The 57,671-nt window shown below is 36.6% G+C and carries 52 protein-coding genes, 3 pseudogenes and 2 riboswitches (1 of these 57 running past the window's edge); of the genes and pseudogenes, 46 read left to right on the top strand and 9 right to left on the bottom strand.

Going from position 1 to position 57,671, the window contains the following annotated elements; all coding sequences use genetic code 11:
- The 3 genes from ACIQYS_RS04805 to ACIQYS_RS04795 form a co-directional block, all read right to left on the bottom strand.
- Nucleotides 1–938 carry the 5' portion of an aminoglycoside phosphotransferase family protein gene (locus ACIQYS_RS04805; protein ID WP_402975691.1) on the bottom strand. 79 nt of this gene lie to the left of the window's left edge, so only the first 938 of its 1,017 coding nucleotides appear in the window; its start codon is at nt 936–938; its stop codon lies beyond the left edge, outside the window.
- Complete coding sequence (rsgA, locus tag ACIQYS_RS04800; RefSeq protein WP_402975689.1) at nt 935–2,002, bottom strand: ribosome small subunit-dependent GTPase A; 1,068 nt, start codon at nt 2,000–2,002, stop codon at nt 935–937. Before rsgA ends, ACIQYS_RS04805 begins: the two co-directional genes overlap by 4 nt.
- Before the next feature lie 780 nt (nt 2,003–2,782).
- The gene (locus ACIQYS_RS04795) at nt 2,783–3,280 is read right to left on the bottom strand and encodes a hypothetical protein (RefSeq protein ID WP_402975687.1); all 498 of its coding nucleotides are present in this window, start codon (nt 3,278–3,280) and stop codon (nt 2,783–2,785) included.
- A 536-nt stretch (nt 3,281–3,816) separates the two neighbouring features.
- On the opposite strand from ACIQYS_RS04795, the gene ACIQYS_RS04790 reads away from it, so the two are divergent.
- The 7 genes from ACIQYS_RS04790 (at nt 3,817) to ACIQYS_RS04760 (ending at nt 9,218) form a co-directional block, all read left to right on the top strand.
- Nucleotides 3,817–3,939 (top strand): hypothetical protein, encoded by a 123-nt coding sequence (locus ACIQYS_RS04790; protein ID WP_282244160.1) that lies wholly within the window; start codon nt 3,817–3,819, stop codon nt 3,937–3,939.
- 35 nt (nt 3,940–3,974) lie between these two features.
- Entirely contained in the window at nt 3,975–4,142 is a 168-nt protein-coding gene (locus tag ACIQYS_RS04785; RefSeq protein ID WP_402975685.1) for a hypothetical protein, read from the top strand.
- Between the two features lie 595 nt (nt 4,143–4,737).
- The gene (locus ACIQYS_RS04780) at nt 4,738–5,088 is read left to right on the top strand and encodes a hypothetical protein (RefSeq protein ID WP_402975683.1); all 351 of its coding nucleotides are present in this window, start codon (nt 4,738–4,740) and stop codon (nt 5,086–5,088) included.
- Between the two features lie 165 nt (nt 5,089–5,253).
- The gene (locus ACIQYS_RS04775; RefSeq protein ID WP_402975681.1) at nt 5,254–6,459 is read left to right on the top strand and encodes an MFS transporter; all 1,206 of its coding nucleotides are present in this window, start codon (nt 5,254–5,256) and stop codon (nt 6,457–6,459) included.
- Nucleotides 6,460–7,276: 817 nt separating this feature from the next.
- Nucleotides 7,277–7,741: a hypothetical protein gene (locus ACIQYS_RS04770; RefSeq protein ID WP_402975679.1), complete on the top strand. Its 465-nt coding sequence runs from the start codon at nt 7,277–7,279 to the stop codon at nt 7,739–7,741.
- 417 nt (nt 7,742–8,158) lie between these two features.
- Nucleotides 8,159–8,413: a hypothetical protein gene (locus tag ACIQYS_RS04765; protein ID WP_402975677.1), complete on the top strand. Its 255-nt coding sequence runs from the start codon at nt 8,159–8,161 to the stop codon at nt 8,411–8,413.
- A gap of 529 nt (nt 8,414–8,942) precedes the next feature.
- A complete protein-coding gene (locus tag ACIQYS_RS04760; RefSeq protein WP_402975675.1) occupies nt 8,943–9,218 on the top strand; it encodes a hypothetical protein in 276 nt (91 codons plus the stop codon).
- 1,075 nt (nt 9,219–10,293) lie between these two features.
- Here ACIQYS_RS04760 and ACIQYS_RS04755 read toward each other — a convergent pair.
- A complete protein-coding gene (locus ACIQYS_RS04755) occupies nt 10,294–10,515 on the bottom strand; it encodes a hypothetical protein (protein ID WP_402975673.1) in 222 nt (73 codons plus the stop codon).
- 538 nt (nt 10,516–11,053) lie between these two features.
- Here ACIQYS_RS04755 and ACIQYS_RS04750 point away from each other — a divergent pair.
- Nucleotides 11,054–11,593 carry an RNA polymerase sigma factor gene (locus tag ACIQYS_RS04750; protein ID WP_402975671.1) on the top strand — a complete coding sequence of 180 codons (540 nt, stop codon included), beginning with the start codon at nt 11,054–11,056 and terminating at the stop codon, nt 11,591–11,593.
- Nucleotides 11,583–12,485, top strand: coding sequence for a stage II sporulation protein P (gene spoIIP / locus ACIQYS_RS04745; protein WP_402975669.1), 903 nt, complete (start codon nt 11,583–11,585; stop codon nt 12,483–12,485). The genes ACIQYS_RS04750 and spoIIP overlap by 11 nt, the downstream gene beginning before the upstream one ends.
- Nucleotides 12,486–12,817: 332 nt before the next feature.
- On the opposite strand, the gene ACIQYS_RS04740 is transcribed toward spoIIP, so the two are convergent.
- Nucleotides 12,818–14,053: an IS110 family RNA-guided transposase gene (locus tag ACIQYS_RS04740; protein WP_402976007.1), complete on the bottom strand. Its 1,236-nt coding sequence runs from the start codon at nt 14,051–14,053 to the stop codon at nt 12,818–12,820.
- A 717-nt stretch (nt 14,054–14,770) separates the two neighbouring features.
- A riboswitch (purine riboswitch) is annotated at nt 14,771–14,872 on the top strand.
- A gap of 243 nt (nt 14,873–15,115) precedes the next feature.
- Between ACIQYS_RS04740 and ACIQYS_RS04735 the strand changes: the two genes are divergently transcribed.
- From ACIQYS_RS04735 to ACIQYS_RS04725, 3 genes and pseudogenes are all read left to right on the top strand, one after another.
- A complete protein-coding gene (locus ACIQYS_RS04735; RefSeq protein ID WP_402975667.1) occupies nt 15,116–16,051 on the top strand; it encodes a nucleoside hydrolase in 936 nt (311 codons plus the stop codon).
- A 49-nt stretch (nt 16,052–16,100) separates the two neighbouring features.
- Nucleotides 16,101–17,357, top strand: coding sequence for a nucleoside permease (locus tag ACIQYS_RS04730; RefSeq protein WP_402975665.1), 1,257 nt, complete (start codon nt 16,101–16,103; stop codon nt 17,355–17,357).
- Between the two features lie 477 nt (nt 17,358–17,834).
- Nucleotides 17,835–18,627: pseudogene (locus ACIQYS_RS04725) on the top strand (DNA/RNA non-specific endonuclease); the annotation flags it as partial.
- Nucleotides 18,628–18,951: 324 nt separating this feature from the next.
- Here ACIQYS_RS04725 and ACIQYS_RS04720 read toward each other — a convergent pair.
- Nucleotides 18,952–19,783: pseudogene (locus tag ACIQYS_RS04720) on the bottom strand (tyrosine-type recombinase/integrase).
- A gap of 121 nt (nt 19,784–19,904) precedes the next feature.
- On the opposite strand from ACIQYS_RS04720, the gene ACIQYS_RS04715 reads away from it, so the two are divergent.
- A complete protein-coding gene (locus tag ACIQYS_RS04715) occupies nt 19,905–20,774 on the top strand; it encodes a hypothetical protein (RefSeq protein WP_402975663.1) in 870 nt (289 codons plus the stop codon).
- A gap of 249 nt (nt 20,775–21,023) precedes the next feature.
- On the opposite strand, the pseudogene ACIQYS_RS04710 reads toward ACIQYS_RS04715, so the two are convergent.
- A pseudogene (locus ACIQYS_RS04710) lies at nt 21,024–22,247 on the bottom strand (IS110 family RNA-guided transposase).
- A 264-nt stretch (nt 22,248–22,511) separates the two neighbouring features.
- On the opposite strand from ACIQYS_RS04710, the gene ACIQYS_RS04705 reads away from it, so the two are divergent.
- The 20 genes from ACIQYS_RS04705 to ACIQYS_RS04610 all read left to right on the top strand — a co-directional run bounded on the left by ACIQYS_RS04705 (nt 22,512) and on the right by ACIQYS_RS04610 (nt 42,468).
- Nucleotides 22,512–23,063 carry a GNAT family N-acetyltransferase gene (locus ACIQYS_RS04705; protein WP_402975661.1) on the top strand — a complete coding sequence of 184 codons (552 nt, stop codon included), beginning with the start codon at nt 22,512–22,514 and terminating at the stop codon, nt 23,061–23,063.
- Between the two features lie 768 nt (nt 23,064–23,831).
- A complete protein-coding gene (locus ACIQYS_RS04700; protein WP_402975659.1) occupies nt 23,832–24,338 on the top strand; it encodes a hypothetical protein in 507 nt (168 codons plus the stop codon).
- Nucleotides 24,339–24,530: 192 nt separating this feature from the next.
- The gene (locus ACIQYS_RS04695; protein ID WP_402975657.1) at nt 24,531–25,145 is read left to right on the top strand and encodes a DUF5412 family protein; all 615 of its coding nucleotides are present in this window, start codon (nt 24,531–24,533) and stop codon (nt 25,143–25,145) included.
- 279 nt (nt 25,146–25,424) lie between these two features.
- Nucleotides 25,425–25,826, top strand: coding sequence for a hypothetical protein (locus tag ACIQYS_RS04690; protein WP_402975655.1), 402 nt, complete (start codon nt 25,425–25,427; stop codon nt 25,824–25,826).
- 925 nt (nt 25,827–26,751) lie between these two features.
- A complete protein-coding gene (locus tag ACIQYS_RS04685; RefSeq protein WP_402975653.1) occupies nt 26,752–28,086 on the top strand; it encodes an amidohydrolase family protein in 1,335 nt (444 codons plus the stop codon).
- 374 nt (nt 28,087–28,460) lie between these two features.
- Entirely contained in the window at nt 28,461–28,652 is a 192-nt protein-coding gene (locus ACIQYS_RS04680) for a hypothetical protein (RefSeq protein ID WP_402975651.1), read from the top strand.
- A gap of 264 nt (nt 28,653–28,916) precedes the next feature.
- Nucleotides 28,917–29,144 (top strand): hypothetical protein, encoded by a 228-nt coding sequence (locus ACIQYS_RS04675; protein ID WP_402975649.1) that lies wholly within the window; start codon nt 28,917–28,919, stop codon nt 29,142–29,144.
- A gap of 32 nt (nt 29,145–29,176) precedes the next feature.
- A complete protein-coding gene (locus tag ACIQYS_RS04670) occupies nt 29,177–29,452 on the top strand; it encodes a hypothetical protein (RefSeq protein WP_402975647.1) in 276 nt (91 codons plus the stop codon).
- A gap of 419 nt (nt 29,453–29,871) precedes the next feature.
- Nucleotides 29,872–30,018, top strand: coding sequence for a tyrosine-type recombinase/integrase (locus tag ACIQYS_RS04665; RefSeq protein ID WP_402976004.1), 147 nt, complete (start codon nt 29,872–29,874; stop codon nt 30,016–30,018).
- A gap of 770 nt (nt 30,019–30,788) precedes the next feature.
- Nucleotides 30,789–31,874, top strand: a complete 1,086-nt coding sequence (gene pdhA / locus ACIQYS_RS04660; RefSeq protein WP_402975645.1) for a pyruvate dehydrogenase (acetyl-transferring) E1 component subunit alpha — start codon at nt 30,789–30,791, stop codon at nt 31,872–31,874.
- Nucleotide 31,875: 1 nt separating this feature from the next.
- Nucleotides 31,876–32,880, top strand: a complete 1,005-nt coding sequence (locus tag ACIQYS_RS04655) for an alpha-ketoacid dehydrogenase subunit beta (protein WP_402975642.1) — start codon at nt 31,876–31,878, stop codon at nt 32,878–32,880.
- Nucleotides 32,881–33,135: 255 nt separating this feature from the next.
- Nucleotides 33,136–34,473, top strand: coding sequence for a dihydrolipoamide acetyltransferase family protein (locus ACIQYS_RS04650; protein ID WP_402975639.1), 1,338 nt, complete (start codon nt 33,136–33,138; stop codon nt 34,471–34,473).
- 23 nt (nt 34,474–34,496) lie between these two features.
- Nucleotides 34,497–34,667, top strand: a complete 171-nt coding sequence (locus ACIQYS_RS04645) for a hypothetical protein (RefSeq protein ID WP_402975636.1) — start codon at nt 34,497–34,499, stop codon at nt 34,665–34,667.
- Nucleotides 34,668–34,864: 197 nt separating this feature from the next.
- A complete protein-coding gene (locus ACIQYS_RS04640; RefSeq protein ID WP_402975634.1) occupies nt 34,865–35,824 on the top strand; it encodes a fumarylacetoacetate hydrolase family protein in 960 nt (319 codons plus the stop codon).
- 94 nt (nt 35,825–35,918) lie between these two features.
- Nucleotides 35,919–36,806 (top strand): VOC family protein, encoded by an 888-nt coding sequence (locus ACIQYS_RS04635; RefSeq protein WP_402975632.1) that lies wholly within the window; start codon nt 35,919–35,921, stop codon nt 36,804–36,806.
- Nucleotides 36,807–36,870: 64 nt separating this feature from the next.
- Nucleotides 36,871–38,088: an acyl-CoA dehydrogenase family protein gene (locus ACIQYS_RS04630; protein ID WP_402975630.1), complete on the top strand. Its 1,218-nt coding sequence runs from the start codon at nt 36,871–36,873 to the stop codon at nt 38,086–38,088.
- A 142-nt stretch (nt 38,089–38,230) separates the two neighbouring features.
- The gene (locus ACIQYS_RS04625) at nt 38,231–38,488 is read left to right on the top strand and encodes a YciI family protein (protein WP_402975628.1); all 258 of its coding nucleotides are present in this window, start codon (nt 38,231–38,233) and stop codon (nt 38,486–38,488) included.
- A 176-nt stretch (nt 38,489–38,664) separates the two neighbouring features.
- Nucleotides 38,665–39,138, top strand: coding sequence for a flavin reductase family protein (locus tag ACIQYS_RS04620; protein ID WP_402975626.1), 474 nt, complete (start codon nt 38,665–38,667; stop codon nt 39,136–39,138).
- 515 nt (nt 39,139–39,653) lie between these two features.
- Nucleotides 39,654–41,813, top strand: a complete 2,160-nt coding sequence (locus tag ACIQYS_RS04615; RefSeq protein ID WP_402975624.1) for a sigma 54-interacting transcriptional regulator — start codon at nt 39,654–39,656, stop codon at nt 41,811–41,813.
- A gap of 109 nt (nt 41,814–41,922) precedes the next feature.
- Complete coding sequence (locus ACIQYS_RS04610; protein ID WP_402975622.1) at nt 41,923–42,468, top strand: NADPH-dependent FMN reductase; 546 nt, start codon at nt 41,923–41,925, stop codon at nt 42,466–42,468.
- A gap of 257 nt (nt 42,469–42,725) precedes the next feature.
- Here the strand turns inward: ACIQYS_RS04610 and ACIQYS_RS04605 are convergent, their stop codons facing one another.
- Nucleotides 42,726–43,088, bottom strand: coding sequence for a winged helix-turn-helix transcriptional regulator (locus ACIQYS_RS04605; RefSeq protein ID WP_402975620.1), 363 nt, complete (start codon nt 43,086–43,088; stop codon nt 42,726–42,728).
- A gap of 243 nt (nt 43,089–43,331) precedes the next feature.
- Between ACIQYS_RS04605 and ACIQYS_RS04600 the strand changes: the two genes are divergently transcribed.
- From ACIQYS_RS04600 to ACIQYS_RS04540, 13 genes are all read left to right on the top strand, one after another.
- On the top strand, nt 43,332–44,171 hold the full coding sequence (locus tag ACIQYS_RS04600; RefSeq protein WP_402975618.1) for a pirin family protein: 840 nt from the start codon (nt 43,332–43,334) through the stop codon (nt 44,169–44,171).
- 44 nt (nt 44,172–44,215) lie between these two features.
- Nucleotides 44,216–45,388: an MFS transporter gene (locus tag ACIQYS_RS04595; RefSeq protein ID WP_402975616.1), complete on the top strand. Its 1,173-nt coding sequence runs from the start codon at nt 44,216–44,218 to the stop codon at nt 45,386–45,388.
- Nucleotides 45,389–45,721: 333 nt separating this feature from the next.
- A complete protein-coding gene (locus ACIQYS_RS04590) occupies nt 45,722–46,774 on the top strand; it encodes an LLM class flavin-dependent oxidoreductase (protein WP_402975615.1) in 1,053 nt (350 codons plus the stop codon).
- A 105-nt stretch (nt 46,775–46,879) separates the two neighbouring features.
- Nucleotides 46,880–47,149, top strand: a complete 270-nt coding sequence (locus ACIQYS_RS04585) for a universal stress protein (RefSeq protein WP_402975614.1) — start codon at nt 46,880–46,882, stop codon at nt 47,147–47,149.
- Complete coding sequence (locus tag ACIQYS_RS04580; RefSeq protein WP_402976002.1) at nt 47,118–47,288, top strand: universal stress protein; 171 nt, start codon at nt 47,118–47,120, stop codon at nt 47,286–47,288. Before ACIQYS_RS04585 ends, ACIQYS_RS04580 begins: the two co-directional genes overlap by 32 nt.
- Nucleotides 47,289–47,659: 371 nt before the next feature.
- On the top strand, nt 47,660–48,100 hold the full coding sequence (locus ACIQYS_RS04575; RefSeq protein WP_402975613.1) for a MarR family winged helix-turn-helix transcriptional regulator: 441 nt from the start codon (nt 47,660–47,662) through the stop codon (nt 48,098–48,100).
- Nucleotides 48,101–48,247: 147 nt separating this feature from the next.
- Nucleotides 48,248–48,991: an SDR family NAD(P)-dependent oxidoreductase gene (locus ACIQYS_RS04570; RefSeq protein ID WP_402975612.1), complete on the top strand. Its 744-nt coding sequence runs from the start codon at nt 48,248–48,250 to the stop codon at nt 48,989–48,991.
- A gap of 930 nt (nt 48,992–49,921) precedes the next feature.
- Nucleotides 49,922–50,021: riboswitch (purine riboswitch) on the top strand.
- A gap of 150 nt (nt 50,022–50,171) precedes the next feature.
- Nucleotides 50,172–51,467 (top strand): NCS2 family permease, encoded by a 1,296-nt coding sequence (locus tag ACIQYS_RS04565; RefSeq protein WP_402975611.1) that lies wholly within the window; start codon nt 50,172–50,174, stop codon nt 51,465–51,467.
- A 180-nt stretch (nt 51,468–51,647) separates the two neighbouring features.
- Nucleotides 51,648–52,783 (top strand): IS3 family transposase gene (locus ACIQYS_RS04560; protein WP_402975609.1). Its coding sequence is split into 2 segments (ribosomal slippage): nt 51,648–51,882 and nt 51,882–52,783, totalling 1,137 coding nucleotides; the frame shifts between segments, so codons are not numbered across the junction.
- Between the two features lie 559 nt (nt 52,784–53,342).
- A complete protein-coding gene (locus ACIQYS_RS04555) occupies nt 53,343–53,549 on the top strand; it encodes a hypothetical protein (RefSeq protein ID WP_402975607.1) in 207 nt (68 codons plus the stop codon).
- A 303-nt stretch (nt 53,550–53,852) separates the two neighbouring features.
- Complete coding sequence (locus ACIQYS_RS04550) at nt 53,853–54,335, top strand: DUF2975 domain-containing protein (protein WP_402975605.1); 483 nt, start codon at nt 53,853–53,855, stop codon at nt 54,333–54,335.
- 11 nt (nt 54,336–54,346) lie between these two features.
- Nucleotides 54,347–54,562: a helix-turn-helix domain-containing protein gene (locus tag ACIQYS_RS04545; protein WP_402975603.1), complete on the top strand. Its 216-nt coding sequence runs from the start codon at nt 54,347–54,349 to the stop codon at nt 54,560–54,562.
- A gap of 48 nt (nt 54,563–54,610) precedes the next feature.
- Nucleotides 54,611–55,858, top strand: a complete 1,248-nt coding sequence (locus tag ACIQYS_RS04540) for a DUF4153 domain-containing protein (RefSeq protein ID WP_402975601.1) — start codon at nt 54,611–54,613, stop codon at nt 55,856–55,858.
- Between the two features lie 355 nt (nt 55,859–56,213).
- Here the strand turns inward: ACIQYS_RS04540 and ACIQYS_RS04535 are convergent, their stop codons facing one another.
- Nucleotides 56,214–56,699 carry a tyrosine-type recombinase/integrase gene (locus ACIQYS_RS04535; RefSeq protein WP_402975599.1) on the bottom strand — a complete coding sequence of 162 codons (486 nt, stop codon included), beginning with the start codon at nt 56,697–56,699 and terminating at the stop codon, nt 56,214–56,216.
- Between the last annotated feature and the right edge of the window lie 972 nt (nt 56,700–57,671).

Below are 57,671 nucleotides of genomic sequence, written 5' to 3'. Positions count from 1 at the left end.
TACCACTCCACAAGCCTGTATCCGAACATGGCAAGGATTAGTTCGTAGATACAATGATCGAAGATATGGGACACATCCGCATATTCCGAAAAACCCCTGTAATACGCCGGAATGCATTTTTGATAGTATTCAATCATATGACAGACGTCCGCTTCATCCGTTATTAAACTCGCGATATCCTCGCCCATGTACCCCCATCCAGCGGTATCCCAATCGATAAGTACTATTTTACTGTCCGAATAGAATATGTTTGCCACCCAAAAATCTCTGTGGCAAAGCACTATTGGTAGCTTTTCAATCCGACTGAATATTTCGTCCACATCGTTATCTATATCTATGAGCATTTTACATAGGTGCTTCGGAATTTCACAGTCATCGGAGCGTATGTAATCATACAAAACATTCCATGACTGATAACGCTGGTAGTTGTTTTTCGTAAACTCAACCTTGCTTAAATTGGGCAAATTCTGCAATACACTTGGTCGTTCAGTGTACAATTTTCCTTGAAATCGCCCCAATTCCTCGGCTATGCGTTCATACATTTCTGTGGTTAGATTTAAGCCTGACACACCATCAATATATTCCATCCACAGTTGAATCTCGTCGCCATTTATTTCGGCGTGATAACACTCCGGACAACGGAACGAATCGAAGAAAACCTTTTTGAAATCTGAAGCATAGAGGTCGTATTCTCTACGCCATGAATCCGGATCACCATAACGCTCAAATTTTTTCTGTGTTTTCCAAACCACCTTATACGGCAGATTTTCACCATCAGAAGTTTCAACCATGCCTGTTACAAGCCGAACAACTCCTACTGTCCCACCTTGCAACTCTTTTAGTTGATAATCTAAGCGAATTATCTTCTTGTCTAGCATTTTACTCAAAACAAGCGCCAGTATTTCTGGCTTTACATACTTTTCATCGTGGTAGTTCATTTCTTGTATCCTCCCTTTTTACCCTTATGCCGCATGGCAATCGACTTTTGCTTCGCCCGTTTGTCCATGAGATACCCTGATTTATCATCCACAAACTTGTTTTCCCGCTTCTGTACAAGGTAATGCTCCCAACGCTCCGGTGCCAATGATCCATCGGCAAGGGCAGCATGAAGTGCGCAGCCAGGCTCCGACTGATGGCGGCAGTCATTGAAGCGACACTGTGTGAATAATTCCTCCACATCGTTAAATCCCGCGCTGATCCCGTCGTCCGCACCGAACAGGCCGAGTTCACGCATACCAGGCGTATCAATAACCATCGCTCCGGAAGGGAGCATGAAAAGCTGGCGATGCGTTGTTGTGTGCCGGCCTCGGCTGTCGGTCTCGCGGATAGCCTTGACAGTCATCACTTCCTGATTCATCAAGGCGTTTAGCAATGAGGATTTTCCCACACCGGACATGCCGAGGAATACCACGGTTTTCCCTGGCTGCAGATATTCACTCAACCCGTCTAAACCACTCCCGGTGTGACTGGAAACTACGTGTACTGGCACATCTGGAGCTGCTTTTTGAACCTCAGCTAACGGTACGCTGAAATTCGGGATCAAGTCAGCTTTTGTTAAGATTACGACAGGCTGGCCGCGGCTCTGCCGTGTCTGTGTCAGGTAGCGCATGATGCGGCTGACCTTGAAATCCCAGTTTAGGGACGACACGATAAATACGTAATCAAAATTTGTTGCTACGACTTGCTCCAGTATGGTTTTGACATACCCTACCGCGTGTCCCGAATAGTCAGCGCGGGAAAATTTTGTACATCGAGGCAGCAATTTGGCAATGCGCGAAGCACCGTTTTCGTTGTATTGTAGAAATACAAAATCGCCAACGCACGGAAAGTCCTCCCGAGTCACCACAGTGTGGTAGAAGGCGCCCTTCAATACAGCCGATACTTCTCCTTGTTCGGTGATGACCGTATATTGCTCTCGCTGTAGTTCCGTAACTCTTCCCGGTATTAAACCCGCCGGCGGCGTTTCGGCTTCGATATAGCCGTATTGTTTCAATTCAATCATTGAACCGATCCTTTCCAAAAAATTTAAGCTGTTTTTGGGCATAAAAATACCGCGAACAAGCAGCTTCCTAAGAAGCTGCTGTTCCGCGGTGATAAGCTAAAAGTTGGCTTATAAACAAAAAGGGATACGACCTTCATCGTATCCCGCTAACAGCAGTATTCACGAAAGGTTACTGTTTACGGAACAGCAAAAAAACACGGGTGGTATTCCCGATTGCTCCCATTCCAAGCTATAATAAAAGATTGGAATTTACTATGCCTAAAATTCGGTTAAGTTAAAACCACCAATACCATATAAGCAGTCATTAAAAACATCCCCTTCGCAGGATAAAGTTGAAATACAATTTCACTTCTATAGTGTGACATAACCATTTGTGAGAATCAATAGAAAATTTTGATTATAAGCAAAATTTCCTGCCACTTAACTCTCCAACTCAATCTCCCCAACTGTCGCATATAACATGAGAAGAGCCACCTTCGATGTATCTATGAATTTTTTAATTATATTCCCTTTAATAAATCAAGTTAGACCAACATATGATGTGATGGTTTTTTGATGAATGTAACCTGCCCATTAGCAAAAAAAGTAAAACTGAAATACAATAGTAAAGTTCTTTTATTCTCTAAATTTATCGTAGATCATACCACGTAATTTCAATAATTCGTCCTTAAGACGTTTGTTTTCTTCCTCAAGTTTGTTTATTCGGTTATTTATAACCATTCCAGTAATAACTGAAAGTAAATCTAGAGTTTGTGAAATAATGCACTTAAGCTAACATACTTAAAGAAGGGTTTGCAATAGAGAGGGAGTTGGAAGTTGGTGGATAGGGAAAAGAACCATTACTTTTATATTGTACAGTGCGCCGTCTGCGTCGATAATGTGATTGACTGCGTCAGAATCAGCTGCGTTTCCCGTAGATGGAATCATCTTTTCCGGAAAGACACTATCGGGCGAAGCGACGACAATTCGGACATGTAGCTTGATTCCACAGGAATCTTTTGAGATTGCCGTCCAATTTGCGGCGTTATTAGGTAACTTGATATAGATACCATCAATGATTCGAAGGAGACCAACGTTAGCATTCAACCCTTTAGCATCCCCTTTTAAACGCCAGTAATGTGCAGTCAAACGGCCGAGAAAATCTTCTAAATGGGACGTATTCAGCTCTGATAATCGCCGTCCAATTGTCGAATGACTAATCGACTTTAATCCGATTTCTTCTAAAAACTTTGGTTTAGAACAAAGTAATAATAATCGACGTACTAACATATCATTCAAAGGATCTATACGTTTTTTTCCATTGCGGAAGCTACTTAGCTTTGGACGCTGATATCCTAAAAATAATACAAAATATTCAGAAAGATGTTGACATTCAGAAATAGGTAATGATATCCTATAGTAGTTAGATATTCAAATTAGAAATGGAGGTACGGAAAATGACTACATTTAGAACTTTAAAAAATAATCGTATAGTGATTTCGTGCCCAACCGCTAATTATTTTTTTGTAAATAACTAATACGGACGGCATGTTATGCCGTTCTTTTTCTATGAGAACACGCTTATGTAAAGAAGCGTGTGCTCTTTTGTGTGCATTTTTAGAAACTTTGGTGTTTTCACGCATTGCGTGTTGCATATATAAACAAAATAACAAGAAAAGGAGTGCTGGTGATGATGATCATGAAACAGCGAAGAAAGTTATTAAAAAAGGAATCTCTCGAAAGTGGATAGCACCGGTTGGGAAAGAAAAACCCCAGTTGACTAAAATGATGCTATTGGTTTAATCGGAAAAATAATAAATGAAGGAGGAAAAAAAATGATGATACCAAAAAAGAGTGGTAAGCAGATTAATAAATTTGTAGGTAAAAATAAATTGGAGTCGCCAACACACTATTTAGGTGAAAAGTGGCTAACAGGAATGGTGCTAGCCACACCTTAACGATATAATTGGACTTCTCCTTAAGGAGAAAAATAATGTTTACGATTAACGATATAGAATATGCAAAACAACGGATGGCTGACTTGGAAAAGGAAGCAAGACAATATAAATTAGGACATAACTACCTATCTAGAAAAAAGAAAATCCAAAAATCTTTTTTGAAAAGAGTCTTGAGTTATTTTACACGCGTAAATTTAAAATAACCTTCAGAATTGGTAACGATAAGTTGACATAAAGTGAACCTTTAATCAGTGGGGGTATTACTGCCAGTTAATGCGGGATAAAGAATCCCATTGAATTCGCTACGGCGCTAGGGACGCCCCTCGCCATAAGCCGCTGGTCTGATGACTTTGGCTACCCCTGTTAAGGCTCCTGCACTTAGTTCGTTTAGATATTCATTAGTTCGATTTATATAGATAGTAGTCAATTACCTATTCATAACTAAGAATAGATCTCTAGCGCGTGTGAGTACGCACTAGAGATCTTTTTCATTAGAAATATCGATAATTAAGTGAGAGGTACCCGCGTTCTAACACGATTATTGCTGGAATTGGAGATATCCCCTTGAGTCTTTCGAGATTAAGTTGTTCTCAGATATGCATTGTGAAATGTTACACATAAATTAAAGCCGCAGTTTAGTTGAAGAAGAAGGTTTTTCTGCGATTATGTTGAATAAGTTAATATATGTAAATTATTAGACAAAAGGGATACTTTACTTCATGGCAGGGGGTTGCACTTTTTTTCTTGAACTAACAGTGGAGTTTAGTTGAAAAGAATATTCGGGAGGAACGAATTTATATGATTGTAAAGAAGTCACCTAATGATATTTTTCAAGAGTTAAGAGAAACAACCGAGTGTTTGTTTGGTATACATTTAAAGAACCCTATTCCAATCAATCTAGGATTTTTAAATTTAAAATGGAAAGTTCAAACGGAAAAAGGATTACTTTTAATTAAGCAGATAAGTAAAGAACGGTATGCTTCATACGATGATGAGAAAATTATTTTGGAGCAAGATCTTGCTTTGCGTGAACAGTTAAGACAGTTTGAAAATGGAACACTATGTCCAAGAGAACAAGTGGCTGCCGCCTGTAAGGGTAGCTTATTTCTTATTGAACTAACGCAGCAGTTTAGTTTAATAAGATTTTAAGGTACAATTAGGTTAATAATCTAACGTAATATGATAAGTCACGTTATCCCCCAGAGATTTTTATCATAATGCGTACGTAAAGGAGCGAGTTTTTTATCCATAACAGTCCAATTTAACATCCCCGTTTTTTAAAAAGAAAAATTCTAGAAAAAATGGGGGATAATATTGAAATCAAATCGTAATTTTCTTTTTTTAATGATTGGTCAATCATTAGCTAATATAGGTGATGTGTTGTACATTGTCGGTGTTATTAGCATTATATACAGTTTAACCGAGTCAGCTACCGCATCAGCTTTCGTTCCGTTTACCATTACTTTTTCTATGTTTATTTCAAGTATTTTAACACCACTGCTAATAGGTAAGTATAATTTGAAACATTTATTAGTTGGTTCACAAATAGGAAAAACATTATTATTATTTGGCTTAGGATATTTTTTGATGACAGCGTTTGATTCAAGTAACTATATATTCATATTTGTAGTGATTAGTTTGATTGCTCTTCTTGATGGTTGTGCCAATCCAATAAGACAGACTTTAACTCCTTATTATGTACCAGAGGACAGCCTAGTAAAAGCAAACGGAGTTGCAGAAACAGTTACTCAGTCTATCCAAATAGGGACTTGGTTTTTTGGGAGTATGCTGTTGATCGTATTCAATCCAAACCAACTTATCTGGATAGTTACTGTACTATTTGTTTTTTCAAGCATTATCTTGAGTTTGTTAAAAAATGTAGAACACAAGGAAGAAAGACAAGAAAAAAAATGGTCTCAATTAACAAAAGGATGGCAAACTATTAAACGGACACCGTTATTAAAAACAGTGGTCCTTATGGATTTTTTTGAAACTATTGCTGGCTCTGTTTGGATAGCAGCAATAATATTGGTCTATGTCGAGCAAGCATTAAAGGCACAAGAATATTGGTGGGGTTATATTAATGCAGCTTTTTTTATAGGCTTAGTAGTAGGAAGTTTATTGTGCATTAAGTTTTCCTTATATGTAGATAAAAAACGTCATGTTTTTATCATTACAGGAGCGTTTATGACTTGCATTTTTACGGTTGTATTTGGATTGACGAGTTTCCCTGTAATCGCAATGGTGCTATCCGCCTTAATTGGGCTTTTTGGACAATTGAAAAATATACCTCAACAAACATTAATTCAAACAAGCGTATCCAAAGACCAATTAGCGACTGTTTATACTTCTCTTGGCACTATTGGAACAGGCACATTTGGAATTGCCTCACTAACAATGGGTATTCTTTCTGATTATTTCGGTGTACGTAGTATTTTTATTCTTTCTGGCATTTTACTTGCAATAGTTAGTATTATGGCTTTAAAGAAACAGGATTTATTTAGGAAAACGATTGAGTAAGAATAATATATTTAATAAAGAGAGAAGTATTTTTACTTCTCTCTTTATTAAGTTATATGTATGCAAACCTTCGTAAAAGGATTGCTATGACAGAGACCTTTTCACTAACGGGTGCTTGTGCGGCCGAGCCTAGGTCGTATCATATAGCGGGTGGGATTCCCGTCGAGAAAGAACTAGCCATTCACTCGTAGCGAGTCTTGGAGGGCTAATGGTAACATTAGCCTTTAAGCGTAGACAGTTAGGTGGCGGGCCGAAAGCCAACTGGTTGAAGGGATGGAGCTCCATAATGTTAGTAAATCGAGAGGGCTGATGCCTTAAGCACAGCAGAAAGCTACATTTTATCCAGCGTTAAAGGCAAGAAGGATAAAACCGCTTTGGAGTCAGAGACCTTGGCACGTCACACATGGATATGATACGGCAACTCGGGAGGCCCTACCGGTCTTTTCTTCTTATAGAAGAGTATGGTGTACAAGCGATAATAAGCAAGGAAACCAAATGCCGTTGTAGGGAGTCGGATAGCAGCGTAGTACCAATGAAGTTGGGTAATGCCGATGGAGGAAAGGCTGCTACCAAGTGATCACCCACACTAGGGACACATTTACTACACACAGCGGTAGAGATAATAAATGTAAACTAAACTTTTGAGGATAGCAGAGTCAGTGTGAATGATGATTTGGAGGAGCCGTGTGCGTGAATAGCGCAAGCCAGGTTCTGTGAGGGGGGAGGAACACAATCCACCGTAAGGTAGAGAGGTTCCCTTCTACTCGACTAGTGGAAGAAGGAGATATAACTTAGCAAAAAATAATGGAGGGTATATATGAGAAAGAATGCAATAGTTGTGTTTTTTTTATTGATTATACTAATTCTCACTGCATGTAATAATGTAGACGAAAATCAACCCGTAGAAAGTGTAGATGCTTCAACTGATCAATCTGACAGTCCAGATGATAAAGCACAAATTCTAAAGGTTGATACAGATTTAGAAGTGAAAGATGGCTGGCATATTGTTCCAACGGATGTTAATACAATTACTATCTCTGTGGAAGTAGAAAATGTTGAAACAATACTATTTTGGATAACCCCAACAGGAACAGGGACTTGGGGGGAAAGAACACTTATTGGTTACGACATAGATGGAAATGATGGATGGTCTATTGAATGGGAATTTGGTGATAGAATATTCCACGACCATATTACTGTTCAGGCTTTGGGAAGTGATGGTGCCACACAAACAAAAGAGACAATCAATGTCCATTCTATTGATGAGACTAATGGAGAATGAATTTAGTATGACATTGATTATCTTTGTGAATCATTACACTTAAACTCCCATGAAAATTAGTTCTTCAAGAAATGAAAAATGACAATACTAAAGAAGGCCCCTACTTAATCGTTTTAAAAAAGGAGAGCGTAAATAAGTCTATGGATTACGGTTGACTGGATTAAGGTTAGTATCAGTATTGACACTTCCTAACCATTTTCATTCTCTGTGGTGCAGCATTTTTTTGTGCTGCATGGATGGCTAACGGGTGCGTTAGTGAATTATAGAGTTGATAATACAGCTCAATTTTCTTGTTCAACTAATGGTGCAGTTTAGTTGAAGAAGCAGGTTTTAAAAAAGAGGTATAAGTAATTGTTATAGGGAATTATATAAGAAGATTAATAAGAGTAAATTGTAATGAGAAAAGGGGATTAAACAATGAATTTAAAGCATTTTCTTTCTGGTGCTTCAGTAGTGTTTGCGGTTATTCTGTTTAGACTATTTGATGAATATGTAATTGACATTCCTACGTTGTTAGGTGCATTTATGGTAGCCATTTTTTCAGGGGTTGTAATCAAGGCTATTCAATCCATACCAACATTAGATAGAGAACTAAAAAAACCTACGTATCTGACTTTATGGACAATTGCTTTTGTCTGTTTATTAGGTTCTTTTCATTTCTTAGATTTATAATAATAGAACTTAGGATGCAGTCTTTCTACTCTCATGAAAATTAAAAAATGCTCAAAATCTATAAAATTGCATAACAAAAGAGACTCAGAAAAAACTTTTTTAAAAAAAGGCTGACCGTTGAGAATGTTTATATGGAGTTAAAAAGTAAATCAAGGACCAACTCCATTCTGCTTAGAATAAAGGCAAGGCTGGTGCAATAACCAGAGTAGGATTAATCTCCCATGAGTTCTACTCGTATAGAGTGCGACAGTCTGTGATGTGCCGTGGTTGTTGGAGTCAGACTAACGGATGAGCTCGAGCTCTATGGCACCGATAGTTAATCGACCTTCTTCGCCAGCCATACTAATCTATACCCGTTCTGAAACAATTTTCATCCTCTGTGGTGCAGCGTTTTTTGCTGCATGGATGGCTAACGGGTGCTTAAGTTAAGCAAGTGGCTGCCTGTAAGGGTAGCTTTTTCTTATTGAACTAACGCTGCAGGTTAGTTCAATAAAATTTTGGATTCTTATGATGAAAAGAGGTGATAAAATTGGATAATAAAAAGGGAATACTACTATTTTGTTCAATAGTGATTTTAAGTATTAGTATTATAATAGCATCTAAGTTCATTTCAGATGCTCTTAATAATGTTGGACTAGGTTTGGAAGCTTCAAATTCAAATGCTACTTCAAATGTAAATTTTGAGTTAATTTTGAATGATGGTTGGATGAATTTATATGAAACAAACAGCGGACAAATTTGGAAAAAAGAAGATAATGATAATCCAGACATTGAATGGGAATTAGTTAAACATTATACTGAATAATACTTTTATTGTTCTTCAACTAACGGGTGCGCGCGACAAGTTCTGTTATAAGCTCTTTTTAGCGTGAAAATACAGGAGATTTATAAAAAATAAATTTTAACTTTACAGCGGAGGATAGGAATGATGGAGCCATGTTTCCTGAAACTATCCCATCAATACTCCTGCATGCGTCATGATTGACTGGTCATGAAGTGTGAAGCACAGGTAGATTCGGTTGAACTAGGCTGAAGCCACTCTTATGGAAAAAGTATGCCGAAGGATAGACCGCATGGCTGAAAAACTAGATATGGTGAGAATAGTTTCTACATAAAGGAACTGACGAACTTCTGGAGGTACGGGTCTAAAGTTAGAACATGAGGAAACTTGTGTACCATCCTACGATGGGGTGAATGGTGTAAAGTAAAAATGCACCCTCTGAAATACACTATACCGAACAATGGCGGTATCCAGTTCACAGGCTTAAAGGAAGCACCTACGTTTAGAATGTATAGCTAGGTTGTAAGGTACTTGGAAAGTAAGGGACGTTGATTCAAGGGCTGTCACCCGAAATGGTTGTTATAAGCCTTATGGCGAAATGCATTTGTCCTTATGAGGGTAGGGGTACGACCAGTGAAACCTCTGTAATGGAGGTGGAGGAACAGCCCCAAGTCTAGTGATAGGCAATAATTATTTTTCAACTGTGCAGTGCACCGATCGGGTAAGAACGTGGGAACATCATTTCATAACAGAATGATGCCACAGTGCAAGCTCTTCGATGAAGAGTAACTTGAAACTTATAATGACTAAAACCATCGCTAGATGGAACGCGGAATGATGGGAAACTATCACGTTCCGTGTGGAGTAGGGGAAAAGCTGGAGATAACTTCAAACGCTTACCTATTACTAACTTTAGTTAAAGATGAATAAATAAAAAAAGTCGATTCCTTAATACTGGAAATCGGCTTTTTAAAGGTTGTTAATCACAATCCCTTTTCTGCTATTTTTTGCTTTTGGAATCCATATCTATATAAACCTAGCAAAAGAGGAAACATGATAATAAGGGTAAAAACGGCAAGAAAAGTAATTCCTTCTGTTCCTAGTTCAGCTCTTGAAACCCATAATAAAGTATAGATACAATTACATCTATTACAGTAACTATGAATATGATTTTCCAAAAAGATTGAGAATAGAATTGTTTCTTATATACATAACCATAAAATCCTACTGTGTTAATAATGGCAATAATCGTACTCACAATTCTTAATACAGTTTCTCCCCAACCATATTCATTTTCTAAAAACATTGACACTATCAACAAAACTAACATTATCCAAAAATAAATTTTTCAAAGCATCCCTTATACCTCCAATTTCCTATATATCATATTGGCACGTATTTCTTTATTATTCTACATACAATAATTGCCAAAGCACCTGTTTGATGTGGGTTGGGAACCTCGTTACTCAAACGGGTGCTTTAGCAGAACAAGACCATCATTTTGATGGTCTATTTATTTATCCAGAACTTCAAGTAGATCTCAGAAATCCATTGTGAAGTGTTGTACACTTAAACTAACGAGGCATTTAGTTCCATAAGGCTATAATGGTTAGTGAAGTGATCAACAGTAGTTAGAGCTTGTCGTATGACAGTGCAACTCATTTAGTTAAAAGAATTATAGTTATTATGGACAGAATGAAGAACAATGTAAATTTCATATACAAAAAAACTACAGGTCTATATTAAGACAGGCATTTTTTTATTTAAGAATAACTGAAAAATAATTAATTTCAGAAATTGTGTAACCTTTCTGAAGTCCAAAACGAATAATAGTTATACAGAAAAAAAGGGGGATAAATTTGGTTGAGTCAGACAATTTAGAGAATAAAATCGATGAAATTTATAGGCACTATTATTTAGACGTTTACAAGTTCATTATTTGTTATTCCGGAAATCAAAATGACTCAGAGGATATGACACAGGAAGTGTTCATCCGTGTATTGAAGAATTTATCAAAATATGATTACTCTTCTAGTTTAAAAACGTGGATTTTTTCCATTGCAAAACACGTAGCGATAGATCACTATCGAAAAACACGATTCACATCAATCCTTAAAGAAGGGTTCTTCAAACAGTTGATTTCGAATGAAAAAAGTCCAGTTGAATATGCGGAACAAAATGAAACTAAAATTTATATAAATGAAACTATTTCGAAGATCAAACAAAATTATCGAATGGTTTTAATCCTTAGGGGAATCAATGAATTTTCTATCAAGGAAACCGCCCAAATCCTCAACTATAGTGAATCTAAGGTGAAGGTAGTCTATCATCGAGCTATTAAAGAGCTTGAAAAAATAATGAATAATGACTTAGGGGAGGTAATAAGAAATGAAAGCTGAACATGAATTGTTTGAACTAATTAAAGCTAATTATCCACTTAACCCGGGGGAAGAATTCGTATCAGCCACAGGCAGTAAACTCAGACAGGAGGCAAGGAAATTAGATAAAAGACGAAAATACAAACGTTTTTCTCTTATAGCTACATCACTGACAATATGTTTTATGGTGATCTCTTGGATTTTCCTTCTAGGAGGACATGAAACAATCAGCGTGGCCATTTCTGCAGTTGGAGAAAACAAACTAGTCCCTGCGGCTTCTCAACAAGAGCCTTTAGTTTATATTTATCATACACATAATCGAGAGTCTTTTATTCCAGAATTGAATGTTAAAGATGCTAGTAAAGCATTTGATGAAACAAAAAATATTACATTAGTAGGTAGTCGACTTAAAAGTGCTTTACTAGAAGAGAATATTACTACGATTCATGAAACCACTGACTTTGAAGGTGAACTGGAGGGAAAAGGGTTATACGAAGCAGACTCTTATTTACTCTCCAGAGAATCAATTAAAAAGGTTTTATTAAAAAATAATAAGTTAAAAATGATAATTGATATTCATAGAGATAATGTTCCGAGAAAAAATACAACGATAATTCTTAATGGAAAAGAGCATGCGAAGGTATCTTTGTTCTTATCCCGTTCAAGCAAAAACCATAAAGAGAACAAAGCATTTGCTGAACTAATTCATAACAAGGTGGAACAAAAATATCCCGGTTTATCACAAGGAGTGATTCTTAAAGATAGTGGGGTGAAGAGTGCTGACTATAATCAGGATCTCATTGATAAGGCAGTAATGTTGTCCATCGGGGGCGTAGAAAATACATTAGAAGAAGAATACAGAACAGCAGATATTCTAGCGGGGGTTATTAAAGAAATTATTGAAGGCGAATAAGCCTTTCAAAGCCAATGATATTGAAAGGATCGGACTGCTGCCGATCTCTTTTTTTATTCTCTACAATATACGTTGGGGTAATTTCGCAACTTTAGAAAAATGCAGGTAATCGCTCGTTCGATTATACTTGAACTATCCAAACAAACGAAAAGCATTTATATTCAATACAATAAAAATTGAAAACTCTTATTCAACTAAACCAGCCAATAGTTTGTCAATATTTATTAATGAGAAACAAAAATAGTTCATGCTATACTAAATTTGTGCATACCAAATAACCTTACAAATCTCTATGTTTGGAAAGGTTTAGGCTCTTTGGTTATATTTTTAGACTAGTCCAGATCTTGGAAATCTGTTTTGCTTTTTAAAAGTGCACAAATCCAATGTAAAAGCTTATTTGCACAAGCTATTACAGCTACTTTAAAGGGCTTTCCTTCTTCACGTTTCTTATCACAAAACTCTCTTAACCTCTTATTCCGAGGAATGAGTTCATCTGTCGTTTTCTTCTTGCGACAATCACGAATGGCGCTTTTAACGGCCATATATAAATCGTGTCGTAGTCTACTAGAACCTCTTTTGGTTATTCGATTCAAAGTACCTTTGAATGTACCAGATTCAAAAACACTTGGATCAATTCCTGCAAAGGCGACTAGCTTTTTAGGGTGATTAAATCGATCAATTTCCCCAATCTCAGAGATAATCGTTGCCGCGATTTTTTCCCCGATACCGGGGATGGTTTGGAGAATCTCATATTCATCCATGCTTTTTGCTAAGGCATCTATCTCTTCTTCCAGATGGGATAGATGTTTTTTGTATTCTAGAAGCATTTTAATATACATATCTATGCTTAAGATAAGACTATTGTATAAGGTTTTCTGAAATGGGTTACGATCTGCGGCGGCCTTTAACTTTACTGCCTGATTGTTTGCCCATTTTTGTGAACGACTTTTACAGAATTCCTTTATGTTTTTGGCGATTGTTTCTTCACTTACTGCTAATACTTCCTCAGAAGTAGGAAATGCTTGTAAAGAAAGTAAGGAAACATCTGAATATAGATCTCCAAAAACTCCACAGTACTCAGGAAATACTTGATCCAATACAGCTTGGAACTGTAGTTTAGTTTGAACATACATGCCTGTAATATTTTCATGTTGTCTTGTAAGGTTACATAAATTTAAGAGCTGGATTCCACGCTGCTTATTAGGCTCTAGGTCCTCTTTATAATACATCTCGCAGAGATGACGAGCGTCAATGATATCCGTCTTTACTTTACGTAAACTTGAGCTCTTAGCCCGATACGAAACAAGTGGATTAATCATGATTAACAAATACCCGCTGTCTTCAAAAAAATGGACAACTGGCGTATGATAATGGCCAGTAGATTCCAAAACAATAGGAGGTCTTTCTCCAGAAACCTCTTCTATTTCTCTAATAAACTCTAAAAGAAATGTCAGCCCTTCAAGTGTGTGAGCTACTTTAAAGCTCTTTTTATACGGTTGTTTTTTATCCAAGAATGCTTGAACCTGACTTTCGACTTTTGCCACATCCAAACCAATTACTGGATTCATCATTATTTTCCTCCTAGTCATACAATTAACCGGTAACCCCTATTCCTCCATGTAGTATCATAGCTTCGCTTGTTATACGAGATCAGAGTCCCAACCAGCCTCAATCATGTTTCTACATGTAGGGGACGAACTGTTTAGTTGACGGGATCATTAGCCCCACGGGTGCTTTAGTTAAAGATCATGGGTTGCTTAGGCAACTCTTTTTTCTTATTAAACTAACGAAGCAGTTAGTTTAACAAACATGTTTTAGCTTTGTTCAACAATTGGATCAGATTGTTGAGGGACAGGAGGAGTAGTAAGATACTCAAAAAGATTGATTGTTAAGAATTTATTAAGGCAACGGGTTGCAAGAGTTGAAGAACTGTGAGTTGTTTTGACAACTCATTTTTTATTGAAGAATTGAGCAGGGGTTTCTGTTTTCTAAATCAATAGAGTAGAACTTCAATTTCTGAAATATTAATGAATGTCCACCTTGGTTCGGATTAGGGGTTAAATCAAAATCTTCGCGACGGATCAGATCCTGACAATTTCGAGATTTAAAATTGTGCTGAATATAGCAGTTGAGGGATTTAGGTTAGCCACCAATTGCAACAGTGTGAAAGCGGTAAGGGGAGAATAACATTGTAAACGTTTAAAAACACGAATGAACTATAGGAATTAACTAAAAATGTTCGTTATTTAGTTGACGAAACCCTAAATTATTGCTATTATAAATGCGAATTGAATGTCGAATTATGTCGTATAATATTGGGGATAAGGCCCAAGAGTTTCTACCAAGCCGCCGTAAAGGGTTTGACTACGAGGTAAGTGTTAAATGGAAGAAGGATTAATTCTTCCTTTTGTATTTACCATGCCCTAGTCAACGCTCCGGTAGCTATCGGAGCGTTTTCTATATTTTAAGATGTTTTTTATAAGCTATCATGCGAAGCGGCACGTCAGGAAAATTTCGATGGCTCTTAGTACGGAACAAAGTGCGACGTTACTCAAGTATTCCAACAAAAAAACAGTTGGATGAACCCCAAGCAATTTATAATAATTCACCATGAAGGGATCGAGAAAATAATGAAAAAGAAAATTTATTTTAATCACGATGGCGGAGTTGACGATCTTATTTCGCTATTTTTATTACTAAAAATGGACACGGTAGAGCTCACAGGTGTTTCAGTCATTCCAGCAGATTGTTATTTAGAACCTGCCGTGTTTGCGAGCAGAAAAATTATTGATCGCTTTGGAAACGGCGGCCTTGACGTAGCTGAGTCAAATTCACGCCCCAAAAACCCTTTTCCAAAAGAATGGCGTATGCATGCGTTTTATGTTGATGCCCTACCGATTTTAAATGAATCTGGAAAAGTTGTAACACCAGTGGCTGAAAAACCAGCACATCTTCATTTAATAGATACTGTTCTAGCAACTGAAGAAAAAACAACTTTATTATTTACAGGCCCGCTTACAGATCTTGCTCGTGCATTAGATGAAGCTCCTGAAATTGAAGAGAAAATTGAAAGACTTGTTTGGATGGGTGGTACATTCCGTGAAGCAGGGAACGTACATGAACCTGAACATGATGGAACAGCGGAATGGAACGTGTTTTGGGATCCTGAAGCAGCCGCTCGTGTATGGGATACCAACATAGAAATTGATTTAGTAGCGCTTGAAAGTACAAACCAAGTACCGCTAACTTTAGATGTACGTGAGCGTTGGGCTAAAGAACGCAAATACCTGGGTGTTGATTTTCTAGGACAATGTTATGCGATGGTACCACCACTTGTTCATTTTTCTACGAACTCTACATACTATTTGTGGGATGTGTTAACAACCGCGTTTGTTGGTAATCGTGATCTTGTAAAAGTACAAACGATTAACAGCATTGTTCACACAGAAGGTCCAAGCCAAGGTCGTACAGTTGAAACAGCTGATGGACGTCCAGTGAATGTAGTCTACGATGTGAATCGCGATGCATTCTTCGATTATATGACTGAATTAGCTAAAAAAGCTTGATGACTAGAAAAGTACAGCATAGACATTAATAACTTAGGAAGAGGAAAAAATGACAATTAAATCCCGACTTAAAATTATGATCTTTCTCCAGTTTTTCATTTGGGGATGTTGGCTAATTACACTTGGCTCGTATATGATCAATACATTACATTTTTCTGGCTCACAAGTTGGAGCCGTTTATGGCGCATCTGGACTTGCCTCTCTTATAATGCCAAGCCTTATAGGGATTATCGCTGACCGATGGATGAAAGCGAATAGATTGTATGGAATTTTTCATTTTCTTGGTGCGATTTGCTTATTTATAGCAGCACAAGCTTCAGACCCAACCGTTATGTTTTGGGTAATGTTTTTTAACGCTATGGTTTTCATCCCGACAATTTCATTATCTTATACCATTTCCTATATTGGTTTAGAAAAAGAAGGACTCGATACAACGAAAGAATTCCCGTCCGTTCGTGTATATGGAACCGTTAGTTTTATTCTTGCCATGTGGCTCATTAGTGTTGGTGGATTTGAGTTAAGCAATATCCAGTTATACATTGCATCAGGGGCTGCCATCTTACTGGCACTATTTTCAGTTGTGCTTCCTGATTGTCCAACAGCAACTGTTAAGAAGGAGAAATCGTGGATAAGCCACTTAGGACTCGACGCTTTTGTCCTATTTAAACAAAAGAAAATGGCCATCTTTTTCGTGTTTGCAATGCTGATAGGTGCTGCACTGCAAATTAATTTGGCATTTGCAGATCCATTCCTTCATGATTTTGCGCTAAATCCTGATTATAAAGAAAGTCTTGCTGTGAAATACCCAGCGATTTTATTATCAATTGGACAATTTTCAGAAGTAGTCTTTATTCTTGCCATACCATTTTTCTTACGTAAATTTGGGATTAAAACGGTCATGCTATTGAGTATGGCGGCTTGGACGTTGCGATTTGGTTTATTAGCTTTTGGAGACCCAAACGGATTAGGGTTCATCTTATTACTATTATCCATGATAGCGTACGGTGCAGCGTTTGACTTCTTTAATATTTCTGGGTCGATGTTTGTAGATAAAGAAGTGGATCACCGAATTCGTGGGAGTGCACAAGGCTTATTCATGACAATGGTGAACGGACTGGGAGCTTATCTAGGTGCTGTGATTAGTGGAAAAATAGTGGATTATTTAACGGTTGACGGCATAAAAGACTGGCAGAATATCTGGTTAGTTTTTGCTGCCTATACCATCGTTCTTGGAATCGTTTTTGCGATAACTTTTAAATACAAACACAACCAGGATACAGCGAACCATGTAAATAAAGCTACTTGACCTGTATGATTTAGAGTCAAGTTAGGATATGAACGATAAAATTAGCAGCCAATTTCCCGCTCTTTGGGGAAATGCTGCTTTTTTGAATTTTAGTAGCTTGGAAAGAGGTCTTGTGTAAACACAGGACAAGCTTATGAAAAGAGGCGGTGATTGGGCTCCATTATACGTCAATACTTTTTCAAAATTTAGCGGATAAACATTGATGTACAACGGATAAGCACCAATTCAATTAAACTTTCGTTTAGTGTAGCTGTTTAAGGATTTTGTTGAATCGGTGATAAATTTGTCACAATGAAATGCATTTATTTATTCATTTAAGGTTTGTGTGTATTTGAGACAAAGATGTACCTTTTAAAAAAGTTTTTTCAAAATTTTGTATTTTTTTCAGCAATCGGGCGCGATAACAATGTTGATCTATGTTAACATTCCGAGATTTTTAGAATGAACAGTATGAAACTATTATAGCAGAGTCATAAAATGAAAAAGAAAATGAACTATTTAATCTTCCTTTTAACAGCCATCTTTATGGTTGGTTGTACCAACTTAGAAGATGCATCCATTACAGATGTAGAAACAAATCCACAAGAAGTAACCACAGTTGAAACAAATATAAATAGTTATAGTGAAAAAGATGAAACTATCACTACGGTTGTTGATGAACCAGTAGTAGAGGAGACACCACCCCAACCAAATAATGAACTGTTCTCAGGATACAGACTTATTGAAGTGGATGGTGGTGATTTGTCTGGATATCGTGAACCTAACGTCGTCGTTGACATTGGTTACGGGGACCGTGAATATTGGGCATTTACTAATGAATACGGGCAACTAGTACGTGTCATTGCTGACGAAATCATTCTACAAGATGACATTAACGAACCTGTATTATCGTCTGGCAGATACTATTCTGATGAAGCAAAGGTTCCTGGTGTCGAGTGACGTTTTAGATGAAGGACATATCATTGCTGATTCTCTAGGAGGGGTATCGAATGCTTATAATATTACCCCACAAGATAGTACGCTCAACCGACATGGTGATCAAGCTTATTTGGAAAACGTGATCCGTAGCGCAGGTAGAGCTACTAATTTTGAAGCAATTATCACATATCCGAATACGGAAACACAGATTCCTTCAAGTTATCAGTATACCTATACTTTAATGGGTAATGATATCGTTGATAAATTTGACAATGTGAACCCTGATGAAGTAAATGCATCACTCGGTTTAACAGGCAGTGAGCCTTCTGATTCAACTAGTTCAAACACAAATTCAACTAGTCCAAATTCAACTAACCTGCCGCGTTAGTTCAATAAGAAAAAGCTACTCTTACAGGCAGCCGCTTGTTTCACTAAAGCACCCGTTAGTGAAAAATAATTATATTTTTACCATACAAATTTAGATGATATGACCATTAACTTCAGTTGTTCCTGTACAGACACCCATTCGCAAATTACGTATAAATCGTCCAACGAAGAAAATGTTCTTTCGTTCATTTATTTTGCCTCAAAGTTCTAGGGGCTTACTCACCTACCATACAGTCGGGTGCTTTAGTCAAAAGGAGCAACGTCCTTTAAGACGTTGCTCCTTTTTCATTTAAAAGTACTTCTGATAGTACTCTTTTCTTAACCTTCCGCTTAACTGAGCATAGATCTTCGTGGTTTCACTTTTTTCATGCCCCATAAGACTTTGTATGACTTCAATAGGCGCATCATTTTTCAACAAATGAGTTGCGTAGCTGTGTCGCAGTTGGTGTGGATGAATCTCTTTATTAATTTCAGCATGATTGGAAATACGCTTGATAATGTATTGCATTTGGGCGACACTCATTTTGTGTGGCTGTCTGGCTGTTACAAAAATAGTAGAGTTATGATCATTACGGCTTTCTATGTAGCGTTTAAGCCATATGTCGCAACGTGTATTAAATTAACCCTCCCTTTCCTTGTCGCCTTTTCCTCTAACAATCGCAGATTGATTGGACCAATTAATATGGTTCTTTTCTAACGCGACTACTTCTCCAATTCGACAACCAGTAGAAGACATGAATTCAAAAATGGCTTTTTCCATTGGAGAATGACAGGATTCACGAAGGTGTTCAATCTCCCGTTCGGTTAAATACTTGGGTATTTGCTTCCCTACTTTGGGTTCTTTGATTTTGGAAGTTGGCATCGTAGCCTTCTTCATGGGACCAACGAAAAAATGATTTCATAAAGCAAATACGATGTGCAAGACTGGCCGGTTTTAAATGCTTGCCGGATATAGCGAGATATTCTTTCAGTTTATTTGTATCCAGTAATTCCATCTCTACATCCTTAAAGTAATCAATTAGTAGCAAAGACTGTAACCGGTAGGCCTTCAACGTTTGCGGCGAAAAGCCCTCTATTCGTTTATCGGCTTCAAACGAAGACCATACTTTTGACAGTAACAATTCCATTCCCCCTAAAATAGTAATATTAAAAGGATTATTGCCAACTTAATAGAATAATAGACATAAGTGTGTTTTTACTTAAGCGGCAGGTTAGTTGAAGAAGAAATGATGGGGTGTTCAAATGATTAAAAGAAAGCTTGTTTCTGCGGTAGTGACTTATGCGTTGTTTATGATAATTTATTTTTTATTTTACCAATCATGGTTTATCATCATTTTAGGTGTTTACTTATTCCCTATTATTTTGTTTTACGGAGTACCAGTATCTGTCTTCTCTGATTTTCTAACTAAAAATATAAAAGGGAAGTATAGAGGTATCTTGGCATTATTCATTCATTTATTCCTTGCCACTTTAGTAGTTTTGATTCCAGCTTTGTTTTCAGAATTGGGAAGAGATATTATACTTCCTGACTTACAGTTCTTATTAATTATCCCTATATTGTCTTCCAGTTTCTTTTGGTGTATAGATGAGTTTCTTAGGATTAAAGAGGCAAGAGGTAGATTCGATTTGAAATTTACAAAAACTAGAGTGATTATTGTTCTTTGCATACTATTTATTGTTATATTATTGAATCCATTTAAAAAGGATTTGTGGGATGTAAATGAAGAGTTATTAAAAAAAGAAGTGTTATCAATTAAAGAATCCGTTGATACAATAAATTTATTAGATGTTACCCCCTTTGAATGGGATGTTATATATTCATTTGATCCATATACATCTAAAGATACGGTATATGAAGAAGTTGGATATAAATGGGATAATATAGCGGATACAGTAAGTGATTCAATGAATCAAATTGTTTTTTTAAATGATGGAAAAGTTGTCTGTTATATTTATGGGTATCCCGATAATAATGGATATGGTATATCCTTTATTAAAAGAAAAAATTTAGAGATTACTGGTTCTGTGCTTAATGTTAAAGACGAATTAAACTTTCAAGTAACGAGAAGAAATGGAGAAATATATTTAAGCAACTATGAACTATTCAAATAGGGAATATAATTGAAGTTCATTGAGCTGTTAAAAAGCTCTTCTTTATATGTTCAACTGAAAGAGTTTACAAATAAATTTCAATGTAATGAATTTGGAAATATTTATAAAAAGTCATTTTATTGAACTACCATGAAAATAAACTTCTATAATTTAGGGGAAAAGGCAATACTTAATAAGACGCAGCTCATTCGCTTAAAAAAAAGGGGAGAGCGTCTAATTCAATGGAATATTGTAGGTAGATGGACTGGATTAAGATGCTTCAGGTTCTTGTAATGTAACTGTGTATCCTAAACCCTCAAGTCTTCGTAAGGAATGCCGAACAATGGATTGTTGTCTCTTTTTATCAGAGTAGTCTTCACCTAAGTCTACATACATTTCTTTTCGTGTTAATAGGTAGTAAGATATTCGCAACATGGCATGTGCTACTACAATTCCTGCTCGTTTTTTGCCTTTTCGTGCTGCTGTACGCCTATACAGTGCGCCGAGATAGTTTTTAGATCCTCTTACAGAATGAGCTGCTTCTGTTAATGCTGATCTCAGATATTTGTTTCCTTTCTTGGTTTTAGCTGATTTTCTTTTTCCAGCACTTTCGTTATGACCAGGAACTAATCCTGCCCAAGAACACATATGAGCTGCACTGGGAAATTGCTTTTTTACATCAGTACCAATTTCAGATAAAATTTGTTCCGCCATTCTTGTAGCTATTCCAGGAATAGAATCTAGTAGGTCAATATCATCTTGATGTGTGCATACTCTTTCAGCTACTTCTTGATCTAACATCTCGATTTGCTCAGTTAAAAAGTCTATATGTTTTAAAATAGTCTTTAACATTAAGCGTTGATGAGAATTAATATATCCCCTTAGGGCTAGCTCCAGTTCTTCTTTTTTCTTTTTCATAGTACGTCGAGCGAAGATTGATAGAATTTCAGGATCTTCTTCGCCGTTGGCGATAGCGTTAAGCATATCTCGTGAAGAAACACCCATGACATCTGAAACAACAGAACCAAGTTTGATATTTGCACCCTCTAATACTTTCTGTATGCGATTATGTTGCCTAGCACGTTCTTCAATAATACTTCGACGGTATCGAACTAGTTCTCGGAGTTCTCGTTGATTTCTGTCGGGAATATAACTAGCTTTTAAAAGCCCATGACTAAGGAGTTTAGCAATCCATTCTGCGTCCTTCACATCTGTTTTACGTCCAGGGACCGCCTTCATGTGTTGGGTATTCACAACTAGAAACTCAATATCTTCAGCTTCTAATAAATTCACAATAGGTTTCTAGTAAACACTTGTGCTTTCCATGGCAACATGCGTACAGTTATTCTCTTTAATCCAGTCTACCAACTGTATTAAAAAAATAGTTTTAGTTGAAAACGTTTTAATCTCCTTTCCTTCTGGTGTGATAATGCAAGCGGTTATATTGTCCTTATGAACGTCCATACCACATGCTCTTTCAATGACTACATCCATTGAAAAACATCCTTTCTACGGCTCTAATTATTATTGGTGGCTGGTACAACAATCAGAATAGGATTAATCTACCATGTGTGCTTCCCGTAAGGGAGCGACAGTCAGTGGTGCACCGTGGTCGTTGGAGTCAGACTAACGGATGGGCTCTAACGCACCATAGTTCATCGACCTTCCTCTCCCAGCCGTAGAATCTTATATTTTAAATAAGGAGGTTAACTCGCTTTACAAAAGCTATTTTAAAACTAAAACTGGGAGGGGCATTTAATGGAGTACAATAAAATGAAAAAGACAATTCTTACTGACAGATTGTATTTGAGGATTTTTGAAAAAAGTGATGCAGAAACTGTTCAAGTATTATGTGATAATTTTAATATTTATAAAAATACACTTTACTTACCATATCCATATTCTTTAAACGATGCCTTAGTATGGATGGAAAACCACAAGAAAAATTTCGATGAAGATCGTTCATATGAATTTGCAATTACAGATAGAATAAGTGGAGATTTGTATGGTGCTATCTCATTATCTAACAATCAAAAGTTTAATAATGGGGAAATAGCCTATTGGATTGGTGAAGAGTACTGGGGAAAGGGTTACGGTACAGAAGCTGCAAAAGCAATAACAGACTTTGCATTTGAGGAAAAGAAATTGCATAAAGTATTCGCACGTTATTTCAAGTCCAACCCAGCTTCGGGAAGAATTATGCAAAAAGTTGGAATGGTACAAGAGGGCTTATTGAAAGATCAGGTAGTAAAAGATGGTAAGTATGAAGACTTGTTATATTATGGATTAATAAATCCTAATGAAATTTGAAAAAAAGATACTTTGTAGATTGTCCTTATTCAACTAACTAGTGCTTGTGCGGCCGAGCCTAGGTCGTATCATATAGCGGGTGGGATTCCCGTCGAGAAAGAACTAGCCATTCACTCGTAGCGAGTCTTGGAGGGCTAATGGTAACATTAGCCTTTAATCGTAGACAGTAAGGTGGCGGGCCGAAAGCCAAATGCTTGAAGGGATTGAGCTCCAAACTGTTAGTAAATCAAGAGGGCTGATCCCTTAAGCACAGCAGAAAGCTACATTTTATCCAGCGTTAAAGGCAAGAAGGATAAAACCGCTTTGGAGTCAGAGACCTTGGCACGTCACACATGGATATGATACGGCAACACGGGAGGTCCTACCGGTCTTTTCTTCCTTTTAGAAGAGTATGGTGTACAAGCGATAATAAGCAAGGAAACCAAATGCCGTTGTAGGGAGTCGGATAGCAGCGTAGTACCAATGAAGTTGGGTAATGCCGATGGAGGAAAGGCTGCTACCAAGTGATCACCCTCACTAGACACATTTACTACACACAGCGGTAGAGATAATAAATGTAAACTAAACTATTGAGGATAGCAGAGTCAGTGTGAATGATGATTTGGAGGAGCCGTGTGCGTAAATAGCGCAAGCACGGTTCTATAAGGGGGAAGGAACACAATCTATCGCAAGGTAGAGAGGTTCCCTTCTACTCGACTAGTGTAAGATGAAATCATCTTTATAAAAGTTTAAATGATACAATTATAGCATAAAATGGGGGTCGTTATGATGCTGAAAAGTAAAAGAATCTTTTTTATGCTTTTTTTAGTACTTGTTGTTTTACTTTCGGGATGTAATGGTAATGAGAAGTCAGTTAGTAATTACTATTTATCATTAATGGGAGAAAGTCAGACTTGGAAACTAACTGGATACGAAGTTGTGATAACACCAGAAAGTTTTAAAGCAGGTAATGGAACTTTACATGTGAAAAATGGAAATAAATCTATTGTAAACTCTTTTTCTTTCGAAACACACGTAGTTATTAACGATAAAGACTTAGTAGTGCATACTGGTGCAGTAACTAGTGCTGGAATGGATATTACAGAGGAATTAACTGGTGCAATTGAAGGTGGGACATATCTAAACGAAGATGGAACCCCTATTACATTAAACGAAATAAATAATATTTACATGATTATTGAATGGCGAGGTAAGAGTGAAAGTGCTAAAGAAAGAATTAATTTATACATCAAACCTAACAAAGAACAAACCTTCTTAGACTCCCATGAAAATTAGTTCTTCAAGAAATGAAAAATAACAATACTTAAGAAGACCCCTACTTAATCGTTAAAAAAAAAGAGGAGAGTGTAAATAAGTCTATGGATTACGGTCAGTATTGACACTATCTAACCATTTTCATTCTCTGTGGTGCAGCATTTTTTTGTGCTTCATGGATGGCTAACGGGGCAGTTTACTTGAAGAAGAATATTGCATAAATTATCATTATTTGAAATGATTGTTATTGAACTTATGAAGGTGGGGGGTATTATTTTAATTTTATTTGGTATCTTAATTTCTTTTATTGCCATTATATTATTCTTAATTTTATGTGCTAATATAATAATTTCTTTCATTAAAAAGAAACCTTTTCCTAAAAAACTGCTGATTGCAACGTTATCTGGGGTTGTTTTAGTATCTTCAATTTATATATATGAAATGTACTTTTTTACATTTAGTGAAATTGATAGAGAATATACCCAAAACGGACCTGGACCTGTAACATCACCCACAGAAAAATATACGGCTAATGCTTTTTATGAACCATATGGTGGTGCGGCTGGAGGAGTTAATGTATGGGTTGAAATCACATACAATAATGAGGAAAATAAAGTTGAAACTGTTTATTATGGGGATGCAAAAAGTAATTTTTCTATGGATTGGATGGATGAAGATACCCTGTATATTCTAAATGAGGAACCTGAGTATCCAAATTCAAATAGAAGTATCGAATTAGAAATTGGTAAAGAAATTTATCACGAAAATGGTTTAGCTTGTAAAAGTTTGTTAATGAAAGACGACTATGAGACTTGCTATCAAAACTAATATCTCTTATTGCACTCCCATGAAAATTAGTTCTTCAAGAAATGAAAAATGACAATACTTAAGAAGACCCCTACTTAATCGTTTAAAAAAAGAGGAGAGTGTAAATAAGTCTATGGATTACGGTTGACTGGATTAAGGTCAGTATCAGTATTGACACTATCTAACCATTTTCATTCTCTGTGGTGCAGCATTTTTTTGTGCTTCATGGATGGCTAACGGGGCAGTTTAGTTTAAGAAAGGTATCAGGGGAATTGTGATAAAACTAGTTGATTGAGGGGTGTGATTTTTGTCAAAAAATTAACTTTAGCAGCTATATTTTTGGTAATCCTATTATTGTTTGCATGCCAAGCAAATGAGAGTGACTTAATGTTTGTTGGAGAGGGTGAAAATTGGTCCTCCAAAGTAACTGTTAATCAGACTGATGGAGACGAAACATATCAAATTCAGATAAACTACAAAGGGCATAGCATACAGGATATTGAAGCTTTTAGTTACTATGTTGAAACAAGAAATAACGGAATATTTGATTTTAGTGCGAATAATGCTTCTTTAAATAAAGAAGGCATATATCAAAAAGATTTACCGATTTCGAATAGCCCATCTACAAGTGTAAAAGATGAGTTTGTAATAAAAGTAGAATGGGATGGAAACAGCGAAGATTTTACTTTAATAAACAAATGATTTTTTACTAACAGGTGCTTGTGCGGCCGAGCCTAGGTCTTATCATATAGCGGGTGGGATTCCCGCCGAGAAAGAACTAGCCATTCACTCGTAGCGAGTCTTGGAGGGCTAATGGTAACATTAGCCTTTAAGCGTAGACAGTTAGGTGGCGGGCCGAAAGCCAAATGGTTGAAGGGATTGAGCTCCATAATGTTAGTAAATCGAGAGGGCTGATCCCTTAAGCACGGCAGAAAGCTACATTTTATCCATCGTTAAAGGCAAGAAGGATAAAACCTCTCTGGAGTCAGAGACCTTGGCACGTCACACATGGATATGATACGGCAACTCGGGAGGCCCTACCGGTCTTTTCTTATTATAGAAGAGTATGGTGTACAAGCGATAATAAGCAAGGAAACCAAATGCCGTTGTAGGGAGTCGGATAGCAGCGTAGTACCAATGAAGTTGGGTAATGCCGATGGAGGAAAGGCTGCTACCAAGTGATCACCCTCACTAGACACATTTACTACACACAGCGGTAGAGATAATAAATGTAAACTAAACTATTGAGGATAGCAGAGTCAGTGTGAATGATGATTTGGAGGAGCCGTGTGCGTAAATAGCGCAAGCACGGTTCTGTGAGGGGGGTGGAACACAATCTACTGCAAGGTAGAGAGGTTCCCTTCTACTCGACTAGTTAAACAAGACCATCAAAAATGATGGTCTTTTTTTTTATGTACAATGTGAAATGTTACACTTAAACTAACGCTGCAGTTTAGTTCAATAAGCAGTAAAACGATTTTGGTTAATTCAAATGGAAAATTAACTGACAATTGAAACTTCTGTCCGTTTCGAACGTATGAAAGTAAAGGGTTCCCCCTAACTCTTCAAAAATCTACTACACGATTAATCATAAAAAATAAAATGATAAATTTCAGGAGGTAAAAAAATGAGAAATTTTGTTATTAAAAATGGAACCATTATTGATGTGGAAAATGGAGGTTCTTATGTAGGTTCAATTGAAGTAGAGAGAAATATGGTAAAAAGAATATTTACAAGAGATGATGTGTTACCAGAAGGGTTGGCTACTGTTGATGCTGAGGGTAAATATATTATCCCAGGCTTAATCGATATGCATTGTCATATTAATGAGGGATACGCAGCCCATTTTGTTGCATCAGGTGTAACGACAGTGCGGAATGCCGCAGGTAATGTCATGTTACTTAAAAATTTAATTGAAAAACCTGATCATGCACCGACTCCAAGAATATACGCATCAGATAGAATGATTGATGGTACACCTGGACTATGGGGTCCAACTAGCTACGGTAATTTCGTAACAGACGATCCAGAAGAAGCGAGGAAAGAAGTTCGAAGACAAGTAGAAGCGGGAGCGAATTTTATTAAACTTTATGGATGGATAAAAAGAGAGGTTATGGAAGCAGTTACAGATGAGGCGAAGAAGTACAAACTAGAAGTAGCCTGTGACTTATTGAACTCAAAGGAACTAACAGCCATAGATGCAGTTGAGTTGGGAGTTAATTGGATTGAACATGCATCTGGATTTGCACAAGAAATTTACAAAGACTGGAATCCATTTGTAGACCAAGAGAAGTGGAGTCATATTAATTGGAATGAGCCAGATCAAGAGAAAATCAAAGAACTTTGTGTGAAAATGCTTGAATCCAATGTAAAGCTTTGCCCAACTATTGTTGTTTTTGATCAACCTATGAAATATCCTGCCCTTTGGTCACCGAGTAATCCTGTAATGCAGTCTATTGAAAGTAGAAATTATCTGATGCAAGAATGGAAAAAAAATACAGAATATTTAGAGGCTATAACGCTAAGGACCACCATTGTAAACAATTTAACGAAAGCTGTTGCAAAAACATATTTTGATATGGGAGGAACGGTTGTTGCTGGTACGGATAGTCCAGGCTTATTGTATACATACCCAGGAATGGCTTTACACCGTGAACTAGAAATATTTGTGGAGATTGGATTTACTGAAATTGAAGCTTTAAAAGCAGCGACAGTGAATGCGGCAAAATCTATCAATCTGGATGATATTGGTGTAATTAAAGAGGGATATTTTGCTGATTTTATTATTTTAAACGACAATCCATTAGATAATATTAAAAATACAAAGGATATCCATACCATCGTGAAGGGCGGTAAAGCTTATACACAAGAGGATATACTCAGCCATATTCCGAGTGAAGAGGAAGTCGAGAAATCAATAGCTGAATTCATGAAAGAATGGGACGCATTAGGAGTGGATTAAAAATGAGAGGGACTGTCCCGCCCATTGCTATGGAGAAAGTAAGTTCTCTTTTTGATGCATACCATTTGGTGTATTCGAGGAATTTATTTCGGCGATTCATGGCTCTAATATGCTCGTTTCGTTTGTTGAATGATTCGGTGATCGACATCCTAATCAACAACAATCAATCAATATATGTGAATGATAGTTTTAAAATTCTACGAATTAAACAATTAAAATTATCTGAATCACATGATAATAAAGTTTGTGAAGGATTCTACTTAAACAAACGGGTGCTTTAGATAAACATGTGGCTGCCTGTAAGGGTAGCTTTTTCTTATTGGACTAATGCAGCAGGTTAGTTTAAGAAAGTTATAAACGAGGGGTGGAAGTATATGTTTAAAAACAAGGAAGACAGAATGTGGGTTTATTTGGCTGTACCAACGTTTATAATAGGAACCATCATTATATATTATGGTGAAGGAAATTATCAGTATCTTGCTTTATTGGCGTTTTGGACTATCTTTTATATATGGCGTTTTTTTTACAGGAGGAAAAAGAAGAAAGAAGAAAAAAAATCATCTTAAGCAGACGGGTGCTTTAGCAAACAGGGTTGTCAGTAGACAGCCTTTATTCTTATTCAACTAAAGGGGCAGGTTTGAGAAATTAATATGAATCATAAAATATTCTATGTAGGCTTGATGTATAACGAAATGATTAGGGTACCACAAGAACATTTATTGAACTAAACAAATCAGTTTAGCTCAACGAGGAGGTATTATTGGAAGAATGTCGAAGTAGTTGTTTTATGGGAAATTCCACTAATAGGTATAGAGGAGGGTCAAATCTATATGAGTAAAATAAATTATATTCTATATTTTTTAAGTGGCATGATAGTTGGCGTGTTTCTTGTGGTACCGTTTTTAGAATGGATTGGTATGCCATCATTTGCAAACATATTAGTTTATTTATTTGGTGAGCTTAATGAAGCAAACAAATTCGTTGTTTCTCTGTTTTCGGTTTTACTTATTTTATTGATAATTATGATTCCTATTAGAAAATATAAGAAAACACCATAATATCAACTTGTTCAATAAGGGGGATATGAAAATTGGAAATGAAGTATAGTAAGTACTCTATCATTCTAATTGTCGTTGGGATTTTTATTGCTTACATGATTTTTCCACCTATCAATATAACTTTTGGAAAGTGGTCTATGATAGCCATACCAATCGGTTTTGGGATCTATTTAATAGGCATAACATTTGGAATTATCGCTATCATTAAGAAAGAAAAAGGGGTTATTAAATATATTTCGTTAATTTCTATTTCGTTGGGTGTTTTGTTTGTTGTATTCCTCTCTTATATATTCGGAGGAGAAGTATAAGTAATGTTGAAAAAACTCCACTACTGCTTCAACTAACGTGGTGCTTGTGCGGCCGAGCCTAGGTCGTATCATATAGCGGGTGGGATTCCCGTCGAGAAAGAACTAGCCATTCACTCGTAGCGAGTCTTGGAGGGCTAATGGTAACATTAGCCTTTAAGCGTAGACAGTTAGGTGGCGGGTTAAAGCCAAATGGTTGAAGGGATTGAGCTCCATAATGTTAGTAAATCGAGAGGGCTGATGCTTTAAGCACGGCAGAAAGCTACATTTTATCCATCGTTAAAGGCAAGAAGGATAAAACCTCTCTGGAGTCAGAGACCTTGGCACGTCACACATGGATATGATACGGCAACTCGGGAGGCCCTACCGGTCTTTTCTTATTATAGAAGAGTATGGTGTACAAGCGATAATTTGTCCACGGACTGTCCAAAAAAAAGTTAGTACAGTATGGAGAGCAGTTAGAGATGAAATTGACTTCCCATACATTGCGACATACCTTCGCAGCTCATTTGGCGAAGAAAGGAATGCCACTCTCATGCATCCAGGATCTGCTTGGTCATGAGGAATAAAAGCATACGCACCTATATGCGAGGCTCTATGAGTTATACTAATTATATTTTTTTCTAAATCAGCAACATAATTATTTATTCGATAGGGCTGTCTGTATTAACACAATCTTTCATTTGCCATATTCATTTGATCCATTACATTTCCCACAGAACCTTCAATATTTCTATCTTTTGCATCTCGCAAAGCCTCTACAATCAATATATCTAACTGCTCGGCAAATGGAGTTTTCTCCCAGAAGCTTGATATCCTGACGCCCGTCTATTAATTCTTTCCCCAGGTTCGTATTGCCCCTCTAAAAATAGATTTTTCATAAAATTACAGGCCTGTATATGTAGGGGTTGGCTATATTATCCGACTCATACATCTACATTCCATTCTTAGCGTTGGTATCCATATAAAAATATGCATTTATTTTAAACCTTACTAATACTAACCTGGCTATTTCCAAAAGAGTATTTCTTCTATTTTTAAAGAAATTTTTCTTAGATGAACATTTCATGTGACTAACCGTAGGTGATTTCTTAGTTGTCTGTTTTACCTTACACTTCAGATATTTGAAAGACAAACTTACAAATTGAAAAACACATTAGAATAGAGAAACATCCATCAATATTAAATTGGCATGGAATTTGCATTAGTATAAAGTAACATGGTGATTGCTTCTTGAGTTATTGTATGAAATTGGTAATTAATTGTTGCCGGTCAACATATCAATCTAAAACATGTTAGTCGTAATCTATTGAATGTAAAAATACGGGAGGGGTACTAAATGAGTCAAACAACAGTACAAGTATATTCGGATTATTCTAAGGTTCTTTCAATATTAGATAAGGATGGGGAGATTATAAATCATGATCTTGTCCCACAACTATCCAACGAAAGATTGATAGGACTTATGAAAAAAATGGTATTTACTCGAATTTGGGATGAACGGGCAATTAAGTTAAACCGCCAGGGACGATTGGGGCTATGGGCTCCGGTCTCTGGTCAAGAAGCTAGCATGATTGGTAGTGAAGATGCCCTCTCTATTGAGGACTTTATCTTAGGAAGTTATCGTGATATTCCACAAATTGTTTGGCATGGTCTACCTCTTTATCAATCATTTCTCTATTCAAGAGGTCATCAACATGGGGGACAAATTCCGGAAGGTGTTAATGTCTTGATGCCGCAAATTATTATTGGGGCTCAAATCATTCAAGCAGCAGGTGTCGCATTAGGTTTTAAGCTTAAAAATAAAAAGAATGTGGCCATCGCTTATATTGGGGATGGTGGTACATCTCAAGGAGACTTTTACGAAGGTATTAATTTCGCAGGTGCCTATAAAGTACCAGCAATCTTTTTTGTACAAAATAATCAATATGCCATATCAGTTCCTATAAATAAACAAACAGCAGCAGAAACTCTTGCACAAAAAGCAGTTGCTGCCGGAATAAGAGGAATACAGGTTGATGGTATGGATGTTCTCGCGGTTCATAGAGCTGTATCGGATGCAGCTGAAAGGGCGAGGAATGGAGAAGGACCAACGTTGATTGAAGCGATAACTTATCGTTACGGTGCTCATACAATGGCAGGTGATGACCCGAAAAGATATCGTAATAAAGAAGAGGAAGATGAATGGAAACAAAAGGATCCATTAATTCGCTTTAGAAAGTATTTGACTAAAAAGGGTTTATGGAACGAAATAGAAGAAGAACTGGTGATAGAGGAAGCAAAAAAGGCTATTGCAGAAGGAATCAAAATAGCAGATGAGACACCAAATATGACAATTTCTACATTAATAGACTCAATGTTCGAGAAAACCCCTCATCACTTAGAAATACAAAAAGCAGAGTTTATCGCAATGGAGGGAAATTGAGATGACGCAAATAACAACAGCTAATACAGTGCAAATGACTATGATTCAAGCTATTAATGATGCAATGAAAATTGAGCTTGAACGCGATGAAAATGTTCTAATTTTTGGGGAAGATGTCGGTCATAATGGAGGGGTTTTTCGTGCGACAGAAGGTTTGCAGGAGACATTCGGAGAACACAGAGTGTTTGATACTCCGCTAGCAGAATCAGGGATAGGTGGATTAGCCATCGGACTCGGACTACAAGGATTTCGTCCAGTAGCTGAAATTCAGTTTTTTGGTTTTATGTTCGAGGCAATCGATTCGATTGCCAATCAGGCAGCCCGAATGCGATTCAGGTCAGGAGGACGATTTCATAGTCCCATTACGTTTAGATCGCCCTTTGGGGGAGGCGTTAAAACTCCAGAGAATCATGCAGATAGTTTTGAAGGTATGATGTTACAAACACCTGGGGTAAAGGTTGTGATCCCATCTAATCCATATGATGCTAAGGGGTTACTAATTTCCGCCATACGCGATAATGATCCGGTGATTTTTTTGGAGCATATGAAACTATATCGTACTTTTAGGTCTGCCGTTCCAATCGGTGAGTACACAGTCCCGATTGGCGAGGCAAAGGTAGTCCGAGAGGGTGAGGATGTAACCATTATTACTTATGGTGCCATGGTGCATACAGCCCTAGATGCTGCAGAGAAAATTGTGGAAGAACAGGGCATTAAAGTTGAAGTGATCGACTTACGTACCATTAACCCAATTGATATAGAAACAATCGTTAAATCTATACAAAAGACAAACCGTGCACTTGTGGTACAGGAGGCACAAAAAACGGCTGGAGTGGCAGCAGAAGTAATCGCTCAGATTAATGAAGAAGCCATGCTTTATTTAGAAGCTCCTGTGTTACGTGTAGCCCCACCAGATACTGTGTATCCATTTGCAGTTATTGAGGATGCATGGATTCCGACTTCTTCTAGAATCATAGAGTATGTGAATAAAGTGATGAACTTCTAGTATGGGGTTCCTTGACCAACAAAAAAGGATGAGCAAGAAGCTAAAGACTTTTAATTTATCCTTTAAAATTGAATGCAAACTATTATCTATTCATGTAAGTGAACAAAGGGATAGAAAAATGTATAACCAATTTGTTCTTTTATTAAATAACACCGTTGCCGTGATTGATATCAATGTCGCTGTAAATGATAAACTCGCAGCCTACTAAAGTTTCGAACTCAATACACAACCTATTTAAAAAGAAGGGAAATTAAAATGGATAGATTTGAATATAAACTACCTGAGCTTGGTGAAGGGATACACGAAGGCGAAATTGTGAATTGGTTGGTGAAAGAAGGGGAAGCAGTAACAGAAGATCAAACGATTGTAGAAATACAAAATGATAAATCAGTTGTAGAATTAACATCCCCTGTTAGTGGGAAAATCTTAGAAATCAAAGTACCTGAAGGAACAGTTTGTACCGTGAATGATGTCATTCTCGTATTTGAAGTAGAAGCAGAGAGTGGTAACAGTTCGATCGACTGTGGCGTAGGATCAAACGTAGCAAAAAATGTTGAAAAAGCCTCAATTAATACATCTATGTCAGGAGGTAATGTAGCAGTTGCCGCGCGACCAATCATTTCTACTATTACTGAAAAAGCTGTAGATACACAAACCATTGCTAAGCGAGATGTGTTAGCTACTCCAAGTGTTCGGAAGCTAGCACGTGAAAAGAAGGTTTCTTTACTTGAAATCATAGGGACAGGTAAGAATGGACGTATTACTCGGGAAGATATTCTGGCTTATGCATCGGAAGAGAAACTAGATGTTACCAAGGAAAAGTCACTATCAATCAATGAAGAAAAGAGTCAAACCATTTATAAGGAGGATAAAGGTTCAATTAATGAAGCACATGAAGAACGTGTTCCTATTATAGGCATACGAAAAGTTATCTCACAGGCGATGGTTAAGTCTAAACATACAGCACCACATGTTACGATCATGGATGAAATTGACGTGACCGAACTTGTAGCCCTTCGAAAAAAAGCAAATGAAATATTTGCTGATACTAAGGGTGTTAAATTAACATATTTGCCTTTTATCACAAAAGCTTTGATTTCCGCCTGTCGCGAGTTTCCGACACTGAACTCATCCATTGACGACGAAAGGAATGAAATAATCTATAAAAAATATTATCATATTGGGATTGCCACAGATACGAAAAATGGATTAATCGTGCCTGTTGTGAAGGAAGCTGACCGGAAGAATATATGGAAACTCGCAGAAGAAATTAAAGATCTTGCCTTGCGTGGGCGTCAAGGAAAATTGGTACCAAATGAACAAAGGGGAAGTACTATAACCATTACGAATATTGGGTCTGCTGGGGGAATGTTCTTTACTCCAATTATCAACTACCCAGAAGTAGCTATATTAGGTATTGGAAGAATTACTGAAAAGCCTGTTGTAAAAAGTGGAGAAATTTTTGTTGCTCAGATTATGAATCTTTCACTAAGTTTTGATCATCGCTTAATTGATGGATCAACTGCTCAAAACTTCATTAATTTGATAAAACGTTTACTTGAAAATCCTGAATTACTAATTCTAGAAGTTTAATGGACTGTAAAAGCTGAAATAGAATGGGTATAAGACTTCTTTCTATCGTAGATGTTGCATTTTATTATCAAGATTTAGAATTAAACCCGCCTGGAAGTGTACAACTATTCAAAAAGAGGTTTATAAAATTAATGGACACAACTTCATTAGCCTTAAATACAACGCTTGTAGGTAAAACCGGACATCTTGTCTGAATCTTAATACAACCCTACACTTAAGGTTAAAAACTAAATTTTCGTTAGGATTCGATTTGAAAGGGTTTACATTGCGCAAAATAATTGGCACACAAATTGCATCTATTAAGTTATCCTGGATGAAAGTTCAAATGCTTTTAACCATGATAGATCTTTCTTACTTAGATAGGATAAACATAAAATGGAGGCGGAAAATTATGGGTTTTCCTGTAGTTCGTTACGAAGAAAATCAAACATCTGGTTGGGGAGTTGTAAAAGGGGATAATGTTATCCCCGTTTCTGGTACATTTGATTCCCTTGCAGCATTCTTAAAAAATGGAGTAGACAAAGCGAGGGAAATTGCTGTTTCAGATATTGACACAGGTATTTCTATTAACAATCTACAAATCTTAAGTCCAATTACTAGACCTGCTCAAATTGTTTGCCAAGGACTAAACTACTCTTCTCATCGTGCTGAGGCTGGTTCGTCTGAAAAACCAACCTTTAACTTAATCTTTTCGAAGGCCGACAGCTCTTTATGTGGACCAAATGATCGTGTAATTCGTCCTGAACATGTAGAATTGCTAGACTATGAAATAGAACTAGGATTAGTAATTAAAACAGAAATTACACATTCCATTGAGGTTACAGAGAACAATTTATACGATTATGTGGCTGGGTTGGTCATTACGAATGACGTATCAGCAAGAGATATTCAAATTCCGCAGGATTTATTTAAAGGGAAAAGTTACCGAACATTTTGTCCTGTTGGACCGTATCTTTATATCTTAGACAGAGACGATATTCCTAGAATTTCAAATCTTGAACTTAAACTTTGGGTAAACGAGGAACTACGGCAATCTGCCAATACAAAACAGTTAATTTATAAGCCAACGGAAACATTAACAGAATTATCTGGTCTTATGGATTTGTCACCTGGCGATCTTATTATGACGGGGACACCCGGTGGTGTAGCAGTTCAATTATCAGGAGAATTAATTCAGAAAATGTCTGAATTTCCAGAAAAAAAAGCGGAGATATTTAAAGACAACCAAAAAGATAATGTCCACTATTTAAAGGATGGAGATAGAATTCGCTGTGAAATTAAAAGCGCTGATGGGTTAATTGATTTAGGTGTTCAAGAGAATTTGATTGTTGGAAATTCTAGCAATCGATAAATTCAGTAAAACAATAGTTAAAAATATTTTAATTCTATTTTTAACTATTGATTTTATTAACTTTAATAAATTTTATAAAAAAGGGGATAGAAAAATGAAACTTGTAAAACTTGGCTATGTACAACTTGGTGTAAAAAATACCGAACCAATGATTAATTACTATAAGGACATCATGGGTTTATCAGTTATTACAGAGGCAAGTAATGGAAGCGCTTACTTGAGCAGTTCGATTGACCATCATAATATTGTCCTGACTCCTTCTGATCATCCAGGTTGTATGAGAATGGGATTCCAATTAAGTAAAGATTCATCATTAAAAGAAGCGGCAGAGCAATTAGCTCGTCATGGTATTACTTCTGAAATAAAATCAAATGTTCATCCGGGTATTTCCGAACTTTTGGAGTTTACCGATGTAGTTGGTAATATGGTACAACTTTATGAAGAGATGGAATATAGCGGTGTTGGATTTAAGCAAACAGGAATTGTTCCGTTTAATTTTAACCATGTTTCATTTCAATTTCCACTAGAAGAACAACAACGTGCAATAGGTTTTTATCGAGATATTATGGGATTCCATATCACGGACTGGGTTGAAAATGTTATTACATTCATGACATGTAACTCTTATTTCCATGTATTAAATTTCGTAGTATCGGATCATAAAAAAATGCACCATCTTGCATTTGAACTAGAGGATTGGAATCATATGGCACGAGCACATGATCTTTTAGCAAAGAAAAACATCCCTATTCTTTGGGGTCCAACACGTCATGGAGCGGGGCATCCAATTTCATCGTATCACCATGACCCAGATGGCAACCTAGTAGAATTAACTTTCGGTATTGATACTTATAATATGGAATTGGGATACATTGAACCAAGACCGTGGCATGAAGATTATCCGCAAAGACCAAAAGCATGGAATCCAGATGAAATGCTATCTAAATGGAGCACTCCCTTTGGATTTGATTTAGTTAAATAATAGATTATATCTTTTACTAGGGTATTAATGAAGGAACGATAAAAACATAATTGGAGGCTAAACAATGAGTGTAGATACTATTGGTACAGTTGATAGCGCAGTTGCATACGAAAACATGATGAAAAAAGCGAAGGAGCTTGTTCCAAAATTACGTGAACGGTCGCAAGAAGTACAACAGACGAGGAGAATCTCTCAAGAAACAATTGATGAATTGGAAGCAGCTGGTCTTTTTCACTTAACCATTCCAAAAGAGTACGGTGGACAACAATTAGATTTTCGACATTATGTCGATGTGATTGCAGAAATAGGTCGCGGTTGTGGTTCTACTTCATGGGTCTTAACTTTAACTAATGTGTGTAATTGGTTTACATCTGTACTGTTTACGGAAGAGGTACATCGTGTATTATTTGAGCCTGAGAAAAAAGCACGTGTTTGTGGAGTACTTGATCCAAGGAAGGCAAGTGTAAAAAGGGTAGAAGGTGGATTTCTAATTGAAGACGCTCTTTGGGGGTTTGCTTCCGGATCATGGCATGCAGATTACTTTTTCCTTGGGATCCCATTAGTAGATGAGAAGGGAGAAATAATAGACCCTGCTGGAGTTGCATTAATACCAAAGTCAGAGGTTCAAATTAAAGACGATTGGTTTACGGTGAGTATGAGAGGAACGGGAAGTAACACGGTTACCGTACAAAATATTTTTGTGCCTGATGAAAGAATTTCTTCGCTTGGTAAGGGCATTGAAGGTATTTATAAATCCGAGCATTTAAGTGATCAATCTTTATACCGATCTGCTTTTATTCCGGTATCTGCAATTATTATGACTGGACCTGCGTTAGGACTTGCAAAGGCGGCAATGGAGCATTTTATGGAAAAACTTCCGAACCGCCGAATCACATACACACCGTATGATAAACAAGCGGAAGCACCCGTTACTCATCTTCAAGTGGCAGAAGCTTCAATGAAAATTGATACAGCATTGCTACATGCTTATCGTGCTGCTGAAGATATTGATAATTGGGCAAAAAGCGGGGAATACATGGAAATTGAGAATCGTGCTCGTGTACGGATGGATTGCGCTCTAGTTGTACGAACTTGTCAAGAAGCAATTGAAATTTTAATGACAGCAGGTGGAGGAAGTGCGGTTAGCGAAAATAACCCATTAAATCTTATTGCCACCGATATCCGTGCTAGTAACGTGCATGCGGTGATGACTCTAACGACAAATTTAGAGTTATATGGCCGTATACTTTGTGGTCAAGGACCGAATGTACCATTGGTATAACTTGTAAAGTTTTTTGATTGAGGGATGATATTATTGCCTCAATAAATAATTAAACCCTTAGACGAATTGGAAAAGAAATTAAACAAATAACAAAAAAGTATAATAATAATTATCTCAATAATCAGAAAAGAGGAAAAGGATTATGGCGTATTTTGCTGCATTTTTAATTACCGAAAAGCAGGAATTAATGCAAGAGTATCATGCAAACCATCGTGGCTATTTGGAAGAACAAACTGTGAACCAAAAAATTTTTAAAAAAGGTCCTTTTACAGATGGACTTGGTGGAATGGTAATATATATTGCAGAAAGCTTTGAAGAAGCTAAACAATTGGCAGAAAATGATCCACTTGTTATTGAGGGAGCTGTAAGGCTTGAACTTCGTGAATGGGCAGCATACTAAAAAAGAAATCATGTGTTTATATTTGCAGATTGGACACAAATCGTAAAAACGTAAGATTTATTAAATGATGAATTTCATAAAGATGAGTCCTGCGCGTGATGGAGAATTTCGAAAAGCAAAGCGAGCAATTCTAATATTCTTACTATAATAAAAATATTTTCGGGAGGTTCATAAAGATGAATGATCGTCAATTTCGAACGGCAATGGGAAGTTTTGCAACAGGGGTAACAGTGATTACAGTAGAACATAACGGTGATATACATGGTATGACGGCAAATGCCTTCATGTCTGTGTCCCTTGATCCAAAGCTTGTTGTCATTTCAATTAGAGAAGAGGCAACAATACTAAATAAAATCAAGGAAAGCCAAAATTTTACCGTGAATATTTTGGCTGCAGATCAACAAGAACTATCGATGTATTTTGCAGGACAGATCAAGGAACCTCGTGAAGTTGTTTTTGATCGTCTTGATGGCAAACCAGTTTTGGCAGGTGCGTGCGCACAGGTGGTTTGCGAAGTATCCACGGAGCATGTTGAAGGAGATCATATTTTGTTTATTGGAAAAGTAACCAATATTCATCTTGAAGATAAGGAACCTCTTCTTTACGTAAATGGAAAGTATCATACGTTGGCTGGTATAAGCACAAGCTGACCTCATGATTGGTACATGAAAGTAAACCGTATAGAAGCTTCTATTTAAATAAGGGGTATTTGGCTGTCTATCAGAAAATGGTTCAAATAGTACGGGAAAGTCAATGTTCACAGATTGTTAATTGCAGGTTTTATATAGTTCTTTATTGTTATGTAATGTTGTAATCGTAGAAGAATTTCACCAAATGCTGGTATAATATTCAAATGAAATTAATCTTTTGGTACTTATGCCACAGGATTAATTTCATTCTTTCAAAAAACAATATTTTACCATATTTGTCTGGATATCCATACATATTATATGGTTTAAAAGATTTAAAAAGAGTTGAAAAACCTTATGGATACCTCCGAACTTTGAGACCACTTCCTATCTTAAATTTATAATAGGAAGTGAGATTCAGTATAAAGCAAAAGGTATATAGATTAGTTCAAACAATATGAATTCGTGTTATAGTATTTAGAAAACAGATTTTTCCGAAAATAAGGTGGATAATCTTTACATGTAGTATTCTTTATTTGAGGGAGGGCTTAAAGATTTTAGAAAATATTATTACACAATCTTCTCTGAAGTTGTCAGACAGTTTCTTTAACACAATAAAACTCTTAAATGAGACCGGTTGCGAAATGGTGCCAGTTATAGACGATAATAAACAATTAATTGGTGTTTTTACCAGAGAAGTACTTTATAATGAACTTTTAAAAAATATATCACTTGAAACGAAAATTAAGCAGTATGTAACAAAATTTGAGAACTCTACTGTATTCGAGACCAAATATGATGATATTAAGAATGATGTATTAGACAACAATGTGTGCTCTTTTTTCGTGGTAGATGATGAAAAACAACTAGTAGGGTTAATTAAGATGAAGGACCTAATGAGTTATAAAACAAAGATAAATTGTTCAAGCATCCAATTGGAACAAGCAGTCTATTTAAATTATCGAGGTGCCTTTAAAATAAATACAGAAGAAATTATAGTAATAGTCAATGCTAGTATCTTTAATTTTCCAGAAAAGAATGATTCAAGAATGAATATGTCACTTTTAAGTACCTCATTGCCACAGCTTTCTACTTCGTTAAATTTCATTCATCGAAATGATGCAGGGCAAGAGCGTATAATATTACAGTTGGAGCCAAAATCGACCGTACCTAAGGACCATCATTTGTTGCAGAATGATTTTGCTTTAGGAAAAATAAAAGAAACAAAGTTAATAAAAGGCTTGCAAAAAACGGTCGATATTATATATGAACAACTACAAGATGGGATCATCATAGTTAATGAATTAGGAGAAATCATTTCTTTTAATCATAAAATACCAGATTTGTTTCAGCTTGAAAATGACGAAATTTTAGGTTTTCCCGTACAAGACGTTCTCCCAATGTTGAAATTAGAAAAAGTAATCGAGACTGAAGTTGCTGAACCTAGTAGAGCAATCAATTGTAATGGAGTTCTTTGTATTGTCCAAAATATCCCTGTTGTAGAGGATGGTCATGTTTTAGGTGCAATAAGTAGGATTATTTATAATGGAATAAATAAAGCACGTGAAAATATGATGAACTATGATTTTTCAAATAAAATGAATGAAATTCTTGAGAGTATCAATCGTTTTGAAAATTTAAATAACATTAAGAGGAAAAATGAACTATTAAAGAATGAATCCCTTATAACGTTTAACAAAATTATTACTGAAAACAAAGGAATGAAAAAAACCATTCGCCATGCACTAAAAGCTGCTAATGGCCGTTCAACTATTCTCATAAGAGGAGAAAGTGGTACCGGTAAGGAACTATTTGCACAGGCTAGCCACTATGCAAGCGCTCGAAAAGATTATCCTTTTGTTTCGGTAAACTGTGCAGCTATCCCAGAACATCTGCTTGAGTCAGAATTTTTTGGTTATGAAACTGGTGCCTTTACTGGTGCAGAAAAGGGTGGGAAAATTGGTAAATTTGACTTGGCAAATGGAGGAACCTTATTCCTTGATGAAATTGGGGATATGGCTCCTTCTCTCCAAGCAAAATTATTAAGAGTGTTGCAAGAAGGTGGGTTTTACCGTGTAGGTGGGATGAAACAAATTCATGTAGATGTTCGGATTATTGCAGCCACGCATCGAAATTTAGAAGAAATGATTATAAATGGTGAGTTTCGAGAGGACTTGTATTATCGCTTAAATGTGATAACCATTGATATTCCTCCTCTAAGAGAACGAAAAAACGATATATTGGTTCATACGAAAAGGTATTTGAGGGAACTAAACGAGTTTCTGGGAACGAGTATTGTCGGGGTGACTCCAGCTGTAAAAGAAATTCTCACTAATTATAGATGGCCAGGAAATATTAGAGAATTAGGAAACGTAATAGAAAGTGCTATGACCATGACTGATAATCAGATCATTCAGAAAGAAGATTTACCTTATTATATTCAAAAAAATAGTCCATATGAAATCGAGATACACAGGGGAATGACAGGACAAACGATTCAATTGAATACTTCTTTTACCGAACAAGAGAACAACTTTCTTGAAGATGCTCGTCAATTAACAGAACAGGAAATGATTAAACAAGTATTAATAAAAACCAATGGAAATAAGACAAAAGCAGCAAAAATGTTAGGAATTAGCAGGTCTGTGTTATATGAAAAGTTAGCAAAATATAAATTGAGTTCAAGTATTAAATGATTATACATCATTTAATTTCAGAAAATAAAAAAAGGTCCAATAATTGGTATTTGTTAACATTAATAAGGGCTTAATTACAAAACAATATGTAGTGAAAGGATGAATTAAAATGATAAAAATCGGTATTTTGGTTGGTAGTCTCCGAAAAGAGTCTTTTTCTAAAAAAATTGCGACTAATGTTGCAGCTTTATTCCCTGAAGGATATGAAGGTGAATTAATCGAAATCGGAAATTTACCTTTCTATAATCAAGATGATGACAATGAAAACAATGTGCGAGAAGAATACACTGCTTTTCGTAACATCATGAAGGATATTGATGCTGTTTTATTTGTAACGCCTGAATATAACCGCTCAGTACCTGCAGTAATAAGCAATGCACTGGATATTGGTTCTCGTCCTAAGACGGATAATGTATGGAACGGCAAACCAGCAGCTATTATTAGTCAATCTCCAGGAAATTTGGGTGGATTTGGCGCTAATCACCATTTACGCCAAATACTATCGGCAGTAAATATGCCTGTGGTACAACATCCCGAAGCTTATATCTCCAATTCAGCTAGTTTATTAGATGAAAATGGAAAAATTAATAATGAAGGAACTGTTCAATTCCTTCAATCAGTCATCGACACATTTGTTGATTTGATTAAGAAATAACAAGTGTGAGATAATTTCGATTCTTCTGCAATGAAGATTAAATGTTCTCTGGCATAAGTTAATTGAAAGAGGTTGGAGCATATTGCAGAAGAAATTCTGTTTTATGCTCCAACCCTTTTTTTATAATATAGAATAAAAAATGTGAAGGCTAATCGAGATTGTTATGACCGAATAAACCTCTGCACACTCCTGCCAAAACACGTGGCGGAGGGGCTGCTCAATGCAGCCCCTCCTGTATTAAAAGTAAGTGACAAATGTTAACCTTTGTCAATCTCGAAGAGTTGTCGCGATTGCTGCCGTTGCTTTTGTGCCAAATGAGACACTCCCCAGTCATGCATCAAATCAAGAATCATTTGGAGCGACTCCCCGTATTTGGTCATCGAATATTCAACCTTCGGAGGGACCTGAGGGTAAGGTACCCGCAGAATTATTCCCTCTTCCTCCAACTCTCTCAAGTGGGAGGTGAGCACTTTTTTAGTAACGCTGGGCATTACTTTTTGTAATTCATTAAACCTCATCGTCCCGTTATGAAGCAAATGGAGCATGATCGCGATTTTCCACTTGCCTACAATCATATCCAACGTTGTCGCGACTTTACAATTATCCGGTTTTTCATCCATTTTTTGATCCTCCAGTCTGTTGACTAACCTGTTGTAGCCTAGTTTCAATATTAATACGATTCGACTCAATGTGTAAAGAGCCTCCAGCCTCCAGAAGCTTGCTAACCCCAAAGTTACTTTGAAGAAACCCGGTATCAATATTGTGCCTACTTCATAAATCATTCGATTCGTTGCATAATGAATCGACACCGCCTAACAGCTTTATTAGTTAGTTAATAAATAATTTACGAAAGGAAGATTATGATGACCAATCTAGATGTATTTAGTCGAGGCATAAAAAATGTCCGCACCCCTCATTTTCAACGAAATAGCGACATTCATACAATGGCAATGATAGTTGAACCCGGTCATTGGGAAGAGCATGATCCGTTTCTGCTTATGGCACATGACCATATGCGCAGCGGAGTGTTTGGCATCCATCCTCATCGTGGAATGGAGACGGTTACTTTTTTGATTGATGGAAACCTTAACCATTATGATAGCAAGCATGGAACAGGTGTGCTTCATGCAGGCGACGCGCAATGGATGACTGCGGGTAGAGGCGTTGAACACCTCGAGGATGCGGCAAAGGGCGAGACAGTAAACCTTCTTCAATTGTGGGTGAACATTCCTTCGGGACAGAAGATGTCACCCTCCAGGTACCAAGATTTGCGGAAGGCCGATATGCCTGTCATTCATGAGAACGGGGCTGAAATCCGTCTATTTTCCGGGTCACTCGGCGATACGGCCACAGATACAGTAAATATTGCTCCTATTACGATGGCTGAAATCAATATGGAGCCAGGCGCAGCTTTCAAGTTTGATCTTCCAGGATCCTACAATGGGTTTTTGTATATTTTGGAAGGTGAAGGATCCTTTGGGTCCGATAGCATCATAGGGAAGCAAGGACAGGTTTTATGGATGGGATCTGCGGGAACTGCTGAGCAGAGCGAAATAAAGATTGAAGCACGAAGCAGTATGCGTGTCATGTTGTATGCTGGCGAGCCGATTCACGAGCCTGTCGTAGCAAGAGGCCCATTCGTCATGAACACCGAGCAAGAGATTAAACAGGCTTATAGTGATTATCGAAATGGTAAATTTTAAATCAAAATTTATAATAACAGTATTAAGGAGATTATGAAATTTTTATGAAAACAAAATATATTCTAATGATAATAGCTTTATTTATTGCATCATTAAACTTGCGTCCTTCCATTAACTCAATCGCACCATTGCTCGAAACGATTAGAAACGACTTAGGAATGAACGCCTCCGTAGCGAGTTTGCTAACCTCGATTCCGGTTCTTTGCATGGGACTTTTCGCTCCTGTAGCCGTAAAGTTCAGCGGAAAATGGGGGATTGAGCGGGTATTAGGATGGTCGCTGCTTGTTATCGGAGTCGGTACTATTCTTAGGTTCTTCACGGAGTCAACCTCATTTTTGTTAATTACTGCTTTTATAGCGGGTATAGGGATTGCATTTGTAGGACCGCTTCTTCCCGGATTTATCAAGCGCCACTTTCCTAAGCATGTGCCTTCGATGATTTCGATATACACGGTTGCACTTACTCTGGGAGCAGCACTAAGCTCGAGCTTGATCGTGCCGATGCAGAATAGTATGAACTCTTGGCAGAGCGCTCTTGGGGTATGGGGGGTACTCGCATTCATCGCAGTGCTGTTATGGTGGTTGTTTGTTATGCGGCATATTAGACCGCAAGATCATCTCTCTTCCACCGGCACGAAGACGAGAATGCCATGGACAAATAAGAAAGCGTGGCTTCTTACACTGACGTTCGGCTTAATGGCCATGCTATTCTATTCATTCACAGCTTGGTTGCCAGATATTATTCAAGGGATGGGCTATAGTAAGTCCTACGCTGCAAGCGCACTTACGATTTTCGTCGTTGTTCAGATTCCGGTAAGCCTTGTTCTGCCGATCTTGCTTCGCAAATTACCTTCCCGTCGCCTTTGGCTATCGGTTTCAGCGCTGTTGCAACTGGTCGGGCTTGTGATGCTTGCGAGCTCCTTTGAACCGTTGATTGCAACGTTCTTTATTGGTTTAGGCGCCGGCGGATTGTTTTCTCTCAATATACTACTACCTTTGGACGCTACCGAAAATCCTCAGGAAGCTGCTGCTTGGTCTGCCATGACCCAATCAGTAGGCTATGTGATTGGGGCAACCGGCCCCCTTATTCTTGGCTGGATTCACGATGCGACGGATAGCTTCTCAGCTGCAATAGCGGGGCTGATTGTAATTAATGTAACGATGATGGTCGTGCAGACTGTTGCCACTACCATAAAAAGAAAACAACAATTGGGATAAATTAATCGCAATCATAGATAGCTAGAAATATCTTATTAAGTAGTATCTTTCTTTTTGTTCGTTGAAAATGATGTTTTAGATTAGGGTTGCTGATCTCGCGAGGTCTTTTAGCATAATAAAATCGGTAGACTAGGGAAAATAAGGTCACAGACTCCCGCTAATTTCGTTTCTTCTATTAAAGGAGGAGAACGAAAAGATGTATATGAATACTGTCTTGCAACAAAAGTTGTAGCTGCTGTAGCACTTACTAGCTCTAACAGGTGCTAGACAATATTTGCTCGACTCTATTTTATTTTAAGGAAAGTAATTATATGAATGAAAGGGGATTACCCTATGAGAAAGACAAATCAAGAGAAGTTTGAATTTGGTATCTATACTTTTGGAGAGTTAATTCGTGATCCTATTACTGGAAAAACTATTTCTGCAGAAGAGCGTATACAAAATGTCATTGGGACAGCAAAGGTAGCGGATGAAGCTGGATTGGATATTTTTGGTTTAGGAGAACATCATCGTTTGGATTTTGCGGTTTCATCGACACCTGTTGTGTTAGCAGCGATTGCACAAGCAACAAAAAATATTAAATTAGCAAGTGCTACTACTGTATTAGGCACAGCAGATCCTGTAAGAGTATTTGAAGACTTTTCGACATTAGATTTAATTTCGGGTGGGCGTGCCGAAATAATGGCAGGTAGAGGAGCATTTATCGAATCGTTCCCTCTTTTTGGCTATAATTTAGATGATTATCATGAACTTTTTGAAGAGAAGTTACAATTGTTACAAGAATTAAATAATAATGAACGTGTTACATGGCAAGGGAAGTTTCGCTCGGCGCTAAATAATAGCGAGATTGCACCTAGACCAAAACAAGATAAGATTCCTGTTTGGAGAGGAGTAGGGGGAACCCCTGCAAGTGCGGTTCGGGCCGGACAGGCTGGGTTTGGAATGGCACTCGCTATTTTAGGAGGTAATCCTATTCATGTAAAACCTTTAGTAGAAGCCTATCGTCAAGCTGGAATTTCGGCAGGACATGCAGAAGAGGATTTAAAAATTGCAATCACAAGCCATGGCTATATTGGCAAGACTGCAGAACAAGCTGTTAATGAATTTTACCCATATTATTCTAATTATATTAGAACGATGATGAGAAGAAATATTCCTAAAGAGCACTTGGCAGCAGCTGTTTCTAAAATAGATGCACTTGCTGTTGGAGGACCTGAAGAAATCATTGAGAAGATACTTTATCAACATGAGTTATTTGGACATAATCGCTATATCATGCAACTCGATATTTGTCAGCCAGTTTCCCAGGTTGAAAGTGCGATTGAATTACTAGCAACTAAAGTAATGCCAGTAGTTAGACGGGAAATTGAAAAAAAAAATAATTGAGCAATAAAATAACGAACCTAAATCAATTCTAAATGCCCCTTTAGTACCTTATTGCTAAGGGGGTCCATTATTAACGTAAATAATCATATAAAAGGAGTGTTTACTATGTTATCACCTATATCTAAAGCTGTCGTTGCATATGATGGTTCAGAGATGAGTAAGAAAGCATTGGAGCGTGCAATAATGCTAGCAAAACTAGATAAAAAGTTAGTAATAAATGTACTAACAGTAGCAGAAGTTACTCTTCTTCCTTTAGAGCGTAATGTGAAACTTGAAAAAGCGAAGGAAAGCATGCTTGAAGTAGAAGAAAAATTAAAAGCCATTCCAAACAAGACAGAAACTTATAATAGAAGGACATCCTGGACAGACAATTGAAGAATTTGCTGAACAAAACAATATAGATCTAATCATCATGGGAAGCCGGGGACTAAGCGGACTCAAAGAGGTATTCCTGGGCAGTGTCAGCCATCATGTTATCCAAAAAGTAAAAAGCGAAGTTCTTATTGTTAAATAATAATTGATACATATTTATTCTAGTTTATTATATTAAATATTTAAAAAGGATCTTTCAAAGATCCTTTTTTTAGTACCTATTAGCAATTTTTTGTTAACTAGTTTTGTATAACTCAATGATATCAATGGTTTGCTGAGTGCAAGTTTATTACAAAATGAATAAACCATATGATTATCCTTTTGCTCTGGAGAAAACTTTTAACATTATCAGAACATACTTGACTTTTTATCAGTTTATAAATAAACTTAAATTGTAATTCAGTTTAGTTGTAAACTGATATGGATTGATTTGGCTCATATATTAGGTCATAAATGTATTGTGATAAAAATTTCTGAATCGTTCACTAAAAATTACTAAAAGGAGGGTAAATATTGTTTGATAAGCCTTTTAATAGGGAAACTAGCACGGATACAAAATATAGCACTTCACTTTGGTTCAGTTTGGTAAGAGTACACAAAAAGAATACAACCGGTACAACGCAGCTATTGAAGGGTTGGAATCTTACAAATGCTCAAATGGACATAATCAGTCGAATTGCTGAATCAGGACAATTATCACAACAAGATCTGGCAGATAAGTTACTGGTTACAAAAGGTAATATCACACAACTTCTTAAAAAGCTAGAACAAATAAATCTAGTAAAAAAAGAAAAGGATTGGAAAACGAATCATATTTCTCTTACAGAGGAAGGATTGAAAATCTATGAACAGTTAACTCCTGTTCTGGAGGAATTTCAAACAGATTATTTTCAAAAACTTTCCACAGATGAAAAGAAACAATTACTGAATCTTATAAGAAAAATTGAAAGTTAAATAATGAAAGAATGAATGAAATGTTTAGAAAAAATAATATCTCCATTTTGAGACTTTTTAATTATATTTAATGGAAGATATTAAGTTTTCACAATAGATGTTGTACATAAGTGAATATGAATTTAAATTTGAGAGGAGAAATTCAGAATGGGTAAATTAGATGGTAAAGTTGCAATTATAACAGGGGGAGCACGTGGTCAAGGGGCTGCTCATGCTCAGACATTATTAAATGAGGGAGCTAAGGTAGTTATCACGGATGTTAATAGCGAAGCGGGAGAAGCATTAGCTAGTGAACTTGGTGAAAATGCAAAATTTATTAAACACGATGTTTCCAATGAATCCGACTGGCAAAACGTAGTTAATGAAACAGAATCGACTTTTGGATCTATTAATATACTGGTAAACAATGCTGGTATCAATTATTTCGAACCAACTCAAGAAATGTCTGAAGAAAGCTATAGAAGAGTTATTAATATTAATCAGGTAAGCGTATTCTTAGGTATGAAGACTGTATTTCCGTCTATGAGTAAAACAAAAGAAGGTTCAATTATTAACATCTCTTCTGTTGGTGGTTTGTTTAGTCAACAAGGAGCAATAGCTTACTCGGCTTCTAAATTTGCTGTCACTGGTATGACTAAAGCTGCAGCCCTTGATTTTGCAAAACATGGTATTCGAGTTAATTCAGTCCATCCGGGAACAATTCGTACTCCAATGCTTGATGTCCCGGGAACTGAAGACGCAATTAAAAGTCTTATCGAAAAAACTCCGTTAAAAAGACTTGGGGAATCTGAAGAAGTATCTAAACTTGTCTTATTCCTTGCATCTAATGATTCAAGTTTTTCTACTGGCTCAGAATTCATTCTTGATGGTGGAGCAACAGCTAGTTTGTAATAAATAATGCCTTTTAAACCAAAAGAGCCCATATAGGCTCTTTTTGGTATAAAAATTATTAATGGTACAAATTTAAGTATTTTTTTTATACTATGGCACATTAATGTGCCTACTTACACTTTATGTATATATATCATTATTGATATGTGAAGTAATTTCATAAAATTTATTAAAGGACGTGCAACAAAGATTTAATGATTCCCATGAATTGAATTAAAAAGCAAACCTGATTAATAGATTCGTTATGAAATCTCAGATATCAGCGATGTAATAGAACTCTTATTTGACTTTGAAAACACTGTAATTGAAGTTATTGTATCTACAGAATTTACTGATGTATATAAAAAGAAAAATAGAGATAGCTTAATAGAAAAATTTAAAGAACTTATTTACAGTTATATTATTTTTATTGGTTATCTGATTAATGATTTTTTTGAGAAAGTAGATGGTTATAAGACTGAAACTACTATGTTTGAAGTGACTGAAAATGGTGAGGCAACAAAACATATCGAGATTGAAGTTCCAATTTTAAAATTAAATAAATTTAATATCCAAACAGCGTATGAATTTTTTTATGAGTATTCGAAATTAGTTAGCAGGAAAAAGCCTTTATATTTTGCATGGAGAGAACCTAAGTGCTGGAATTTAGCAAAATCTTAGTATTTTGCTACCGCACTTTTAGTTAAGAAATTATTTTTGTTTTAACTAACTTACCGTTGTTAAAGCACTCATGTTATAACCAGATTCCTGGGCAGTAATGTAGATTTTTCCAGCTTTTATGCCGAGCTGTTTCACTGATTTTTTTTATGAACCTAGTATCTTCTCAACTTTTTGCTCTTTTTGAATATTGTAATATTAATAAAACAAAAAAGTATTCCAATTTATACTATTGACGATTTAAATTAAACTTGATATCATTCTCCTATTGTTTTTAAAAGAAAAGATATACCTTGTATAAATTCAAGAAGACGGCTTGAAAGTTTCTACCAGCTACCGATAATAGCTGACTACAAGGAATGGGAAATTAATGATATATTTTTATTCCATTTTGTAGAAAAGCTTTGGCCAACTAGTGGCCAAAGCTTTTTTTATATTCTAGGAAAATAAATGAATTATTTCTAAAATGACAGTTAGAATCATTCCCGTTCAATCTTTAATTTAGCAAATAGGAGATTACAACATGAAAAACTTTTTTCAATTTGCAGAACGGGGTACTTCCTATAAAACGGAAACACTCGCAGGGATTACGACCTTTTTATCGATCGCCTATATTTTAATCGTCAATCCAATTATCCTAAGTCAATCTGGAATGGATCACGGGGCTGTATTCACTGCAACTGCGCTTACTGCAATTATCGGAACACTGCTGATGGGCTTACTTGCGAACTTCCCAATCGCTATTGCACCGAGTATGGGATTAAACTCATTCTTTACTTTCTCAGTATGTATTGGAATGGGCATTGATTGGCAAATCACTTTAACGGGTGTTTTTGTTGCCGGCATTATTTTTATGCTATTAAGTTTATTTAAAATCAGAGAGAAGATTATTAATATCATTCCAATCGATTTAAAATATGCGATCGCTTCGGGTATTGGATTCTTTATCACATTTGTCGGGTTAAAAAATGGTGGCATTGTGGTCGGTAATCCAGATACATTTGTGTCGATTGGGGATTTAACGTCACCGATGACACTACTAGCTGTTCTAGGTCTTATTATTACGATTATTATGTTAGTACGTGGTATTAATGGTGGTATTTTCTACGGAATGGTTATTACAACGATTGTTGGTATGATTTTCGGATTAATCGATGTGCCTGCATCGATTGTTGGCAGTATCCCGAGTATTGAACCGACATTTGGTGTTGTGTTTGGTCATTTAGATGAGATTTTCACACCAGAAATCCTGACAGTTATTTTTACGTTCTTAATTGTAGCCTTCTTTGATACAGCGGGTGCATTAATTGGACTAACGAGTCAAGCAGGCATGATGAAAGACAATAGGATTCCGAATATCGGTAAAGGCTTACTTGCCGATTCGGCTGCGGGTGTAATTGGCGCTGTTTTAGGTACATCAACGCCTGCTACAAGTGTTGAATCTTCTGCTGGTATTGCTGTAGGAGGAAAAACAGGCTTTACATCTGTCGTTATTGCAGCTTGTTTTGTCGTTGCTTTATTCTTCTCACCACTTGTTAACGTAATTTCAGTGGAAGTGACATCAGCTGCATTAATTATTGTAGGTGCACTAATGGCCATGGAAATCCGTAGCATCAACTGGACTAAGTTAGAAATTGTGATTCCGTCATTTTTAACAATTATTATGATGCCTCTAACTTCTAGTGTAGTCATCGGGATTGGTTTAGGTTTTGTTCTTTATCCAATTTGTTTAGTCGCACAAAAGCGTTCTAAAGAAGTGCATCCAATTATGTATGTGCTTTGTTTATTATTCATTTTATACTTTGCATTTATAGTGTAGGAAAGAGAACTAGAGGACTAGGAGAATACAGTTGCAGGGAGATAGAGAGCAACGCCTGAAGGAACATACACCATGAAAGAACGTAATGACCTTCATTCTCTTTAGGTGAATGTAGTATAGATGTATGGACACAATCTGGTTAAGTCACTAATATTGAACTAACGAGAGGATGTCCGAACAATGAGTCAAAAACGATATAATTCAGAATTTAAACAAACAGTAGTTGAGCTTTATCGCTCAGGTACACCGTTCAGTCAATTATCTAGCAAATATGGTATTTCAGAAGTGACAATTTATAAATGGATTAAGCAACACTCACCAATAGAAGGAACACAAGAATTAACTGTGGCGGAAGTTGAAGCCATCCAAAAGGAAAATCTTCGATTAAAACAGGAGCTTGAAATCTTAAAAAAGGCTATGACCATATTCGCGCGAAAATAGATAACGAAGAATTGATCGACCATATTACAAAGGAAAGCGAACATCATCCAGTACAGCTGATGTGTCGTGTTTTAGAGATGCCTAAAAGTACATATTATCAATCTTTTCATAAGCAGCCAAACAGCTATCACGTCGCCAATGAACAGCTACTTCAAAGAATTCGTGTCATCTACCAAGAAAGCAAAGGGCGTTATGGTGCGCCCAAAATTTTTGAAGTACTCAAACAAGAAGGCTACACAGGCACGATCAAACGAATTCAACGCATTATGAAAAGAGCAGGCATTCAATCCAACACCACAAAAAAGTTCCGTCCGACACCGACACAAGAACCAGTAGTAGAACGTGAAAATGTACTAGCACAAGATTTTACAACAACAACTATCAATGAGAAATGGGTGGCCGATATTACGTACATCCATACACTTCGTCATGGTTGGTGCTATCTAGCCTCCGTGCTAGATTTACACACTAAAAAAGTGGTAGGTCATAAGTTCTCCCGTAAGATGGCAACAGAAATTGTTCTGGAGGCATTAGAGAATGCCGTACAGGGCCAAAGTCCTGATCCTGGACTCATAGTACATACAGACTTAGGTACCCAATATACAAGTGAAGCGTTCCAAGAACGCCTAAAGAAATACGAAATGGTTCCATCATTCAGTAGAAAAGGATGTCCTTATGACAATGCCTGTATTGAATCGTTTCAGGCAACACTCAAAAAAGAAGAAGTCTATCAAACACATTACGAAAGCTTTGAGAGTGTGAGAATGGCCTTATTTCAATACATAGAAGGCTGGTATAATCGCAAACGGATCCATAGCAGCATTGGATATTTAACACCAAATGAATTCGAAAAAATATGCCGAGCAACGGGATAAGTATGGAGATTTAAAAGCATTCCCCTTCACATTTTTCAGGTGTAACATCCATGATTCTATTTCTCCACGTTTCAATTAGTTTGTCAAAGGCTCTTTTCACTTTGATAAACTAATTGGGATGTGGAACACTTCATGAATGGTTGTTGCACAGAACAAAAACTTAATTTTTTTGTGACCAAAATCTTGACGTAGATCCAAATGTTTCTGAAACAGAAACAGTAACAATTAGCGAAGAAAAAATAAAAATAAAAATAAAAATAAAGATCGAGAAATACTAACAGTGAAGTATATACTTCTGTAAACTCAGAAAGGGCATTTACAACCGAAGCACCAACACCATGAAGTCCCCCGGATACTTTATAACCGCCGCCGCCAAACTTACCGCCGGCATGTAGAACAGTCATAATAACTTCAACACAAGCAAAATGGATTTTTGATAATTTCAAATGGGAAATTTAATTGAAAATGGAACCTCAATTCGTTTCAAACGTATTCAAGAAAAGCTGAAGATTTGTTAGAGTCGAGCTAAAAATATTTATTTGGGAGGGTATTGTTAGTTATGGAAGGATATATAAGTATTGGGTTTATGATTATTGGATTTCTTATATTATATTATGTGATTCAGGCAGCAGTTACAAAAGGAATTAACAATTCAGCTATTGGCAAATTACTTGAAAAAGAACAAGGGGAAAGAGTAAAAGAAAGTTTAACGGTTGAAGATGTGCTTGAAAGTTATAAAAGAAGAGATGATAACAATAAGAGTTGATGGTGCTTTACTTCAAGAAGGAGTAAAGCCTTTTTTTCTTATTAAACTAAAGCAGCAGTTTAGTTGAACAAGGGTATTGTTTTTTATGTGTAAGATAGAGGGAGTGAGGGGGAATAAGTTGTACAAGTTATAAATTTAATGGTTTAAAGTTATAGAGCATTTCTTTGAATGAAGAATGCTTTTTATTTTTGCTTAAAACAAAAAAGCGCGATAAAAATGTTATCCAATTTAATAAAAATTTATTGTAAATCGATAATGTGTATATTAAAATAAAAATAAGAATAAATAAGTGAGGTGCTTTTTATGGAAAAAGTAACAACGTTGTTTTTAAAAATAGCTGTTATTCTTTTAGGAATCCCAGTTCTTGCTCTGTGCATCTTCTTGGTGCCTGAGATGGCGAATCTTGCAGCAAAATTGCTTCCAGAGTTTGTTTTAATAAAATATCTCGTTTTCATCGCGTTTGATGCATCTGCGATACCTTTTTACTTTGCTTTGTATCAGGCTTTCAAACTCTTACGCTATATTGACAAAAATAAAGCTTTCTCCGATTTATCTGTAAAAGCTTTAAAGAAAATCAAATACTGTGCTATCACAATCAGTATTTTGCATGTGCTAGTTTGGCCGCTCTTCTATACCTTTGCGGAAGTAGACGACGCACCAGGATTTATCTTTGTCGGATTGGTTGTTCCTTTTGCTTCGATGGTTATCGCAGTCTTTGCGGCTGTTCTCCAAAAACTTTTACAAGAAGCAATTAATTTCAAATTAGAAAATGATTTAACGGTTTGAGGTGAATAACAATGGCAATTATAATCAATATTGATGTGATGTTAGCAAAAAGGAAAATGAGCGTAACAGAACTTTCGGAGAAGGTTGGAATAACAATGGCGAACATTTCTATATTGAAAAATGGAAAGGCAAAAGCGATTCGATTATCCACTTTAGAGGCAATTTGTAAGGCTTTAGAATGTCAGCCTGGAGATATTTTAGAATACAAAAGTGACGAAGACAGTTAAACATTGTAGAGGAAACTTAATATAACAATTACTAGGGGAGGTATAACTATGGACATCAACGATTTGATTATTGAAAATATTGCTAACCCTCATGAGCTGGAGAGAATGTATAGAAGTGACCCGAAAGCTTTTAAAAAGTCGTTCTCACACGCATGGGAACAAAATCCTGATTCTCAGGTTCTTGGTGTTTGGTATGAAAGATTGCATTTCAAGGAGACGGCGAATACAGAAAAATCTTTCTTGCTTCAAAAAGGTTTCTTATTCATGGGCATTTTAGCCATTCTGGCGGGGATAAGCACCAGGATCATTTTCCATTTTGTCGAACAGGAAGCAATTGCTCCAATTAACCTGGCTTTTGGTATAATTCCCTTTATTGCTGCCTATTTTGTTTACAATAATACTCCGAAAAAAAGTGTTATTTATTCCCTTGCAGCGTTGTTCCTAATTTCCGGGTTTTATCTTAATATGCTGCCATTAAATTATAAAGACAGTATTATCCTTGCTTATTTACACCTTCCCATATTCTTATGGGTATTGGTAGGGCTTGCATTTACAGGAAATGAATATTCAAAAGGCAGTACAAGATTAGCCTATCTTAAATTCAATTTGGAACTTTGCATACTCTACGCTAGCATGGCCATTAGCGGAATGCTGTTAGCAGCATTAACTATGCAGTTATTTAGCTTTGTCGATTTGGATATAAAAGACTTCTATTTTAGAAATGTTGTGTTATTTGGTGCTGCCGCTCTCGCTATTGTGGCTACCTACCTGGTGTCAATGAATCTTAAACTTGCTAAGAATATTACACCATATATAGCTAAAATTTTTAGTCCTCTTGTCCTGTCCACTTTGTTGGTCTATCTTATAACGGTTATTTGGGTCGGAAAAAATCCATTCTTGGACAGAAATTTCCTGATAGCATTTAACGGAATACTCCTGGGTGTCTTGGCCGTTACCATATTTTCAATTACCGAAAGCGGCACAGACGAGAAAAAGAACATTTCTGATTATATAAATTTTGCCCTAATTGTTCTTGCTCTTATCATTGACAGTGTGGCATTGTCAGCAATAGTGTTCAGACTTTCTTCTTATGGGATTACACCAAACAGACTTGCTGTTTTAGGTGTAAACATACTTATCTGGGGAAATCTTATTTGGATTATGGTCTCCTATATGCTTTTTCTACAAAACAAGACCGGACCGTCACCCATCCAAGATGCGGTTACTAAGTATTTGCCAGTCTACGGACTTTGGGCGGCTTTCGTTACTTTTACTTTTCCTTTCATTTTTAATTAGAAAGGCTCTGTTAATGTAACGACAAGCTAATCTTCTATAACGTATAATATCGGCTTAGTCTTTAAAATATGTCCAGTTTCATGTGCCCGACGAAAAAGGACTTCATGAAACGTATTTGATAAGCTAAACTTGCAGGTTTTAAGTTTGAGTTTGATTTAGATTTAATGTGAAAAGATATACTTACACTACGATTGGAAATACGCTTGATGATGTATCGCATTTGGGCGACACTCATTTTGTGTGGCTGTCTGGCTGTTACAAAAATAGCAGAGTTATGATCATTACGGCTTTCTATGTAGCGTTTAAGCCATATGTCGCAACGTGTATTAAAATAAACCTCCCTTTCCTTGTCGCCTTATCCTCTAACAATCGCAGATTGATTGGACCAATTAATATGGTTCTTTTCTAACGCGACTACTTCTCCGATTCGACAACCGGTAGAAAACATGAATTCAAAAATCGCTTTTTCCATTGGGGAATGACAGGATTCACGAAGATGTTCAATCTCTCGTTCGGTTAAATACTTGGGTATCCGCTTCCCTACTTTGGGTTCTTTAATTTTGGAAGTTGGATTATTACTCAGGTAGCCTTCTTCATGGGACCAACGAAAAAATGATTTCATAAAGCAGATACCATGTGCGAGACTGGCTGGTTTTAAATGCTTGTCGGATATAGCGAGATAGTCTTTCAGTTGATTTGTATCCAGTAACTCTATCTCTACATCCTTAAAATAATCAATTAGTAGTAAAGACTGTAAACGGTAGGCCTTCAATGTTTGTGGCGAAAAGCCCTCTATTCGCTTATCAGCCTCAAACGAAGCCCATGCTTTTGATAGTAACAATTCTATTCCCCCTAAAATAGAAATATTAAAAGGATTATTGCTAATTTAATAGAATTATAGACATAGGGTGTGTTTTAACTATCGCAGTAGGTTAGTTTAAGTGTGTTGTTTAACTTGTGTTCAACAATCGGGTGGACAGAAAAGGTGATGGAATGAGTCTAATTCAAGTTATATATATAGTGCTTATATGGGCAATACCTATTCTGGTTTCTTGGTATTCCTTCTTTGATAGAGATTTAGATTTGGAACACGTTGGGAATCAAGATATGCCCAAACAATATCGAATACATTTCTCGACGATTAATAATCTATGACTATAATTACTATTTAGGTGAAATTGTGAAGGAATGTACTTAAACTCCCATGAAAATTTAAAAATGCTCAAAATCTATAAAATTGCATAACAAAAGAGACTCAGTAAAAGTTTTTTTAAAAAAAGGCTGAGCTCTCAGAATGATGATATGGAGTTAAAAGGTAAATCAGGAATCAGCTCCATTCTTGTTAGAATAAAGGCAAGGCTGGTGCAATAACCAGAGTAGGATTAATCTTCCATTAGTGCTTCAGTAAGGGAGCGACAGTCTGTGATGCACCGTGGTTGTTGGAGTCAGACTAACACAAGGGCTCTATGGCACCATAGTTCATCGACCATCTTCTCCCAGCCGTAGAATCAGTATAGACGGTTTTTCACCATTTTCATTCTCTGTGGTAAAGCGCTGATTTTGCGCTTTGGAAGGCTAACGGGTACTTTACTTCAAGAAGGAGTAAAGCCTTTTTTTTATTTGAACTAAAGGGGCAGGTTAGTTCAATAAGAAGGAACTAATGATTGATTGTCGAAACCCCCCTCTGTTAGGATAGAAGTCGTACGAGGCTAACGTGATATGATTAAGTAAATTACACGGAGGTCGATCGATATGACAAAACAAAATGGAACACGTTACACGCAAGAACGAAAAGTAGAAATCATCGGGCGTA

Source organism: Psychrobacillus sp. NPDC096426 (assembly GCF_044762745.1).
Lineage (GTDB): Bacteria > Bacillota > Bacilli > Bacillales_A > Planococcaceae > Psychrobacillus.
This window is presented reverse-complemented; position numbering and strand designations above follow the sequence as displayed.

Excerpts from the sequence above, each read along its gene's own strand:
- ACIQYS_RS04740 (WP_402976007.1), bottom strand. The coding sequence starts at position 14,053 with ATGAATCCAGTAATTGGTTTGGATGTGGCAAAAGTCGAAAGTCAGGTT.
- ACIQYS_RS04630 (WP_402975630.1), top strand. The coding sequence starts at position 36,871 with ATGAGTGTAGATACTATTGGTACAGTTGATAGCGCAGTTGCATACGAA.
- ACIQYS_RS04640 (WP_402975634.1), top strand. The coding sequence starts at position 34,865 with ATGGGTTTTCCTGTAGTTCGTTACGAAGAAAATCAAACATCTGGTTGG.
- ACIQYS_RS04675 (WP_402975649.1), top strand. The coding sequence starts at position 28,917 with ATGAGTAAAATAAATTATATTCTATATTTTTTAAGTGGCATGATAGTT.
- ACIQYS_RS04785 (WP_402975685.1), top strand. The coding sequence starts at position 3,975 with ATGTTTACGATTAACGATATAGAATATGCAAAACAACGGATGGCTGAC.
- pdhA (WP_402975645.1), top strand. The coding sequence starts at position 30,789 with ATGAGTCAAACAACAGTACAAGTATATTCGGATTATTCTAAGGTTCTT.
- rsgA (WP_402975689.1), bottom strand. The coding sequence starts at position 2,002 with ATGATTGAATTGAAACAATACGGCTATATCGAAGCCGAAACGCCGCCG.
- ACIQYS_RS04735 (WP_402975667.1), top strand. The coding sequence starts at position 15,116 with ATGAAAAAGAAAATTTATTTTAATCACGATGGCGGAGTTGACGATCTT.
- ACIQYS_RS04600 (WP_402975618.1), top strand. The coding sequence starts at position 43,332 with ATGACCAATCTAGATGTATTTAGTCGAGGCATAAAAAATGTCCGCACC.
- ACIQYS_RS04625 (WP_402975628.1), top strand. The coding sequence starts at position 38,231 with ATGGCGTATTTTGCTGCATTTTTAATTACCGAAAAGCAGGAATTAATG.
- ACIQYS_RS04650 (WP_402975639.1), top strand. The coding sequence starts at position 33,136 with ATGGATAGATTTGAATATAAACTACCTGAGCTTGGTGAAGGGATACAC.
- spoIIP (WP_402975669.1), top strand. The coding sequence starts at position 11,583 with ATGAAAGCTGAACATGAATTGTTTGAACTAATTAAAGCTAATTATCCA.
- ACIQYS_RS04620 (WP_402975626.1), top strand. The coding sequence starts at position 38,665 with ATGAATGATCGTCAATTTCGAACGGCAATGGGAAGTTTTGCAACAGGG.
- ACIQYS_RS04550 (WP_402975605.1), top strand. The coding sequence starts at position 53,853 with ATGGAAAAAGTAACAACGTTGTTTTTAAAAATAGCTGTTATTCTTTTA.
- ACIQYS_RS04605 (WP_402975620.1), bottom strand. The coding sequence starts at position 43,088 with ATGGATGAAAAACCGGATAATTGTAAAGTCGCGACAACGTTGGATATG.
- ACIQYS_RS04655 (WP_402975642.1), top strand. The coding sequence starts at position 31,876 with ATGACGCAAATAACAACAGCTAATACAGTGCAAATGACTATGATTCAA.
- ACIQYS_RS04765 (WP_402975677.1), top strand. The coding sequence starts at position 8,159 with ATGAATTTAAAGCATTTTCTTTCTGGTGCTTCAGTAGTGTTTGCGGTT.
- ACIQYS_RS04545 (WP_402975603.1), top strand. The coding sequence starts at position 54,347 with ATGGCAATTATAATCAATATTGATGTGATGTTAGCAAAAAGGAAAATG.
- ACIQYS_RS04565 (WP_402975611.1), top strand. The coding sequence starts at position 50,172 with ATGAAAAACTTTTTTCAATTTGCAGAACGGGGTACTTCCTATAAAACG.
- ACIQYS_RS04730 (WP_402975665.1), top strand. The coding sequence starts at position 16,101 with ATGACAATTAAATCCCGACTTAAAATTATGATCTTTCTCCAGTTTTTC.
- ACIQYS_RS04770 (WP_402975679.1), top strand. The coding sequence starts at position 7,277 with ATGAGAAAGAATGCAATAGTTGTGTTTTTTTTATTGATTATACTAATT.
- ACIQYS_RS04780 (WP_402975683.1), top strand. The coding sequence starts at position 4,738 with ATGATTGTAAAGAAGTCACCTAATGATATTTTTCAAGAGTTAAGAGAA.
- ACIQYS_RS04790 (WP_282244160.1), top strand. The coding sequence starts at position 3,817 with ATGATGATACCAAAAAAGAGTGGTAAGCAGATTAATAAATTTGTAGGT.
- ACIQYS_RS04595 (WP_402975616.1), top strand. The coding sequence starts at position 44,216 with ATGAAAACAAAATATATTCTAATGATAATAGCTTTATTTATTGCATCA.
- ACIQYS_RS04570 (WP_402975612.1), top strand. The coding sequence starts at position 48,248 with ATGGGTAAATTAGATGGTAAAGTTGCAATTATAACAGGGGGAGCACGT.
- ACIQYS_RS04715 (WP_402975663.1), top strand. The coding sequence starts at position 19,905 with ATGATTAAAAGAAAGCTTGTTTCTGCGGTAGTGACTTATGCGTTGTTT.
- ACIQYS_RS04685 (WP_402975653.1), top strand. The coding sequence starts at position 26,752 with ATGAGAAATTTTGTTATTAAAAATGGAACCATTATTGATGTGGAAAAT.
- ACIQYS_RS04680 (WP_402975651.1), top strand. The coding sequence starts at position 28,461 with ATGTTTAAAAACAAGGAAGACAGAATGTGGGTTTATTTGGCTGTACCA.
- ACIQYS_RS04555 (WP_402975607.1), top strand. The coding sequence starts at position 53,343 with ATGGAAGGATATATAAGTATTGGGTTTATGATTATTGGATTTCTTATA.
- ACIQYS_RS04635 (WP_402975632.1), top strand. The coding sequence starts at position 35,919 with ATGAAACTTGTAAAACTTGGCTATGTACAACTTGGTGTAAAAAATACC.
- ACIQYS_RS04705 (WP_402975661.1), top strand. The coding sequence starts at position 22,512 with ATGGAGTACAATAAAATGAAAAAGACAATTCTTACTGACAGATTGTAT.
- ACIQYS_RS04610 (WP_402975622.1), top strand. The coding sequence starts at position 41,923 with ATGATAAAAATCGGTATTTTGGTTGGTAGTCTCCGAAAAGAGTCTTTT.
- ACIQYS_RS04590 (WP_402975615.1), top strand. The coding sequence starts at position 45,722 with ATGAGAAAGACAAATCAAGAGAAGTTTGAATTTGGTATCTATACTTTT.
- ACIQYS_RS04585 (WP_402975614.1), top strand. The coding sequence starts at position 46,880 with ATGTTATCACCTATATCTAAAGCTGTCGTTGCATATGATGGTTCAGAG.
- ACIQYS_RS04540 (WP_402975601.1), top strand. The coding sequence starts at position 54,611 with ATGGACATCAACGATTTGATTATTGAAAATATTGCTAACCCTCATGAG.
- ACIQYS_RS04700 (WP_402975659.1), top strand. The coding sequence starts at position 23,832 with ATGCTGAAAAGTAAAAGAATCTTTTTTATGCTTTTTTTAGTACTTGTT.
- ACIQYS_RS04645 (WP_402975636.1), top strand. The coding sequence starts at position 34,497 with ATGGGTATAAGACTTCTTTCTATCGTAGATGTTGCATTTTATTATCAA.